At 71.0% G+C, this 57,671-nt stretch carries 50 protein-coding genes (2 of these 50 cut by a window edge); 19 read left to right on the top strand and 31 right to left on the bottom strand.

Features of this window, described 5'->3' with window-relative positions; all coding sequences use genetic code 11:
* On the bottom strand, positions 1-440 hold the 5' end (the start) of the coding sequence (gene manA, locus ABXS86_RS06175) for a mannose-6-phosphate isomerase, class I (protein ID WP_353665952.1). Its footprint begins 721 nt before the window's first position; the window shows 440 of its 1,161 coding nt (coding positions 1-440); it begins with the start codon at positions 438-440; its stop codon lies beyond the left edge, outside the window.
* Between the two features lie 62 nt (positions 441-502).
* On the opposite strand from manA, the gene ABXS86_RS06180 reads away from it, so the two are divergent.
* Genes ABXS86_RS06180 through ABXS86_RS06190 form a run of 3 tightly spaced genes read left to right on the top strand, consistent with a single transcriptional unit; the run spans position 503 to position 4,223 of the window.
* The gene (locus tag ABXS86_RS06180) at positions 503-1,903 is read left to right on the top strand and encodes an O-antigen ligase family protein (RefSeq protein WP_353665953.1); all 1,401 of its coding nucleotides are present in this window, start codon (positions 503-505) and stop codon (positions 1,901-1,903) included.
* Positions 1,900-3,213: an O-antigen ligase family protein gene (locus tag ABXS86_RS06185; RefSeq protein ID WP_353665954.1), complete on the top strand. Its 1,314-nt coding sequence runs from the start codon at positions 1,900-1,902 to the stop codon at positions 3,211-3,213. Before ABXS86_RS06180 ends, ABXS86_RS06185 begins: the two co-directional genes overlap by 4 nt.
* Complete coding sequence (locus tag ABXS86_RS06190) at positions 3,210-4,223, top strand: glycosyltransferase family 2 protein (RefSeq protein WP_353665955.1); 1,014 nt, start codon at positions 3,210-3,212, stop codon at positions 4,221-4,223. Before ABXS86_RS06185 ends, ABXS86_RS06190 begins: the two co-directional genes overlap by 4 nt.
* Here the strand turns inward: ABXS86_RS06190 and ABXS86_RS06195 are convergent.
* From ABXS86_RS06195 to rfbA, 9 genes are all read right to left on the bottom strand, one after another.
* Entirely contained in the window at positions 4,208-4,948 is a 741-nt protein-coding gene (locus ABXS86_RS06195) for an ABC transporter ATP-binding protein (RefSeq protein ID WP_307209710.1), read from the bottom strand. The genes ABXS86_RS06190 and ABXS86_RS06195 overlap by 16 nt on opposite strands.
* Complete coding sequence (locus tag ABXS86_RS06200) at positions 4,948-5,739, bottom strand: ABC transporter permease (protein WP_353665956.1); 792 nt, start codon at positions 5,737-5,739, stop codon at positions 4,948-4,950. The genes ABXS86_RS06195 and ABXS86_RS06200 overlap by 1 nt, the downstream gene beginning before the upstream one ends.
* Positions 5,740-5,765: 26 nt before the next feature.
* Entirely contained in the window at positions 5,766-7,790 is a 2,025-nt protein-coding gene (locus ABXS86_RS06205; protein ID WP_353665957.1) for an acyltransferase family protein, read from the bottom strand.
* Entirely contained in the window at positions 7,787-8,308 is a 522-nt protein-coding gene (locus ABXS86_RS06210; protein WP_353665958.1) for an SGNH/GDSL hydrolase family protein, read from the bottom strand. Before ABXS86_RS06210 ends, ABXS86_RS06205 begins: the two co-directional genes overlap by 4 nt.
* Positions 8,309-8,445: 137 nt before the next feature.
* On the bottom strand, positions 8,446-9,582 hold the full coding sequence (gene glf, locus ABXS86_RS06215; RefSeq protein ID WP_154096032.1) for a UDP-galactopyranose mutase: 1,137 nt from the start codon (positions 9,580-9,582) through the stop codon (positions 8,446-8,448).
* 56 nt (positions 9,583-9,638) lie between these two features.
* Entirely contained in the window at positions 9,639-11,768 is a 2,130-nt protein-coding gene (locus ABXS86_RS06220; RefSeq protein WP_353665959.1) for an acyltransferase family protein, read from the bottom strand.
* Between the two features lies 1 nt (position 11,769).
* Positions 11,770-13,194 (bottom strand): sugar nucleotide-binding protein, encoded by a 1,425-nt coding sequence (locus ABXS86_RS06225; protein ID WP_409988248.1) that lies wholly within the window; start codon positions 13,192-13,194, stop codon positions 11,770-11,772.
* Between the two features lie 2 nt (positions 13,195-13,196).
* Positions 13,197-14,195: a dTDP-glucose 4,6-dehydratase gene (gene rfbB / locus ABXS86_RS06230; protein WP_353665961.1), complete on the bottom strand. Its 999-nt coding sequence runs from the start codon at positions 14,193-14,195 to the stop codon at positions 13,197-13,199.
* Entirely contained in the window at positions 14,195-15,064 is an 870-nt protein-coding gene (gene rfbA, locus ABXS86_RS06235) for a glucose-1-phosphate thymidylyltransferase RfbA (RefSeq protein ID WP_353665962.1), read from the bottom strand. Before rfbA ends, rfbB begins: the two co-directional genes overlap by 1 nt.
* A 131-nt stretch (positions 15,065-15,195) precedes the next feature.
* On the opposite strand from rfbA, the gene ABXS86_RS06240 reads away from it, so the two are divergent.
* Genes ABXS86_RS06240 through ABXS86_RS06255 form a run of 4 tightly spaced genes read left to right on the top strand, consistent with a single transcriptional unit; the run spans position 15,196 to position 20,353 of the window.
* Positions 15,196-17,919: an LGFP repeat-containing protein gene (locus tag ABXS86_RS06240; protein ID WP_353665963.1), complete on the top strand. Its 2,724-nt coding sequence runs from the start codon at positions 15,196-15,198 to the stop codon at positions 17,917-17,919.
* Positions 17,920-17,959: 40 nt separating this feature from the next.
* A complete protein-coding gene (locus tag ABXS86_RS06245) occupies positions 17,960-18,691 on the top strand; it encodes a glycosyltransferase family 2 protein (RefSeq protein WP_307209693.1) in 732 nt (243 codons plus the stop codon).
* Positions 18,688-19,119, top strand: coding sequence for a DUF2304 domain-containing protein (locus tag ABXS86_RS06250; RefSeq protein ID WP_353665964.1), 432 nt, complete (start codon positions 18,688-18,690; stop codon positions 19,117-19,119). The genes ABXS86_RS06245 and ABXS86_RS06250 overlap by 4 nt, the downstream gene beginning before the upstream one ends.
* Positions 19,112-20,353 (top strand): hypothetical protein, encoded by a 1,242-nt coding sequence (locus tag ABXS86_RS06255; protein WP_353665965.1) that lies wholly within the window; start codon positions 19,112-19,114, stop codon positions 20,351-20,353. The genes ABXS86_RS06250 and ABXS86_RS06255 overlap by 8 nt, the downstream gene beginning before the upstream one ends.
* Here ABXS86_RS06255 and ABXS86_RS06260 read toward each other — a convergent pair.
* The 7 genes from ABXS86_RS06260 to ABXS86_RS06290 are packed head-to-tail and all read right to left on the bottom strand — an operon-like array spanning position 20,343 to position 29,193.
* On the bottom strand, positions 20,343-21,443 hold the full coding sequence (locus ABXS86_RS06260; RefSeq protein WP_353665966.1) for a glycosyltransferase family 4 protein: 1,101 nt from the start codon (positions 21,441-21,443) through the stop codon (positions 20,343-20,345). The two genes, ABXS86_RS06255 and ABXS86_RS06260, sit on opposite strands and share 11 nt — an antisense overlap.
* Positions 21,444-21,459: 16 nt before the next feature.
* Complete coding sequence (locus tag ABXS86_RS06265) at positions 21,460-22,560, bottom strand: acyltransferase family protein (protein WP_353665967.1); 1,101 nt, start codon at positions 22,558-22,560, stop codon at positions 21,460-21,462.
* Entirely contained in the window at positions 22,557-23,693 is a 1,137-nt protein-coding gene (locus tag ABXS86_RS06270) for an NAD-dependent epimerase/dehydratase family protein (protein WP_353665968.1), read from the bottom strand. The genes ABXS86_RS06265 and ABXS86_RS06270 overlap by 4 nt, the downstream gene beginning before the upstream one ends.
* Positions 23,694-23,734: 41 nt before the next feature.
* Entirely contained in the window at positions 23,735-24,649 is a 915-nt protein-coding gene (locus ABXS86_RS06275; protein ID WP_353665969.1) for a glycosyltransferase family 2 protein, read from the bottom strand.
* Positions 24,639-26,585 carry a DUF6541 family protein gene (locus ABXS86_RS06280; protein ID WP_353665970.1) on the bottom strand — a complete coding sequence of 649 codons (1,947 nt, stop codon included), beginning with the start codon at positions 26,583-26,585 and terminating at the stop codon, positions 24,639-24,641. Before ABXS86_RS06280 ends, ABXS86_RS06275 begins: the two co-directional genes overlap by 11 nt.
* The gene (locus ABXS86_RS06285) at positions 26,582-27,511 is read right to left on the bottom strand and encodes a glycosyltransferase family 2 protein (RefSeq protein WP_353665971.1); all 930 of its coding nucleotides are present in this window, start codon (positions 27,509-27,511) and stop codon (positions 26,582-26,584) included. Before ABXS86_RS06285 ends, ABXS86_RS06280 begins: the two co-directional genes overlap by 4 nt.
* Positions 27,505-29,193, bottom strand: a complete 1,689-nt coding sequence (locus ABXS86_RS06290; protein WP_251504498.1) for a glycosyltransferase — start codon at positions 29,191-29,193, stop codon at positions 27,505-27,507. The genes ABXS86_RS06285 and ABXS86_RS06290 overlap by 7 nt, the downstream gene beginning before the upstream one ends.
* 161 nt (positions 29,194-29,354) lie before the next feature.
* Here ABXS86_RS06290 and ABXS86_RS06295 point away from each other — a divergent pair, with 161 nt between their 5' ends.
* Together ABXS86_RS06295 and ABXS86_RS06300 are read left to right on the top strand one after the other, a co-directional pair.
* Positions 29,355-30,221, top strand: a complete 867-nt coding sequence (locus tag ABXS86_RS06295) for an ABC transporter permease (RefSeq protein WP_144828917.1) — start codon at positions 29,355-29,357, stop codon at positions 30,219-30,221.
* A gap of 7 nt (positions 30,222-30,228) precedes the next feature.
* Positions 30,229-30,951: an ABC transporter ATP-binding protein gene (locus ABXS86_RS06300; protein WP_353665972.1), complete on the top strand. Its 723-nt coding sequence runs from the start codon at positions 30,229-30,231 to the stop codon at positions 30,949-30,951.
* Positions 30,952-31,031: 80 nt separating this feature from the next.
* Here ABXS86_RS06300 and ABXS86_RS06305 read toward each other — a convergent pair whose 3' ends face one another.
* The 8 genes from ABXS86_RS06305 to ABXS86_RS06340 all read right to left on the bottom strand — a co-directional run bounded on the left by ABXS86_RS06305 (position 31,032) and on the right by ABXS86_RS06340 (position 38,476).
* Positions 31,032-32,135, bottom strand: a complete 1,104-nt coding sequence (locus ABXS86_RS06305; protein ID WP_353665973.1) for a glycosyltransferase — start codon at positions 32,133-32,135, stop codon at positions 31,032-31,034.
* Positions 32,132-33,595 carry an LCP family protein gene (locus tag ABXS86_RS06310; RefSeq protein ID WP_353665974.1) on the bottom strand — a complete coding sequence of 488 codons (1,464 nt, stop codon included), beginning with the start codon at positions 33,593-33,595 and terminating at the stop codon, positions 32,132-32,134. Before ABXS86_RS06310 ends, ABXS86_RS06305 begins: the two co-directional genes overlap by 4 nt.
* On the bottom strand, positions 33,592-34,059 hold the full coding sequence (gene purE, locus ABXS86_RS06315) for a 5-(carboxyamino)imidazole ribonucleotide mutase (protein WP_353666229.1): 468 nt from the start codon (positions 34,057-34,059) through the stop codon (positions 33,592-33,594). Before purE ends, ABXS86_RS06310 begins: the two co-directional genes overlap by 4 nt.
* 94 nt (positions 34,060-34,153) lie before the next feature.
* The gene (locus ABXS86_RS06320; protein WP_353665975.1) at positions 34,154-35,287 is read right to left on the bottom strand and encodes a 5-(carboxyamino)imidazole ribonucleotide synthase; all 1,134 of its coding nucleotides are present in this window, start codon (positions 35,285-35,287) and stop codon (positions 34,154-34,156) included.
* Positions 35,288-35,723: 436 nt separating this feature from the next.
* A complete protein-coding gene (locus ABXS86_RS06325; RefSeq protein ID WP_307209665.1) occupies positions 35,724-36,278 on the bottom strand; it encodes a PH domain-containing protein in 555 nt (184 codons plus the stop codon).
* 50 nt (positions 36,279-36,328) lie between these two features.
* The gene (locus tag ABXS86_RS06330) at positions 36,329-37,096 is read right to left on the bottom strand and encodes a hypothetical protein (RefSeq protein ID WP_307209663.1); all 768 of its coding nucleotides are present in this window, start codon (positions 37,094-37,096) and stop codon (positions 36,329-36,331) included.
* Positions 37,093-37,644, bottom strand: a complete 552-nt coding sequence (locus tag ABXS86_RS06335) for an RNA polymerase sigma factor (protein WP_307209662.1) — start codon at positions 37,642-37,644, stop codon at positions 37,093-37,095. The genes ABXS86_RS06330 and ABXS86_RS06335 overlap by 4 nt, the downstream gene beginning before the upstream one ends.
* A gap of 49 nt (positions 37,645-37,693) precedes the next feature.
* Positions 37,694-38,476, bottom strand: coding sequence for a biotin--[acetyl-CoA-carboxylase] ligase (locus ABXS86_RS06340; RefSeq protein WP_251504511.1), 783 nt, complete (start codon positions 38,474-38,476; stop codon positions 37,694-37,696).
* A gap of 157 nt (positions 38,477-38,633) precedes the next feature.
* On the opposite strand from ABXS86_RS06340, the gene ABXS86_RS06345 reads away from it, so the two are divergent.
* Both ABXS86_RS06345 and ABXS86_RS06350 read left to right on the top strand, forming a co-directional pair.
* Positions 38,634-40,223, top strand: a complete 1,590-nt coding sequence (locus ABXS86_RS06345; protein ID WP_373459128.1) for an acyl-CoA carboxylase subunit beta — start codon at positions 38,634-38,636, stop codon at positions 40,221-40,223.
* Positions 40,220-40,456 (top strand): acyl-CoA carboxylase subunit epsilon, encoded by a 237-nt coding sequence (locus ABXS86_RS06350; protein ID WP_251504516.1) that lies wholly within the window; start codon positions 40,220-40,222, stop codon positions 40,454-40,456. The genes ABXS86_RS06345 and ABXS86_RS06350 overlap by 4 nt, the downstream gene beginning before the upstream one ends.
* A 342-nt stretch (positions 40,457-40,798) precedes the next feature.
* Here the strand turns inward: ABXS86_RS06350 and ABXS86_RS06355 are convergent, their stop codons facing one another.
* The 4 genes from ABXS86_RS06355 to ABXS86_RS06370 are packed head-to-tail and all read right to left on the bottom strand — an operon-like array spanning position 40,799 to position 45,062.
* The gene (locus ABXS86_RS06355) at positions 40,799-41,833 is read right to left on the bottom strand and encodes a hypothetical protein (protein WP_353665976.1); all 1,035 of its coding nucleotides are present in this window, start codon (positions 41,831-41,833) and stop codon (positions 40,799-40,801) included.
* The gene (locus ABXS86_RS06360; RefSeq protein WP_307209654.1) at positions 41,830-43,086 is read right to left on the bottom strand and encodes an ATP-binding protein; all 1,257 of its coding nucleotides are present in this window, start codon (positions 43,084-43,086) and stop codon (positions 41,830-41,832) included. Before ABXS86_RS06360 ends, ABXS86_RS06355 begins: the two co-directional genes overlap by 4 nt.
* Complete coding sequence (locus ABXS86_RS06365) at positions 43,079-43,747, bottom strand: response regulator transcription factor (protein ID WP_144828952.1); 669 nt, start codon at positions 43,745-43,747, stop codon at positions 43,079-43,081. The genes ABXS86_RS06360 and ABXS86_RS06365 overlap by 8 nt, the downstream gene beginning before the upstream one ends.
* A gap of 58 nt (positions 43,748-43,805) precedes the next feature.
* A complete protein-coding gene (locus ABXS86_RS06370; RefSeq protein ID WP_353665977.1) occupies positions 43,806-45,062 on the bottom strand; it encodes a class I SAM-dependent RNA methyltransferase in 1,257 nt (418 codons plus the stop codon).
* A 473-nt stretch (positions 45,063-45,535) separates the two neighbouring features.
* Between ABXS86_RS06370 and ABXS86_RS06375 the strand changes: the two genes are divergently transcribed.
* Both ABXS86_RS06375 and ABXS86_RS06380 read left to right on the top strand, forming a co-directional pair.
* On the top strand, positions 45,536-46,183 hold the full coding sequence (locus ABXS86_RS06375) for a Maf family protein (protein ID WP_353665978.1): 648 nt from the start codon (positions 45,536-45,538) through the stop codon (positions 46,181-46,183).
* 77 nt (positions 46,184-46,260) lie between these two features.
* A complete protein-coding gene (locus ABXS86_RS06380; RefSeq protein WP_353665979.1) occupies positions 46,261-48,027 on the top strand; it encodes a biotin carboxylase N-terminal domain-containing protein in 1,767 nt (588 codons plus the stop codon).
* 207 nt (positions 48,028-48,234) lie between these two features.
* Here ABXS86_RS06380 and ABXS86_RS06385 read toward each other — a convergent pair whose 3' ends face one another.
* Positions 48,235-49,695, bottom strand: coding sequence for an NAD(P)H-quinone dehydrogenase (locus tag ABXS86_RS06385; RefSeq protein WP_353665980.1), 1,461 nt, complete (start codon positions 49,693-49,695; stop codon positions 48,235-48,237).
* A gap of 108 nt (positions 49,696-49,803) precedes the next feature.
* Between ABXS86_RS06385 and ABXS86_RS06390 the strand changes: the two genes are divergently transcribed.
* From ABXS86_RS06390 to ABXS86_RS06400, 3 genes are all read left to right on the top strand, one after another.
* Positions 49,804-50,637 (top strand): purine-nucleoside phosphorylase, encoded by an 834-nt coding sequence (locus ABXS86_RS06390; protein WP_307209644.1) that lies wholly within the window; start codon positions 49,804-49,806, stop codon positions 50,635-50,637.
* A complete protein-coding gene (locus ABXS86_RS06395) occupies positions 50,634-52,358 on the top strand; it encodes a phospho-sugar mutase (RefSeq protein WP_353665981.1) in 1,725 nt (574 codons plus the stop codon). Before ABXS86_RS06390 ends, ABXS86_RS06395 begins: the two co-directional genes overlap by 4 nt.
* Positions 52,359-52,891: 533 nt before the next feature.
* A complete protein-coding gene (locus ABXS86_RS06400; RefSeq protein ID WP_353665982.1) occupies positions 52,892-53,749 on the top strand; it encodes a hypothetical protein in 858 nt (285 codons plus the stop codon).
* 899 nt (positions 53,750-54,648) lie between these two features.
* On the opposite strand, the gene ABXS86_RS06405 is transcribed toward ABXS86_RS06400, so the two are convergent.
* Complete coding sequence (locus ABXS86_RS06405) at positions 54,649-56,535, bottom strand: BglG family transcription antiterminator (protein ID WP_353666230.1); 1,887 nt, start codon at positions 56,533-56,535, stop codon at positions 54,649-54,651.
* A gap of 231 nt (positions 56,536-56,766) precedes the next feature.
* Between ABXS86_RS06405 and ABXS86_RS06410 the strand changes: the two genes are divergently transcribed.
* The 3 genes in view from ABXS86_RS06410 to ptsP are tightly spaced (at most 20 nt apart) and all read left to right on the top strand, a layout consistent with a single transcriptional unit that may run on beyond the window.
* Positions 56,767-57,093, top strand: coding sequence for a PTS sugar transporter subunit IIB (locus ABXS86_RS06410; protein WP_144828975.1), 327 nt, complete (start codon positions 56,767-56,769; stop codon positions 57,091-57,093).
* Between the two features lie 20 nt (positions 57,094-57,113).
* A complete protein-coding gene (locus ABXS86_RS06415) occupies positions 57,114-57,389 on the top strand; it encodes an HPr family phosphocarrier protein (protein ID WP_144828979.1) in 276 nt (91 codons plus the stop codon).
* 15 nt (positions 57,390-57,404) lie between these two features.
* Positions 57,405-57,671, top strand: partial view of a phosphoenolpyruvate--protein phosphotransferase gene (gene ptsP / locus ABXS86_RS06420; RefSeq protein ID WP_353665983.1) — the start only. 1,419 nt of this gene lie beyond the right edge of the window; the window shows 267 of its 1,686 coding nt (coding positions 1-267); it begins with the start codon at positions 57,405-57,407; the stop codon falls past the right edge of the window.

Here is a 57,671-nt window from a genome sequence, read left to right on the forward strand (position 1 = left end):
GCGCGGGTGCGCTCGAGGTCGCGGAGCCCCGCGAGGGCGGTGAACGTCTCGCTCAGGGCGACGATCACCTCGGGCTTGTGGTTGTCGTCCTTGTAGTTGCGCTCGGCGGCGTCGCGCGCGACCCCCGTCTTCTCCTCACGCGCGAAGCCCTCGACCGCCTGCTGCTTCGAGGGGTGCACCTGGATCGACAGCGGCGCTCCGGCCGCGAGCAGTTTGAGCAGGTAGGGCAGCTTCGCCGGGAGCCCGTCGCCGACCGCCGGCAGCCACCGGTCCAGCGTGAGCCCCGACCCGTCGTGCACCTCGGCGGGCGAACCGGGGTGGTCGCCGAACCACACCTCGGCCTCGGGCGCCCCCGACGGCTCGCGGCCCTCGAGGTCGGCGAGCAGCGTCGGGCTCCCCCAGGCGTAGTCGCGGGGCGTGTTCGAGAGGGCGATCAGCACGGCGTCAGCCTAGCGGCCGGGCCCCCTCGTCTCCGGATGCCGACGGGTACCCTGAGATCACCATGGCGATGTACACGAATCACCCGGTGTCGGCGGTGCCGACGGCGCCCCCGCGCGAGACGACGGGGCACCTGCTGCTGCGCGCCTGGTGCGTCTTCGTGCTCGTGCTCGCCCTCGGCGGCGTCGGGCTCGTCAACGCCGTCGGTCCGGTCGTCACCGCGGTGGTGGTCGTGGCCTCGGCCGTCGTCTCGGCCGTCGTCTGGCTCGTGACGCGCCCGCCCTTCGCCGTCCGACGCCTGCCCTGGCTGGCCTTCGGCTACGTCGCGTGGGCGATCGCCTCGCTCGCGTGGAGCGCCTGGCCCGCGGCATCCGCCCTCACGCTCCTCCTGCTGGTCATCACGACGTTCCAGGGACTCTTCGTCGGCGCCATGCTCACGTGGCGCGACGTCGTGCGGGCTGTCGCGTCCGCGGCGAAGTGGATCGTCGGCCTCTCGCTCTTGTTCGAGGTCGCCGTCTCGCTCATCGTGCGCGGCCCGCTCCTGCCCGGGTTCGTGGTGCCCTCCGAGCGCATGGACCCCATCGTCTACTGGTCGCGGGACAACCTCTTCGACGGCGGTCGCATCCAGGGCGTGTTCGGCAATGCGAATCTGCTGGCCGCCGTGATGCTCGTCGCCATCATCGTCTTCGCCGTGCGCATCGCCGCGGGCGCGCCGCGCCGCGCCCTGCTGTGGGTGTGGATCGCGATCGCCGCCTTCCTCTTCGTGCGGGCGGGATCGGCCACCGCCTTCATCGCCGCGGCGTTCGTCGCCCTCGTGCTGGGCACGGTGCAGGTCATGCGCACCGCGCGCCGCCCCGGCGAGCGCACGCGCTGGTACCTGCTGTACGCCGCGGTCGGACTCGGCGGCGGGGCCGTGCTGTGGTTCGGCCGCGACGCCCTCTTCGGCGTGATGGGCCGCGGAGCCGACCTCACCGGCCGCGAGGGCATCTGGGCCGACGTGATCGCCCGCGCCTCGCAGCACCCGTTCATCGGGTGGGGCTTCTCCACTCCCTGGATCGCCACCGAGCCCCTCTTCGACGGATGGATCGTCGACCACGGCCAGACCGTCGTGCAGGCGCACAGCATGTGGCTCGACGTCTTCCTGCAGCTCGGCGGGATCGGCGTCGCCCTGCTCGGCCTCGTGTACCTCGCGTACGTGTGGCGGTCGTGGTTCTTCGCCGTCGACCGCCCGCGCTGGGACCTGCGCGACGACCGCCCGCACTCCCCCCTGACGCTGCTGCCAACCCTGATCGGTGCACTGCTCGTGGTGCAGGGCCTGACCGAGTCGGGCCCGCTGCTGCTGTGGGGCTGGATGTTCGTGGTGCTGTTCGGCGCGAAGATCAAGCAGACCCCGCTGGTCGGGGTGGGACCGAGCGAGCAGAGCATCTCGATCGAGCGCGGCGAGCTGCCGAGACCCGCACCGTGACCGGCGCGCCGGACGCGCGGCGACCGCTTCCTCCGCTGTCGTCGCCCGCGTTCGCCCGCGCCTTCGCGCTCGCGGTGTTCGCCGCCGTCTTCGCCCGCTACGCGATCGTCGCGGTCGCGGGAGAGGTCACCTGGGCCACCATCGTCGCCGGACTGTGCGCGGTGGGGGCGGCCGTGCTGTACGTCCGTCGCGATGAGCTCGAGCTCGTGCGCCTCGCCCCGACGACGCTCGTCCTGCTGGTCGCGTGGGCCGGCGCGAGCGTGTTCTGGAGCCCGAGCGCGACCCACTCCCTCGGCGGCTGGTCGGCCTTCGCGGCGCTCGCGTTCCTCGCGGTCGTCCTCGGCCACGTCCGCGACGCCCTGCAGACCGTGCGGGCTCTCGGCGACGTGCTGCGCTGGCTGCTGGGCGTCTCGCTCGCGCTCGAGGTGCTCAGCGGCATCCTGCTCGATCTGCCCATCCCCTTCCTCGGCATCCAGGGCGCCATCGCCGAGCTGGGTCCGGTGCAGGGGATCTTCGGCACCCGCAACGCGCTGGGCTTCGTGACGGTGATCGCCCTCATCACCTTCCTCGTGGAGTTCCGCACGCAGTCGGTGAGCGTGGCCACGGCGATCGCCTCGGTCGTGCTCGCGGGTGCCCTCGCGGCGCTGAGCGGCTCGCCCACCGTGATCGTCGTCGCCGCCGCGACGGGGGTCGCCGCCCTCGCCCTGTGGACGATGCGTCGCGTGCCCGCCGCCTGGAGGGGACGAGCGCAGGCCGCGCTCGGCTCCGTCGTCGTGGTGGGGATCGCGGGCGCGTGGGCCTTCCGCGCCCCTCTCGTCGACACCCTCGGCGCCGGAGCCGATCTGACGCTGCGCACCGACCTGTGGGCGCGGCTGGTGCACCTGAGCGAGATGCGCCCCGTGCAGGGCTTCGGCTGGTTCGGCGAATGGGTGAACGACGCCGTGCCGTTCGCCCTGGTGCCCCTCGGCCTCGGCGAGACGCACGCCTCCGCACTGAACGCCTACCTCGACGTGCTCCTGCAGCTCGGCGCGGTGGGCCTGCTGCTGTTCGTCGCCCTCGGCGGGCTCGGGCTCGCGCGCGGGTGGCTCGTCGCGAGCGATCGCCGCTCGGTCGTGCACGCGTGGGCGCCGCTGACGCTGGTCGCGCTGTTGACGGTGTCGATGTTCGAGAGCTTCACCCTTACCGGCGCCGGCTGGCTGCTGCTGGCGCTGTGCGCGGTGCGCGCGGGCCAGTCGCGGTCGTGGCGCGAACGCCTCGAACAGCGCATGGCGTCTTCACCGACGGGAGGCTCCGAGGAGGGCCGGTTATGATCGTGCGTGCTATGACCGCGCACGCCGACGCCACCCCGATCCCTGCGGATTCCGCATTCGACCCGTCGTCGGCGACCATCGTCGTCGTCACCTACAACCGCACGCACCTGCTGACCCGCCTGCTCGACAGCATCGAGCGGATGGATCCCTCGCCCGGGCACCTCGTCGTCATCGACAACGCGTCCACCGACGACACCACCGCGGTCGTCGAGTCGTACCGCGATCGCCTCCCCACGACGCTGGTGTATCGCCGCCTCGAGACCAACACGGGCGGTTCGGGCGGTTTCAGCGAGGGCATGCGCGTCGCCTACGAACTCGGTTCCGAGTGGATCTGGCTGATGGACGACGACGTCGAGGTGGTCTCCGACGGCCTCGCGCGCATGGGGCACTGGGCTCCGCGTTTCCGCAGCATCCAGGGCCGCCGCTACGACTACGACGGCAGCGAGTTCTACTGGCAGTACCGCGTGGCCGAGTCGATGGCGATCCCCATCCCCTTCGCGCCGGCCGGCTTCGACTCGTCGGGGTACAAGCCGATGAACTCCGGATGCTTCGAGGGCATGTTCATCCACCGCGACATCGTCGCGCGGATCGGCCTTCCCGACCCCCGCTTCTTCATCTACTGGGACGACCAGCTCTACGGCTGGCTCGCCTCGCGGCAGACGCCGTCGGTCATCGTGAACGAGTTCGTGCTGCGACGCACGCGCGAGATCAAGCAGTGGGACATGGGCATCCGCCACATGAACGCCTCGAGCGACGCGTACCGGTACTACATCATGCGCAACCGCGCGTACCTGCAGAAGTACTACCGCGAGCTCGGTGTGTACCGGCCGCTGCCCTTCGCCGCGGGCACGGCGCTGACCTTCGTCAAGGAGCTCATCCGCCTGGTCGTGGTGGAGCGCAAGGCCAAGGGCACGAGCCACCTGTTCCGCGGACTCCGCGACGGGCGCCGCATCGCGCGCGACGCGTCGTGGAAGCCCATGCCGCCGCTCGCGCCTCAGCCCGTCGCGTAGTCGACGTTGTAGCGCTCGAGCACCTCGGCGATCGGGGCGTCGAGCACGAGGGCGCCCTTGTCGAGGTACAGCCCCCGCGTGCAGAAGCGGCGCAGATCGCGTTCGTTGTGGCTGACGAAGAACAGCGTGCGCCCCGCCGCGAGCAGCTCGTCGATGCGCCGGTAGCATTTCTCGCGGAACGCGCGGTCGCCGACGGCGAGCACCTCGTCGACGAGCAGGATCGGCTCGTCCAACTGCGACACCACCGAGAACGCCAGGCGCACCTTCATGCCGTTCGACAGGTGCTTGTAGGGGGTGTCGACGAAGTCGCCGATCTCGGCGAAGTCGATCATGTCATCGAAGCGGCGCGACACCTCGGCACGCGGCATCCCGTGCAGTCCCGCCGTCAGGCGCACGTTCTCGCGCACCGTGAGGTCGCCGACGAAACCGCCGGTGATCTCGATGAGCGGGGCCACTCCCCCCTCGACCGTCACCTGTCCCTCGTCGGGCAGCAGCACCCCGGCGACGAGCTTCAGCAGCGTCGACTTGCCCTGGCCGTTGCGCCCGACCACGCCGATCGACTCCCCCGGCTCGACGCGGAACGACACGTCGCGCAGGGCCCAGAACTCGTCGGGGCGCGAGCGTCGCTCCGCGCCGCCGAACAGGTCTTTGAACGAGCGGCCCCCGCGGCGGTTGCGCCGGAAGCGCACGCCGAGGCCGTCCACCTCTATCGCGGGACCGGGCATCACAGCTCCTTCAGCACGGGACGCTCGAGCTTGGGAAAGACGAGTACACCGAGACCCAGGATGCCGAGGCTCACGGCCGCGCCCACGACGACGGTCAGAGTGTCCCACTGGTCGGGGAAGAACCCGACGCGGTACAGGGTGAAGATGCCCGACAGCGGGTTGAACGCGGCGATGTCGGCGAAGACCCCCGGCAGGTTGTGCACGCCGTAGATGATCGGCGAGGCGTAGAACAGCGCTCGCAGCACCAGGCGCGTGGTGCGCTCGAGATCGCCGAACATCACGCACAACGGCGCGATGATCAGACCGAGCCCCACCAGCAGCGCGGTCTGCAGCACGACCGCGAGGGGGAAGGCGAGCAGGGCCCACGACACCTGCGCGCCGCCGAACACCGCGAACAGCACGAGCACCGGGAGCGAGAAGAGGAACTCGACGCCCTTACTCACGACGATCCTGTCGACCCAGATCCAGCGTGGGATCGAGGTCGAGCGCACGAGCCGGGCGTCCTTCTTGAACGCCTTCGTGAAGTCGCTCACCGCGGAGTTGAACCACACCCACGGCAGCAGCGCCGTGATGAGGAACACGATGTAGGGCTCCTCGCCGACTGTGCGGTGGAACACCTGGGTGAAGACGAACCAGTAGATCGCGCTCATCACGAGCGGATCGAGCACCGACCAGAGGTACCCCAGCGCGCTGGTGGAGTAGCGCACCCGCAGATCGCGCGCCGACAGCAACCACAGCGAGTGGAGGGAGCGCCGCACGGATCCGGGGGCGCCGACGGCGGCGGGGGTCATCCGCACGATTCTACGCGAGCGCTCCCTCAGCCGATCGGGATGCCCGGGATCTCGGCGAGAGCCGCACGGACGGCGGGGGCGAGACTGCGGGCGTAGGTGCCGGTGAGGTGGTTGTCGTCGAGGTAGACCGCCACGTTGCCGATCGCCGCCCGGCAGCGCCCCTCGGGACAGAGGTACTCGGTGAGATCGAGCAGCGAGACGTGCGGGTCGTCCGCGAGCGCCACCGCGGGATTCGCGGGCGCCTGGACCGTGGCGAGGTCGCGGCCGCACTCGTCGGGGGTCTGCTCCAGACAGGTGAACATGTCTTCGTGGAACCGCGGGTTGTCGCGCATGAGCAGCACCTCGGTGCCCGAGGCGACGACCTCGCCGATCACGCGGTCCAGCCCCGCCGGCACGCGCTCCTGATCCGACTCGGGCACGGCCTTGGTGCCAATGAACATCGCGACGGCCGCGGGAACGGCCACCGTGTACGCCGCGGCCGCGGTGCGCCACTCGCGGCACTCGTCGTCGGCGTCCTCGTCGGGGGCGAGCGAGCACCCGCCCTTGAGCAGGGCGACGACGTTCCAGCCGTCGTCCTGCAGCACCGGCAGAAGGGCGCCCAGCCACTGCTGCGCGTGCGAGTCGCCCACCGCGATGAAGGTCGGCGCCGCCGGGTCGACGACCGTCTGCACGCACGACCCGTCGAGACGATCGTCGTTCGGCGCGAACGCGTCGTCGCACGGGCCGTCGAGGGCGATCCACTCGTCCTCGAGCTGCGTGCCCAGCGGTGCGAGGGGGGCGTCGTCGTCGGCGCGGGCGTCGGTCCAGGGCATCAGCACCTGCGCGCCCGGGTTCGCCTGGGGGCTGACACCGGCGGCCTGCACCGCGGATGCCGCTTGCCACGACGCCAGCGGAAGGGCGACCACGAGCAGCGAGACCACGACGAGCCGCGCGTCGCGAGGCGTGGAGGTGCCGATACCGCGCGCGACCGCGCGGACGCCGCGCGTGAGCAGCCACGCGGCGACGAGCGACAGCGCGATCACGACCAGCCCCTCGACGATCGACACGCGCGTCGAGTCGATGAGCACCATCGTGGCGACGAGGATCGGCCAGTGCACGAGGTAGAGGGCGTAGGCGATGCCGCCCACCGCCGTGACGGGGCGCGAGGCGAGCAGCGCGGACGCCCCGGCCGGACGCGCGGTGCGACCCGCGACGATGAGGGCGACGGCGGCCAGGGTGGGCCACAGCGCCGCCACGCCGGGAAAGCCCGCGCCCACGTCGAGCACGAGCCCGCAGGTGACGAGGGCGACGACGCCGACCCACCCCAGCACCAGGCCAAGCACGCGACCGACGTGAAGTCGCGGCACGATCAGCGCGGCGAGCGAGCCGAGGGCGAACTCCCACAGCCGGGCCCAGGTGTCGAAGTAGGCGGCCTGCTGCGCCACGGTCGTCGCGACGACGGAGTATGTGAACGAGACCGCGAACACGGCGCCGAAGAGGATCGCGAGGACGCGGCGGACGGACCACTGCATCCTGCGGGCGAGCACCGCACCCGCGACCAGCAGCAGGGGCCACAGCACGAAGACCTGACCCTGCACCGACAGCGACCAGAAGTGCTGGAGCATGCTCGGGAAGGTCTCGGTGCGCGCGTAGTAGTCGACGGCCGCCTCGGTGAGCGCCCAGTTCTGCCAGTACGTCAACGACGCCCACGCCTGCTCCCAGACGGCGCGCCATTGCGAGCTGGGCAGGACGAGGGCGGCGAAAGCGAGCACAGCGGCGATCGTCACCGCGGCCGCAGGAAGCAGTTGGGCGAAGCGCCGCGCCCAGAAGGCGGGCAGCGTCGCGAGCGACAGGGTGTCGGCCCGCCGCAGGAACGACCCGGTCAAGAAGTACGCCGACAGCAGCAGGAACACGTCGACCCCGCCCGAGACCCGGCCGAGCCACACGTGGTACACGACCACGAGCAGGATCGCGAAGGCCCTCAGACCGTCGAGGTCGGCGCGCCGACCGCCCGCCGTCGGGCGCGCGCGTTCGGCGCGGCGGGTCGTCGTGTCGGCGGAGGGCGTGGTCACGGGGCACCCAGATGCGCGGCGACGGCGTCGCCCGCCGCGGCGTAGCCCTCACGGGTGGCGTGCACGCCATCGACCGTCGACGCGGGCACCCAGGTGCCCTCGGCCGTGCGCGACCCCGTCCAGGGGTCGAAGAAGTCCCAGCCGCGAGCGGTCGCCTCGGCGCGCAGCTCGGCGTTCAGCGCGGTCGCCTCGGCGGCGAGGGCGTCGAAGGGGGCGATGGCCAGCACCAGCACCTCGGGCGCGTCGACGTGCGCGGCGATGGCCGCGAGGTTCTCGCGCACGATGTCGGTCGCGACCCCGGTGGCGAGGTCGTTGGTGCCCGCCATGACGACGAGCTGGTCGACGTGCGGGTCGAGCGCCTCGACGCCCGCGCGCATCGCGCCCGTGGTCGCCCCGTCGACGGCCCACCCCTCGACCGGGGCGAACGCGCCCGCCGGCAACCGGGAGGCCCAGGCGTCTCCGGACTGCTGCCCGGTGGCGAATGTGCCGCGGAAGCCCGTGGAGTTCGAGTCCCCCACCACGAAGACGCTGCGAGGCGCGGGCGACACCGACGCCCCCGGTTCCACGGTTGCGGATGCGGTCGGACCCGCCGTCGCGGCGCAGCCGGCCGTGGCCGCTGCCATCAGCAGCAGACCGACGGACGCGAGAACCCTCCTCACGCCAGCTGGTTGTTCCACATCGACAGAGCCGAACCGATCGCCATGTGCATGTCGAGGTACTGGTACGTGCCCAGTCGACCGCCGAAGTACACGTCGCTCTCGCCCTTGGCCAGCTCGCGGTAGGCCAGCAGGCCGCTGCGGTCGTCCGCGGTGTTGACCGGGTAGTACGGCTCGTCCTCGCGCGTGGCGAAGCGCGAGTACTCGCGCACCACGACCGTCTTGTCGGTCGGGTACCGGTCGGCGCGCTCGGGGTGGAAGTGCTTGAACTCGTGGATGCGCGTGTAGGGCACATCGGCATCCGCGTAATTCATCACGCTCGTGCCCTGGAAGTCGCCGATGGGCAGCACTTCCTGCTCGAAGTCGAGCGTGCGCCACGACAGCTCGCCCTCGGCGTAGTCGAAGTAGCGGTCGACGGGTCCGGTGTAGACGATCGGCACCTGACCCACGGTCGCCTTCTTGTTCAGCGGCTGCGACTCGTCGAAGTAGTCGGTCGAGAGCTTGACCTCGATGTTGGGGTGGTCGGCCATGCGCTCGATCCACGCGGTGTAGCCGTCGACGGGCAGGCCCTCCCACGTGTCGTTGAAGTAGCGGTTGTCGTACGTGTAGCGCACGGGCAGGCGCGAGATGACCTCGGCGGGCAGATCTTTCGGGTCGGTCTGCCACTGCTTCGCGGTGTAGTCGCGGATGAACGCCTCGTAGAGGGGCCGGCCGATGAGGGCGATGCCCTTCTCCTCGAGGTTCGCGGCGTCCTTCGCGTCGAATTCACCCGCGAGTTCGTGCACGAGGGCGCGCGCCTGGTCGGGCGTGTACGCGGCCTGGAAGAACTGGTTGATCGTGCCGAGGTTGATCGGCAGCGGGAAGACCACGCCCTTGTGCGTCGTGTACACGCGGTGCACGTAGCTGGTGAAGTCGGTGAAGCGGTTGACGTACTCCCACACCGTCGGGTTCGACGTGTGGAACAGGTGGGCGCCGTACTGGTGCACCTCGATGCCCGTCTCGGGCTCGTCCGCCGAGTAGGCGTTGCCGCCGATGTGGTGGCGACGGTCGATGACGGTCACCTTGCGGCCCGCGGCGGCGGCGCGCTCGGCGATGGTCAGGCCGTAGAAGCCGGAGCCGACGATGAGTAGATCCATGAGAAGAATGAGCTCCGAAGACGTGGCGGTGGGGCCGCGGGAGCGGCATGAGGATTCTACCCGGGGGGCGTCGGAGACCCGTCGTCGATCGCCCGGGCGATGTCGGCGGCCAGCAGACGCACGTAGACGAGGTTGAGGTGGTCGGCGTCGTAGTACACCGGCACCCCGCCCACGCTGGCGAGGCACTGGGTGTCGGTGCAGAAGCGGTCGGTGAGGTCGATCAGCCCCACCTGGTCGGCGCCCATCGCGTTCGCCGCGACGACGAGCGGATCAATGGGCTGCGCCTCCGCGCGCGGCACCGCGCAGGCGGCGGGGTCGGATCCGTTGATCGCGAGGCAGTCCGGATCCCGCACGGCCCCGTTCAACGGCGGATCCGCGAGCACCTCGACGTCGGCGCCCGCCGCGCGCCAGGCCGACCAGTCCGCGGTGAGCCCCTCGGTGAACTGCTCCTCGACCGACCGGCCGGACCCGTCGTCGAGCGTGTCGGCGCGAGCGGCCATCGAGGTGAACACGCGCGCCGGGCGCTCCGCGACGATCGCGTCGGACACGCCGCGCGACCAGTCGCGGCAGCGCTGCGCGTCCTGGGGCGCCCAGGGTCCGCGGAAGCCGAGGAAATCGACGTCGGCGACGGGGCATCCGCCGTAGAAGCTGATCGTCACGTCCCAGCCGCGCTCGCGGGCGAGGTCGAAGATCGCCCCCTGCCACTGCTGCGCGTGCGAGTCGCCGACGAGCCACACGTCCTCCGTCGCCTCACCCGACGGGGTGAAGTCGCACTCGCGGGTGGTGAGCAGTCCGTCGTAGCTGAGCTTCGGCAGCAGCTCGCCGCACTCGGCCGGGGTATAGAAGTACTCGTTCGCCGCGGTCATGGTCGTGTCTTCGGGCGCCGCGAACGGATCGCATCCGGCGGTCGCGAGCGCTGCGGGACCGGTGCAGGTTCCGACCTCGATCTCGGCCTCGGGCGAGTCGCGCGCAGCCGAGACGGTGTACCCGACGAGCAGTCCACCCGCCGCCAGCGCGACGACAACGATCCCCGTCACCATGAGCAGCATGCTGCGCCGCACGCTCTGCGCCCAGAAGCGCCACTTCTGCCCCGGGTCCTCGACGAGCACCTTCGTCGCCCAACTCAGCACGAGCGCGACGGCGAGGATCCCCAGGTCGACGATCCACGTGCGCGGCATCGACAGGGCGAACGGGGCGATCACGATGAGCGGCCAGTGCCACAGGTAGAGCGAGTACGAGATCCCGCCGAGCCACTGCACGGGACGCGAGCCCGACACGATCGAGTGCCACGCGCGGTCGCGCCCTCCGGCGGCGATGATGAGCGCGGTGCCCACGACCGGGACGACGGCGGCGATCCCCGGGAAGGGGGTCGTCTCGTTGTAGACGACCGCCGACACGGCCACGGCGATCGCCCCGACCGCCACGATCGCGCCGCGCGTGCGGCGACCGAGCGTCAGGCGGTGGGCGGTGAGGGCCACCACCGCTCCGGCCGCGAACTCCCACGCCCGCGTGAAGGTGACGAAGTACGCCTGACTGGGCATGACCATCGTGAACCAGACGCTCGCGCCGAGCGAGAGGACGCCGACGGCGATCACCGCGACGATCACCGCCGGCCGCAGCGTGGTCGCGGCGAAGCGAGCCGCCAGCGCAGCGGCTCCCAGCAGAACCAGCGGCCAGAGCAGGTAGAACTGCTCCTCGACCGACAGCGACCAGTAGTGCTGCACGGCGCTGGCGGAGTCGTTCAGCGCGGAGTAGTTCACCGAGAAGCCCGCGAGGGCCCAGTTCTCGACGTATCCCGCACTCGCGAGGATCTCGATCGCGTTGCGCTGCCACCGCGGGTACGGCAGGAACACGGCCACGAGCGCGGCGGTGGCGGCGAGCACGAGCAGGGCCGCCGGGAGGAGGCGGCGGATGCGCCGGGCGTAGAACTGCCCCAGAGCGATGCGCCCCGTCTTCGTCAGCTGGTCGACGAGGTGGCTCGTGATGAGGAAGCCGGAGATGACGAAGAAGACGTCGACGCCGACGTATCCCCCGGTCAGCCAGTGCGGCCGCAGGTGATTGACGACGACCAACCCGATCGCGAGCGCGCGCAATGCCTGGATGTCGGGGCGGAACGAGGACCTGCCTCGACTGCGCCGCGTGGGCGTCTGTTGCGGCGTGACCGCGGGGGTCGGACCGCCGCTCATCTCAGGACAACCCGCTGACGTAGGTCTCGAGGGAGGTGTCTGCGGGTGCGGGGGTGTAGCCGGTGTTCTCGAGGGTGGTGGTGTCGAGGGTGCTGTTGCGGGGGCGGGGGGCGATGGGTCCGGTGGTGGTGGCGTAGTAGTCGTCGGTGCTGACGCCGGTGACGCGGGCGGGGTCGTGGCCGGTGAGGGCGAAGACCTGGGCGGCGATTTGTGCCCAGGAGTGGGGTTCGCCGGTTCCGGTGAGGTTGTAGGTGCCGTGGGGGGCGTGGGTGTGCAGGAGGTGGCGGATGCCGCGGGCGAGGTCGTCGGTGAAGGTGAGGCGGCCGATCTGGTCGTCGACGACGCGGGGGTCGATGCCGCGGGCGGCGAGGGAGGCCATGGTGCGCACGAAGTTGTTGCCGTCGCCGATGACCCAGCTGGTGCGGAGGATGTAGTGGCGGGGGACGGTGGCGGCGAGGGCGTCGCCGGCGGCTTTGGTCTGTCCGTAGACGCCGAGGGGGCGTACCGGGTCGGTTTCGGTGTAGGGGCCGGTTTTGCTGCCGTCGTAGACGTAGTCGCTGGAGATGTGGACGAGGGTGAGGCCGTGGGTGGTGGCGATGCGGGCGAGGGCGGCGACGGCGGTGACGTTGGCGGCCCAGGCGTCTTCGCGGCCGTCGGGGGTTTCGGCGGCGTCGACTTTGGTGTGGGCGGCGGCGTTGATGATGGTGTCGTATTCGCGCCAGCGGCGGGCGGTGCCCAGCTCGGGTGAGGTGAGGTCGAGGTCCTCACGGGTGGCGTACTCGATCCAGGGGTGCTCGCCGAATTCCGCCCGCAGGGCCCGGCCCAGCTGGCCGCTGGCGCCGGTGATGAGGGTCTTCTTCGGCGGCATCGGCACCACCTCGCCCAGACGGGGGTGGTTCTTGTCCTTCGCGCTGATCTCGACCTCATCGAGGGGGATGGGCCAGTCGATGGCGGCGGTTTCGTCGGCGAGGTTGAGGAAGGTGTACGTCGCCTCGGGTGACCAGTGGTCGTTGACGAGGTAGGTGTACGCGGTGTCCGGCTCGAGGGTCTGGTAGCTGTTGCCGACGCCGCGGGGGACGAAGATCGCCTTCGAGGCATCGAGTTCGGTGGTGAACACCGCACCGAAGGTGTCGCCTTCGCGCAGGTCGACCCAGGCGCCGAAGATGCGGCCGGTGGCGACGGAGACGTATTTGTCCCAGGGTTCGGCGTGGATGCCGCGGGTGGTGCCGACGGCGTCGTTGAAGGAGATGTTGTTCTGCACCGGAGCGAAATCGGGCAGCCCGATGGTGTCGGCGGTCATCTTCTCGCGTTGCCAGTTCTCTTTGAACCAGCCGCGGGAATCGCCGTGCACCGGCAGATCCAGCACGATCAACCCCGGGATGGGGGTCTGGGTGACGGTGAGGGCCTTACCGAACGCGGTCACCACTGTCACTGTCCCTTGCTGGCGTAGAAGGCTTCGACGCCGTCTTTGGCGGGGGCCCACCAGGCTTCGTTCTCGCGATACCAGTCGATGGTCGCGGCAAGACCCGACGCGAAATCACCGTAGGTGGGGGTCCAGCCGAGTTCGGTGCGGAGTTTGGTGGAGTCGATCGCGTAGCGCAGGTCGTGGCCGGGGCGGTCGGTGACCAGGTCGTACGCGTCGGTCGGGTGTCCGGTGATCTGCAGGATCATCTCCACCACGCTCTTGTTGTCTTTCTCCCCGTCGGCGCCGATGAGGTAGGTCTCACCGATCTGGCCTTTGTCGAGGATGGTGAGCACGGCGGAGGAGTGGTCGTCGGCGTGGATCCAGTCGCGCACGTTCTCACCCTTCCCATACAGCTTGGGGCGGATGCCGCGCAGCACGTTGGTGATCTGGCGGGGGATGAACTTCTCCACGTGCTGGTAGGGGCCGTAGTTGTTGGAGCAGTTGCTGATGGTGGCCTGCACCCCGAAAGAACGCACCCACGCCCGCACCAACAAATCCGACCCCGCCTTGGTGGAGGAGTACGGGGAGGAGGGGTTGTAGGGGGTGTTCTCGGTGAACCGGGCCGGGTCATCGAGCTCGAGGTCGCCGTACACCTCATCGGTGGAGATGTGGTGGAACCGGGTCTCGTGACGGCGCGCGGCCTCCAGCAGGGTGTAGGTGCCGATGATGTTGGTGTCCAGGAACGGACGCGGATCGTGCAGGGAGTTGTCGTTGTGCGACTCGGCGGCGTAATGCACCACCGCATCCGCCTCCGCGACGAGGGGATCCACGACGCCCGGGTCGGCGATGTCGCCCACCACCAGACGCACCCGATCCTCCGGGAGACCGGCGAGGGAGGCCTCGTTACCGGCGTAGGTGAGCTTGTCCAACACCGTCACCGTGTGATCGGTGTGCGCAACGACATGGTGGACGAAGTTGGATCCGATGAACCCGGCGCCGCCGGTGACGAGAAGGTGCGCCATCAGCGGCCTCTTTCCAAAATCTCCAGCAGGTACGACCCGTACCCGGACTTCACCAACTTGTGTGCACGCTCCGCGACCTCGTCATCGGTGAGGAACCCCTGCCGCCACGCGACCTCCTCCGGAACCCCGATCCGCAGCCCCGTGCGTCGCTCCATCGTGCGGACATAATCCGCGGCATCCGTCATCTGATCGAACGTGCCCGTGTCCAGCCACGCCGTCCCCCGCGGGAGGACCTCGACCTGCAGCTTGCCGCGACGCAGGTACTCGGCGTTGATGTCCGTGATCTCGTACTCCCCCCGGGGGGAGGGGGCGAGGTTGCGGGCGATGTCGATCACGTCGTTGTCGTAGAAATACAACCCCGGGACGGCGTAATTCGACTTCGGGACCGCGGGCTTCTCCTCCAAAGAGACCGCCTTGCCGTCATCGTCGAACTCGACCACCCCGTACGCGGACGGCTCCGCCACCCAATACGCGAACACCGCCCCACCGTCGACGTCGGCGTACCGCTTCAGCTGCGTACCCAGGCCAGGACCGTAGAGAAGGTTGTCGCCTAGGACGAGGGCGACCTTGTCGTCACCGATGAAATCGGCACCGATCGTGAACGCCTGCGCCAACCCATCGGGCGAGGGCTGCTGCGCGAACTGCAGATCCACCCCGAACTGCGACCCATCCCCGAGCAACCGCTCGAAGAACGGCGCATCATGCGGGGTCGTGATCACCAGAATGTCGCGGATGCCGGCAAGCATCAACGTCGACAACGGGTAGTAGACCATCGGCTTGTCGTACACCGGGATCAACTGCTTCGACACGCCCAAAGTGATCGGATGCAGACGCGTGCCGGAACCCCCGGCGAGAATGATGCCCTTCACGCGTCAATCGTGCCACAGCGGTCGAAGCCGCCCCGGCACTGGGACGCGCGACGACCCGCCGAGTGCTCATATATCACCAGTCTCTCGTTTCACGGTGGTATTCACCCGTCACGTCCGTCACAATAAGGCGGGTGACCGAACGCATCTCCGGCCTGGCCGCGCGCATCTTCACGGCCTCGCTGGCCACGATCGCGCTCGTGGCGTCTCTCGCCCTCGCCGGCGCGCCCACCTCGGCGTCTGCGGCGAGCGCTGCGGTCGCCGCCCCGCAAGGGGCCGTCTCGGCCATCGACCTGCGCCCCGCCGCCGACATGTCGCTCTTCCGACCGGGCAACATCATCTCGGACGAGGTCTTCTTCGACTCCACGACGATGACCGAGGGACAGATCGACTCCTTCCTCAAGGGCAAGGTGTCGAAGTGCCAGTCGGGCTACACCTGCCTGCGCGACTTCCGGCAGAACACGGCGACCCGCACGGCCGACACCTATTGCGACACCTACACCGGGGCGTCGGCGGAATCCGCCGCGCGGATCCTGTCGAAGGTCGCCACCGCGTGCGGTCTCAACCCCCAGGTGCTCATCGTCATGCTCGAGAAGGAGCAGGGCCTCATCACCCACACGTGGCCGTCCGATTGGCGCTACACGATCGCCATGGGGCAGGGCTGCCCCGACACCGCGGCGTGCGACACGCGCTACTACGGCTTCTTCAACCAGGTCTACGGTGCGGCCCGCCAGCTGAAGATCTACTCGCAGAACAAGTACTTCACCTACTACGCCCCCGGCAAGACGTGGAATATCCGGTACAACCCGAACGCCTCGTGCGGCTCGTCGCCGGTGTACATCCAGAACCAGGCCACGGCGAACCTCTACTACTACACGCCGTACCAGCCCAACGCTGCGGCGCTGCGGGCCGGGGCCGGCGAGGGAGACTCGTGCTCGGCGTACGGCAACCGCAACTTCTTCCGCTTCTTCACCGACTGGTTCGGTAGCACCACCACCCAGCGCGGCGCGGCCATCACCCGCTTCTGGCAGGACTCCGGCGGCGCGAGCGGCTGGATCGGCGGTTCGACCGGCGCGATGACGGAATGGCCCGGTCGCGGGTGGTCGCAGCGCTTCGAGAACGCCGACCTCTACCTGAAGAACGGCACCACCGCCGTGCAGGCGACCGTCGGCGGCACGCGCACCGAATACCGCGCCGTCGGCGAGGCGAACAGCGGCCTGGGTTGGCCCGCGGGCGTGGTCTCGCGCGCCTTCGGCGGCTGGTACCAGGACTTCGACTCGGGTCGCATCTACGTCCGCCCTTCGGACGGGCGCGGGTTCGCCGTGGCGCCCCCGATCAGCGACACGTACGAGAAGGCCGGAAACGTCACCGGCACCCTCGGGTGGCCGTCGACCCGGGCCTACTCCTTCTCGGGAGGCGCGCGGCAGGACTTCGCCGGCGGCAGCATCTTCCAGGGCCCCACCGCCACCACCGCCCTCAGCGCGGCGTGGACGACGGTGTACACCAAGGCGGGTGGAGTCGCGAGCGTGGGCTGGCCCACGGCCGTGGCCAAGGTCGACGCCGGTCAGTACGTGCAGTTCACCGCCGGGCTGATGCTGCGCACCAGCGCGGACGACCGCTTCACGGTCCGCGGCGAGATCTACCGCGGCTACGCGGCGGCCGGCGGCATCTCCGGCGCGCTCGGCGCCCCCATCAACAACGAGAAGGCCACCACGGGCGGCTTCATGCAGCGCTTCGAGGGCGGCTCGGTCTTCGCCACGACCAGCGGCACCTTCGCCGTGACGGCGCTGTCGAAGGCGCTCACGGCCGCCGGGACCAGCTCCACGGTCGGTCCCCCGACCGGTCCGCAGGTCGGCTCGAACGGGTCGTACTCGCAGGACTTCGGCGCGACCACGCTCACCACGTCGAGGAGCGGCAACTACGCCGTGGCCGGGGTCATCGGGCGCCAGTACCGCTCGCTGGGTGCGGCGAACAGCTACCTCGGCGCCGCCGTAGGCCCCGAGAAGAAGGTGGCCGGCGGGGTGATGCAGCAGTTCCAGGGCGGTCGCATCTACTGCGGTACGTCGACGACCGTCGATGTGCCGGCCTCGATCGTGACGCCGCTCGATGCAGCGGGAGGCGTGCAGGGTCGCCTGGGCATGCCGACGGGTGCCTTCCAGACCTCCGAGCGGGGCAAGAGCCAGAGCTTCCAGGGCGGCGAGGTCTGGGTCAACGCGGACCGCTCCGCCTCCGGAGCGGTCGTCGGAGCCATCTTGAACACGGCTCGCGCAGCGGGCGGCTTCGCCGTTCTCGGCGCCCCCACCTCTGCCGAGCGTGAAGAGGCGTCCGGCTGGATCCAGCCGTTCGAGTCGGGCGTCGTCACCGTCGCGCGCACCGGCTTCGCCACGGCCGTCACGGGCGCGGTGTGGAAGAACTACCGCGACAACGGCAAGGTCGACGCCTACGGCTTCGCGACGGGTCCGCTCGCCACCGTCGCGACGGGGTGGAAGGCGCAGCCGTTCGAGAAGGTCACGGTCTACGTCGGATCCTCCGCCACGTACGTCACCCGCGGCTACATCCGCACGGTGCACCTTCAGCAGGGCGGTGCGGGCGGCGTCCTGGGCATTCCGGTCAAGAACGAGTACGCGACGGCCGGCGGCTTCCGCCAGGACTTCACGGGCGGCAGCATCCTCGTGTCCGCCAAGGGCGGCTTCGTCACCCGCGGGGCGATCCGGGCGGAATGGCTGCGCCGCGGGGGTGAGAAGGGCTCGCTCGGATGGCCGATCGAGAACGAACGATCGGGTGACGGTCAGTGGTCGCAGCGGTTCGAGAAGGGCACGCTCGTGCTCAGCGCCGACGGTTCGTTCCGCGTGCAGTGACGCGGGCGCGCACAGGCCCGGTTGATAGGCTTCAGGCACCATGACCCGTCCCGCTTCCTCCGTGCTCGTCATCGTTCCCGCATGGAATGAGGAGCAGAACGTCGGCACGACCGTGCGCGAGATCCTCGCCACGGGTCGCGGCTACGACGTGGCCGTCGTCGACGATGGATCGATGGATGCCACGGCCGCCGTCGCCCGCGAGGCCGGCGCGATCGTGCTGTCGCTCCCGTTCAACCTCGGCGTCGGTGGCGCGATGCGCACCGGCTTCACCTATGCCAAGCGCATGGGCTACGAGCGTGCGATCCAGGTGGATGCCGACGGGCAGCACAACCCGGCCGACATCGACCGCGTGCTGGCGGGTCTCGAGACCGCCGACATCTCCATCGGCGCGCGCTTCAGCGATGTCGGCGACTACCAGGTGCGCGGACCACGCAAGTGGGCGATGAAGCTGCTCGCGGCCATCGTGTCGCGCGTCGCCAAGACGCGCCTGACCGACGTCACGAGCGGTTTCCGCGCCGCCGGCCCGCGCGCGATCGAGCAGTACGTGCGGTACTACCCCGCCGAGTACCTGGGCGACACGCTCGACTCGCTCGTCGCCGCCTGCCACTCCGGCCTCACCGTCACCCAGGTCGCGGTCGCGATGCGCCCGCGGGCCTTCGGACGCCCCAGCCAGGGCGCCTGGGGATCCACGGTCTACCTGCTGCGTTCCGCGTTCGCGCTGAGCCTGGCCATCATGCGACGACCCACCGGTCGGGAACGGGGGCCGGTGTGATCGTGTTCTTCGGCATCGTGCTGGCACTCGTCCTCATCGTCGTGGTGCTGGCCCTCCTGCTCACGCGCCGCCTGCGCGAGAAGTACGCGGCGCTGTGGCTGGTCATCGGCCTCGGCGTGCTGGTGCTGGGCATCTTCCCGCAGCTGCTGCAGGGACTTACCCGCGTGCTCGGCGTGGAGCTGCCCGCCAACCTCCTCTTCGCGATCGCGATCGTGCTGCTCCTCGCCGTCGCCCTGCACCTGTCGTGGGAGCTCTCCCAGGCCGAGGACGAGATCCGGCGCACCGCCGAAGAGGTGACCATCCTGCGCACGCAGCTCGAGCACCTCACCGCGCGCGTCGACGCGCTCGACACCTCGTCGGCGCCGCGCGCACCCGAGCCGACGACGCCGGAGCGTCCGACGCCGGGTATCGAGCAGACGGGTGTCTGACTCCCCCTCGCAGGCTCCCGCGAACGGCGGCGGACTCACCTGGATCCTCGGTGCGACGGTGGTCGCCGGCGGCCTCGGCTACCTGATCCAGGCCGCGGTCCCGGCGTTCCTCACGGGTGAGCAGTACGTCGTCTTCAGCGTCTTCTGGTCGGTCGTGTACCTGGTCGTCTCGGGTCTGGCCGGCGTGCAGCAGGAGACCACGCGCGCGTCGCGCTCGAGCGACACGGGTCGGGGCTGGCCGATCCTCCGGCGCTTCGCCTCGATCTACGCGGTCGGGGCGGCGCTGGTCATCGCCGCGTCCGCGTTCTTCTGGGCGCCCCGCGTGTTTGGCGACCACACCGTCGCCCTCGTCGCCGCGCTCGCGGCCGCCGCCGTCGGCTACACCTTCGTCGCCGTGATCAGCGGGGCGCTGTACGGCGTGCGCGATTGGCGCGGCGTGGCCGGCATGACGGTGACGGATGCCGTGCTCCGCGCGATCACTGTCGGTGTCGCCGTCCTGCTGGGCCTCGGCGTCGCCGTGACGGGATGGGCCGTCGCCCTGCCCTTCGCCGCCGCGGCCGCGATCCTGTGGATCGTCACGGGGCGCGGCATCCGGAACCGCGTCGAGGTCGACGCGACGCTTCGCGTGCTGCTGCGCCAGAGCCTGCAGACGGTGGGGGCCTCGATCGCCACGGGTGTGATGATCTCGGGACTGCCGTTCCTGCTCGGTATCGCTCCGCTGGGCGTCGACGCCGCTCTGCTGGCCTCGCTGATCCTCGTCATCACGCTGACGCGCGCACCGTTGGTCATCCCCCTGCTCGCGCTGCAGAGCTATCTCGTCGTGACCCTCCGCGACCACCCCGCGCAGGCGCGTCGACGCGTGCTCACGTGGGGAGCGGGCCTGCTCGCCCTGACCGCGGTGCTCGCCGGGCTCGCGGTGTTCGTGGGTCCGTGGGTCGTCGGGCTGCTGTACGGCGACCGGTACGAGCTCCCCTCCGGCGCGTACGCCGCGATCGTCGGCAGCGCGGGCCTGACGGGTCTGCTCTGCATCACCGGACCCGCGGTGCTCTCGGCGCAGCGGCACACCGCCTACCTGGCGGGCTGGGCGACGGCATCCGTTGTCACCGTGGCGATGCTGTTCGTGCCGATCGACGGTCTGACCCGCGTTCTCGTCGCTCTCGTGGCGGGACCGATCGTCGGCGTCGTCGTGCACGCCGTCACCATTGCCCGCCGGCGCCCGGCTGCTACCGCGTGAGGCCGAGCGCGGCGTCGAAGCTCGCCCGGGTCTCGCGCGCCGTGCGCTCCCACGTGAACTCCGCCGCGCGCGCGAGCCCGTCGACACTGAGTCGCTGACGCAGGTCGGCGTCCGAGCAGACCTCGTCGATGGCGGCGGCGACGGAGCGGTCATCGCGGGCATCGAAGTAGCGCGCGGCGGACCCTCCGACGAAGCGGTGCACGTCGATGTCGCTGAGCAGCACTGGCACGCCCGCGCCCATCGCCTCGAGCGTCGGCAGCGAGAACCCCTCGGCGAGCGACGGGATGGCCAGGGCGGTCGCGGTCGAGTAGAGCTCCACCACCTCGGCGTCGTCGACCCATCCGCGCAGCTGCACCCAGTCGTGCATGCCGGTCGCGTCGACCTCCGCCGTCAGCGGGTCGTCACCGCGCCCTCCGGTGATGATCACGCGGGGCCGGCGCTCAGCAGGGATCAGCGCGATGGCACGGATCAGCGCGCCCCAGTTCTTGTGGGGGCGACGATTGCCCATGGCCAGGATGAACGGCCCCGCCTCGCCCGCGCGCGATCGATCGACGCCGGTCGGTGAGCTCCCCGCGAGCGGCACCACGTCGAGGGTGTCGCGGGGCACACCGAGGAAGCGCACGATCTCACCGGCCGAGGTCGGGCTGATGGTGACGATGCGCGCCGCGTTGCGGGCGGCGACCTTCTCCATCCACTTCACCGGTGCGGTGTACAGCGGGGTCGACATGTACTCGGGGTGCGACCAGTAGAGCATGTCGTGCATCGTCACGACGGTCGGCATCGCGGTGCGACGCGGGCCGAGCGTCGCGGGGGCGTGCACGAGATCGACGCCCTCGGCGCGGGCGGCGCGGGCCACCTGGGTCAGCTCGCCCCACGCCCACTGGAATCGGTTCTCTCCGCTGATGCCCGATTCGATGATGCGACCGGGGAACCACGAGCGGTCCAGCGTCGCCCCCTCGCGGCTCAGATAGCCGATGTACTCGTAGTCGTCGTCGAGTTCACCGAGGGCGCGGTACAGGTCGCGGGTGTAGGTCTCCATCCCGCCCTTGGTACCGGAGTAGGACAGCAGGTCGACGAGCACACGGGGCACGATCAGCCAGCCTACGTCAGGAGCGCTGCGCGTCGCGGGCGGCCCCCGCGACGGACCCCGGCACGGCGGAGGGGCGCACCCACCGCATCGCCCGGCGCTCGACCAGGATCCAGCTCAGGTAGGCCAGCGCGAAGGTGAGCACGACGGTGATCAGGATGTAGAGCGGGAAGAACATCGACGCCCCCGCCACCAGGACGACGAGCTGCTGCACGGGCCACGCGTAGATGTAGAAGCCGTACGACACGTCGTTGCGCGCGATCCACCGCGGTTGCGGGATGACCGACGACAGCCAGAGCAGCCCGTAGGCGAGGAAGGGCGCCGCCGCCTGTCCGCCCCAGCGCGGCACGAGGAAGATCAGGGCCAGCGCGACGGCCAGGGCCCCGATCGCAACCCAGGCGTTGATGCCGGCGCGCTCGACGATGAAGAAGACGAACGCCCCGCCGAGGAAGAACGGCGCGAGCTTGGCGAGGAGGAAGAAGCTCTCGTCGAGCCCCCACCGCTGCGCGAGCTCCACACCGATCCAGACCAGCAGGCTCAACACGAACGCGACGCCCGCGAGCCACGGCGACCGGCGGAACACGGCGAGACCGCCCAGCAGCCAGACGAGCACGTAGCAGCAGAACTCGTAGAACAGCGTCCACAGCGACCCGTTCCACGCTCCCGGATAGGGCACCGACTGCAGCGTCGTGCCGATCGAGTAGTGGTCGATGTAGAGCGTGATGTTGCCCCAGATGTACTGCAGCGGCGTGAGGGGCGTGCTGAGCAACCCGGCCAGGGTGCCGTGCTCGATGAGGGCGGCGACGGGCGCGAAGACGAACGCGGTGACGACCAGGCACACCACGAAACCCGGGAAGATGCGGGCGATGCGGTGCAGGAGGTACTCCCCCGGCGGCGTGCGCAGACGGCTGCGCGTGATCAGGAAGCCCGAGAGCACGAAGAAGCCCGCGACCGCCCATCCGCCCAGGTTCTCGCCGTGCAGGTGCGGACCCTCGCCGCGCCCCGCGATGTAGAACGCGTGGGCGACGAGCACGAGCGCGGCCAGGATCAGCCGGAACAGGTTGAGGCTGTTCGCGCGATAGGGGTACGGCGTCCCGCGCAGGGCGGTGGCGACGCTCACTTCAGGAGGTTTCGCGAGGCCATCTCGTCGAGCGAACGCTGGTAGCTGTCACCCTCGACCGGCTGGGTGAGGACCCACTGCACGAACTGCTCGACGCCGTCGCGGAACGACACCGACGGCGTGAAGCCGAGGTGCTGCTGCAGGGCGGTGGTGTCGGCGAAGTTGTGACGGATGTCGCCGAGGCGGTAGTTGCCCGAGACGCGCGTGGGCACCTCGGTGCCGAACGCCGCGAACAACGCCGAGACCACGTCGTGGACGGTGGTGGCCACACCCGAGCCCACGTTGAGCACGTGCCCGCCGGCCGCGTCGTGGGTCGCGGCGAGGAAGGTGGCCTCGACGACGTCGTCGATGTAGACGAAGTCGCGGCTCTCGAGGCCGTCTTCGAAGATGTTGATCTCTTTGCCCTGGCGGATGAGGGTCGAGAAGATCGAGAGGATGCCCGTATACGGGTTCTTCAGCGACTGGCCGGGGCCGTACACGTTCTGGTAGCGCAGGGCGACCGGCTGGATGCCGATCGTGGGCGCGACCGTCATGATCAGCGACTCCTGCATCTGCTTCGTGATGCCGTAGACCGACGAGGGGTGCAGGCGGGCGTCCTCCCCCGTGGGGATGAGCTCGAGGGCGTCCTCGCCCTCGACGTGCACCTCGAAGTCGCCGGCGGCCATGTCGGCGTCGGCCCGGTGCGACGGGTAGACGGTGCGGCCGTCGGCGGTGCGGTACGCGCCCTCGCCGTAGATCGACCGCGACGAGGCGATGACGAGGCGGTGGACGTCGTTCTCCTCGTTCGTCAACAGGTCGAGCAGCTTGGCGGTGCCGCCTACGTTGGTCTCGACGTAGCGGTCGATCTCGTACATCGACTGGCCGGTGCCGGTCTCGGCGGCCAGGTGCACCACGACGGTGGCGCGCACCAACGAGCGACGCAGGTCGTCGGTCGAGGTCACGGTGCCCTGGATGACCTCGACGTCGTCGGCGATCGAGCGGAGCATCGGCGATGTGGTCGCGGGGTCGTCGCCGTGCACCTGCGGGATGAGCGCGTCGAGGACGGTCACGGTGTGCCCCGCGTCGACGAAGCGCCGCGCGAGTCGTGAGCCAATGAACCCGGCGCCGCCGGTGATGAGCACGTGATCGGGCAAGAGTTCTCCTGGAGGTCGGTGCGACGGGAGGCCGACGCCGCTCAGAGCGCGAAGATGTGCGCGACGGTCGATTGTATCCCGGCACTCGTTCCGTGCCGGATGACGCCGGGCAGCTCGGCGAGGCCGTGCAGGCGCGACATCACGCGCACGCGCGCCGTGTTCGCCGTGCGCGACCAGCCCTTCGCGGCGGCGAGCTGGCGGGCGGTGCGGTAGTACGCGCGCTCGTCTCGGAAGCGTCGGCCGTCGAGCAGAGTCTTCTGCGATGCACTGGCGCCGTGACGCCGGTACGAGAACACCAGCTTCGGGTTGTAGGCGAGCACTCCCCCGTCGAACGCGATGTCCATGAGCAGAGCGAGGTCCTGGATGATCGGCAGCCCCTCGCGGAAGTCGATGCGTCGCAGGGTCTCGGTGCGGAACGCGAGCGAGGGCCAGTACAGCCAGTCCCCGCGGATGAGGCTCGTCGCCATCGCCTCACCGCGCAGCACCGCGATCGCTCCGTCGCCTCGTCGGCGCGGCGCGAGCAGCCCCGTCTTGACGCGATCGACCAGCGGACGCACGACCGTGCCGTGCTCGTCGATCACCTGCGCGCCGGGCTGGATGACATCGGCATCCGGAACCGCCCGCACGGTCGAGCGGATCACCTCGAGGTAGGTCGGGTGCAGAAGGTCGTCGCAACCGAGGATCACGAGGTGCTCGGACTCGGCCCGACGGATCGCCTCGCGGTAGTTCTCGGTGATGCCGAGGTTGTGCTCGTTGCGCACATAGGTGACGCGGGGATCGTCGATCGCAGCGAAGTGCGCGGGCACCGACTCATCGGGATAGCAGTCGTCGATGACGGTCAGCCGCCACGACGGGTCCGTCTGCGCGAAGACGGACTCCACCGTGTCGAACAGCAGCTGCGGGCCGCCCCAGAAGGGCACGATGATGTCGATCGGCTCGACGGCGTCAGCGGCCACAGGCGGTCACCTCGTAGAGACGGGCGGTGCCGACGGAGTCGACCAACCGCAGGGACGGCGATTTCGCGGCGCCCGCGAAGCCGGGGAACGAATGGGTCGCACCGTGCACCTCGTGCGTACCGAAATCGAGCAGATAGTCGACGTCGGTGGCCTCCACCGCCGGGCACACGCTCGGGTCGTCGTCGGCGTCGACCAGGTCGTCGTTGACGACCTGCATGTCGGGCGAGACGTCCATGAGCAGGTGGGGCATGAGCACGCGCCGGTCGGCGAGGGCGTAGGCCAGCCCCGTTCCCGTCCACGGGTTGCCCGCGATCACGGCGTCTTCGGGCACGAGCTCGGGAAGCTTGTCGATGAGCGCGAGCTCGTCCGTCGACACCAGGGCCGAGTCGGGGGTGACGCGGTAGCCTCCCGACGCGCCCACGACCGCGTCGCGCACGGCCACGAGCTGGCTGGCACCGACCACGACCACCGCGACGGCGACCAGGGCGGCGACGGCGGCGCGCGGAGTCATCGAGGTGCGCTGCACCAGACGCGCCAGCACGGCGGCGACGACGGCGACGCCGTAGGCCGCGAGCGGGATCGCGATGAGCGGGATCAACGCGGCCAGACGCGGGGCGTTGTTGTACCAGGCCGCCGTCAGCAGATCGCGGAAGTTCCCCCAGGGGAACGCGGATGCCGCGATGTACAGCACCGCGAACACCACCAGCGTCACCAGGGCGTACACCTCGATCAGCCGGCGCGAGCGGACCGCGGCGATGACGCCGATCCACATCAGCACGGCGAGCACGATGGGCACGGCTCCGCCCGACAGGCCGAGCGTGGCGACCTCGCCCACGGCCTGACCGAGCGTCTCGGTGATGGGCCACCCGCGCGCCTCGAGCGGCGGGCGCAGGATGCGCCAGGCGACGAACGCGACGACGAGCCAGACCGCCGAGCCCGACAGCACGAGGATCGCGTCGCGTCGCGCGGGCCGGGTGCGCAGGTAGGCGAAGACGGCGAAGAGCAGCGCGAGCGTGCCCGCGAACAGCCAGCCCACGAAGGCACCGGGGTGGAACAGCGCCAGGCCCGGCAGCGAGCCGACGAGGAAGAGAACGACGACACCGCGCGACGCGCCGTTCTCGGGCGCGCGCAGGCCGAGTGCCGACAAGGTCACGGCGAGAACCGCGGGCAGGGCGCACACCGCGAGGAAGAACGGGTACAGCACGCCGTAGTCGATCATCAGCAGCGGGAAGGCCGGAACCCCGGCCGCCAGCACGCCCGCGGCCGCCAGCACGACGGGGCGACGACCGAAGACGGTGGCCGAGAGCAGCACCACGCCGGCGGGCCAGACGAGGGCGGCGCCGGCGATCATCACCGCGTTGGAGGCGACGGGGATCGAGCAGCCGACGAGCTGTACGACGAGAGCGACGCTCGCGTGCCACCCGGCCGGGTAGAACGGTACGCCACCCGAGGGGCTCGTCATCTGGCCCACGTGCAGCGGCGAGGCGTTCTGGGTGTCGAGGATGAAGCGCGTCGCGTTGAGGTGGAAGACGTTGTCGAAGCTTTGCGAGAAGTCGCTCGGGGCGCCCACGACGTACACGAGCTGCGCGGTGAGCAGCACCGCGCCCACGACAAGTCCGCCGATGGTCGCGACCGACGCCCACGGGACGGAGACGGCGGATGCCGAGCGCCCGGCGCGGAAGAAGAAGCCCACCACGGCTGCGATCGCGATCACCACGACCGCCAGGACCAGCACGGGCACGATCGACCACGGCATGCCGATGAGCGGTGCCACCAGGGAGGCCAGGCCGATGACGGTCAGCGACGCCGGGGCAGCGACCGCCCACGCGAGCAGGCCGCCCAGACGCGCGGCGCGCGCGGCGGCGTAGCCCGGCACGATCAAGAGGGCGGCCGCCACCAGCAGGGCGGGGACGGCCGCGAACCACTCCCCGATCACGCGGCCGCTTCCTCCGCGAGCTCGCGCTGCGGGCGACGCTCGGGGTACTCGATCTTCGGGTTGAACCCGATGCCCGCGAACAGGCGGGCGAGGAGCTTGGCCCGCAGGGGCAGCGACACGCGTCCGCGGTGCAGGCTGACGAACAGGCGCGCACCGAACTCGAGGAAGTACAGCAGGCCGCGGTGGTGCAGCTGGTACGACGCCTCGTTGCGCACGCCGTACGCGAACTTCCACACGCTCTTGGCATCCACCATGCTGAAGTTCACACCGCGGTTCTCACCCATGTCGTGCACGACGACGCTGTCCATCACCTGCACGCCCGGGCACCGCCGCGTGAGGCGCAGGGTGTACTCGCGGTCGTCGAACCAGATGAAGTAGTCGCGGTACGGCAGGCCGTACTCGGCGATCGCCCAGCGCGGGATCAGCACGCTGACGAACGAGCAGGCCGTGACCATGACGTTGGACTGCCCCTTGACGAGCAGACGCGCCCAGTCCCACGTGGGGACGGGGTTGTTCATCTCGCAGATGTTGCCGTCGATGTACTCGACGACCGAGCACGCGAACGGAACGTCGCCGCCGAGCTCCGCCACCGACTGCTCGAAGCCGCGCACGAGCGCCTCCAGCGCCTCCGGGCGGGGGTAGCAGTCGTCGTCCATGATCCACACGTGGTCGGCGCCCGAGGCGTACCCGTGCACCATGCCCTCGGCGAAGCCACCGGCTCCGCCGGAGTTCGTCGACATCGTCACGACCTCGTAGGGCAGCGTCCACTCGCGCTCGAGCAGGTACGCCGCGGTGCCGTCGGTCGAAGCGTTGTCGATGACGAACACCTTCGCGGGTGCGTGCGTCTGCGCCTCGAGCGAGGCGAGCACCGTCTTCAGCTTCTCGAGTCGGTTGAACGTGACCACGACTGCGGCGACCGTCACCATGAGCCCACCTCCTGTGCGAACCAGCTGCTCGCCGTCTGGGCGGCCAGGAGCCGCTTCTCTGCTTCTCGTTCGTCTGTCCACAGCTGGCGGCGCGCGTCTTCGTCGGCGGCGAGCCATCGCACCTTGTCGGCGAGACCCGCCACGGCGCGGTGGACGTTGCGCGGCACGAGGGCGCGCGCGGGGACCAGGTCGGACTGCGCACCCACGTCGGTGGACACCACCGGCACGCCGTGCGAGATCGCCTCGAGCGTGGTGAGGGTCAGCCCCTCGTTGTGGGAGGTGACCACGAGCAGGTCGCTCTCGGCGAGGGTGTCGTCGACGGGCACGCGGGAGGAGCGCCGCTCGATGCGGTCGACCAGGCCCTCGTTGCGGATGATGTCGTCGATCCAGGCCGACATGTCGCCGTCTCCGTGCAGGATGAAGCGCATCTGCGCGGCGGCGTCGCCGAGGCGGTTGACCATCTCGACGAAGACCTCGGGGGCCTTCTGCCGCGCCGTGCGTCCCACGAAGGCCACGGTGAAGGGGGTGCCGTCGCGGCGCGGGCGGAACTGCGCGTCGCCGGGGGCGACGGTGAGGCCGCCGAGGGGCGCCATGACCACCTTCGAGGCGGGCACGCCCTGCACCTGCGTCATCCACCGCTTCAGCGACGGGGAGATGACGTGGTGCGCGGTGATCACGCCGTCGACCATCACGCTCGAGACGGGGAAGCCGCCACCGCGGTACTCGATCACGTGCGTCGAGTCGATGATGGGGATGTCGGGGCGCGAGCGCCGGATCCAGTGCAGGCGGTCGTACAGCCACTGGTTGTGGTGCACCACGACGCCGCGGATGTCGAACGAGCGCAGCAGACCGCGCAGCAGCTGCTCGACGCCGGGCGTCTGCGAGCGCGCGATGTGCTCCGAGAAGGGGATGATGACGGCGCCGTCGAGCTCGGCGCGCGTGATCCACGGCTGGTGGGAGTCGCGGCCGCTGATCACGATGGGGAGGAAGCCCGCTTCGCGCACCAGTCGGATGGTCTCGAACGCCCAGCGCTCGGCGCCGCCGAGTTCGAACCAGTGGATGCCGATCAGGACGGCGGGAATGGCCCCCTCTTCGGCGGGCCCGACCGGCACGATCTCGCTCGTGGCGTGATGGCCCTTGCCGGTGAACTCCTTGTCGTACTGACGACGGGCGGCCGGCTTGGCGTAGCTGCGGCGGTGGCGCAGCAGCTCGAGGTCGCGCGCCTCGTCGTAGAGCAGAGGGGTGCGGGCGCGCACCGCGCGCAGCACGCGACGCAGCGGATCGCGCGCGAGGTGGCGGGGCGGGTCGAAGTCGAGGGCGGCGTCGCTCGAGACGTAGAGGTGGCGCTGCGGCAGATCGATCATCGCGTCGGCGACGGCCTCGGCGCGGATGTGGCGGCGGTCTTCGGGCTCGACGGTGCTGCGGAAGCGCAGGCTGTAGAGGCGCTTGCGGAAGATGCGCGACAGACCGTCGAAGGTGGCGTCGTCGGTCGTGCGCGGCTCGAGCTCCCACGTGCCGTCGTAGACGTGCGCGTCGATCTCGCGACCCGGGGCGGTGAGAGCGTGGAAGTTCAGCGCTCCGACCAGCAGTCGACGCTCTCGCTCCGACAGCTCGGTGGGGACGTCCGCCTCCGCCGTCAGCTGGAAGAGAGCCGGTTGGCCCAGGACGCTTTCGAGTTTCACAGCGAGGAGAGTTCCTTCTTCGTCGGGCGGGGGGCGACCCGGTGATCCTAGCAACCCGCATGGGGGGCTCCCTGTGGGCGACCGGTTAGGATCGAGGGCGGCCCGTTCCGCGCCGGGGCTTCCCGCCGCCCCTCCCCCCATCCACTGCCTCAAGGAGGGCAATGTCCCGCAGATCGCCCGAGCCCTCCGTGCTCACGCAACCGGGCGGAAGCGTCGGACTCCTCGACGTCTTCCGACGGCGGTACCTCCTGTCGCTGATCGTCCGCAAAGAGATCCAGATCCGCTACCGCGGGTCGGTCCTGGGCTGGCTGTGGTCGTACGTCAAGCCGCTCGTGCAGTTCGTCGTGTTCTTCCTGGCCATCGGCGTCTTCCTCGGCATGAACGGCCGGGTCGAGTTCTTCCCGATCTACCTGCTCGCCGGCAACACGATCATCACCTTCTTCAACGAGGCGTTCTCGAACGGCACCCGCTCGCTCATCGACAACGCCGCCCTGATCAAGAAGATCTATCTGCCGCGAGAGATGTTCCCGGTGTCGAGCATGCTCATCGCCGCGGTCAACACCCTGCCGCAGATCGTCGTGGTGCTCATCATCGCGATGATCTTCGGCTGGGCGCCCACTCTGCTGCACATCGGGGCCCTGCTGCTCGCCCTCGTGATCATCGCGCTGCTGGCGACCGGTCTGGGGCTGCTCTTCGGAGCCATCAACGTCACCTTCCGCGACGCGCAGAGCTTCGTCGAGATCATCGTCATGTGCGCCGTGTGGGCCTCGCCCGTGATGTACCAGTGGGAGATGGTCGCCAACCAGGTTCCGCACTGGTTGTTCGTGCTCTACCGACTGAACCCGCTCACCGTCGCCGTCGAGCTGTTCCATTACGGCGTCTGGTACCCCCTCGACCCGCAGGGCGGACAGGTCCTCCCCGGCCTGCTCGCGTACTCGGGCGTCGCCGTCGTGGTCTCGCTGACCTTCCTCCTCGTGGGCCAGCTCGTCTTCCGCCGTCTGGAGGGTCGCTTTGCCCAGGACCTCTGATCACACCATGACCGAGCCGAGCGTCGTGGTCGACGAGGTGCACAAGGACTTCAAGCTGCGCCACACGCACAGCATCAAAGAGACCTTCCTCGCGGCCGTGCGCCGAAAGCCCCTCACCACCGACTTCCACGCGCTCGACGGCGTCTCGTTCTCGATCTCGCAGGGCGAGGCGGTGGCGCTGCTGGGCTTCAACGGCTCGGGCAAGTCGACCATGCTCAAGCTCATCTCGGGCGTGCTCAGCCCCGACAGCGGTGCGGTGCGCACCCGCGGGCGGGTCGCGGGTCTCATCGAGGTCGGCGCCGGCTTCCATCCCGACCTGTCGGGTCGCGAGAACATCTTCCTCAACGCCGCGATCCTCGGCATGACCAAGCGCGAGACCGAGGAGCGCTTCGACGACATCGTCGCGTTCAGCGAGATCGAGAAGTTCATCGACACCGAGGTCAAGCACTACTCCTCGGGCATGTTCCTGCGCCTGGCGTTCTCGGTGGCGATCCACACCGAGGTCGACGTGCTGCTGATCGACGAGATCCTGTCGGTCGGTGACGAGCCGTTCCAGCAGAAGTGCCTGGCCCGGATCCGTCAGCTGCACGACGCGGGCAAGACGCTCGTGGTGGTCAGCCACGACCTCGACATGGTGTCGAACCTGTGCGGTCGCGGCATCCTGCTGCGCGAGGGGAACGTGGCCTTCGACGGCGACAGCAAGCGCGCCGTCGAGCTCATGCGCCAGTAACCTCACCCGATCGCGCGGCGAGGCCACGCGGAGACGGCACGTGTTTCACCCCCGGTGGGGGCTGATCCGGATGCCGTGACTCAGAGCTCGGCGTGCAGGGCCCACACGCGCTCGGCCAACGCCGGCCAGGCGAAGCCCTTCGCGCGGTCGCCCGCGAGCACGCGCAACCGGTCGGCGTCGTCGCCCAGGGCGCGCGCGAGGGCGGGGCCGAGTTCGTCGGAGGTGGCGAAGGCCGCGGCATCCGCCAGCACTTCCCGATGCACGGGGGTGTCGAGCGCGACGATGGGCACGCCCAGCGCGAGGGCGTCGACGGCCCGCCACGGCCAGTCGGTGCGGGAACTTGCGGCCACGAAGGCGCGGGCGTGCGAGAGCACCGCAGCGCGATCGAGGCCGTCGAGCGAGCCCCGCGCGTGCACGCGCCCGGCCGTGAGGCCGGCGGCGACGGCGAGGTCGCTCACCGCGGCCTCCTCGCCCTCGGGCACGTCGAGGACCACGACGTCGAGGTCGGCGCCCGCCTCGGCGATCGCGGCGAAGACGGAGGAGAGATCGTCGGATGCCGCGGCGGTCCCGGCCGCGGCGATGAACGACGACGGCAGATCGAGGTGGCGCAGGCGTCCCACGGCGTCGGTCGGTACGCGCAGGCCCGCGGCGGGGGCTCCCCCCAGCACGCGCACCTTCTTCGCGAGCTTCGGCTTGGCCATCTCGGTGAGACGCTCGGCCATCGCGTGCGTCGGGACGATCACGGCGTCGGCGTGCTTGCCGATCCGCGAGAGCAGGGCGCGCGCGGCGAGGACCTCGGACTTCGGCAGCTCATCGGGCGTCTCCCACGCACGCAGCTCCCAGAGGGTCACGACGATCTGGTGCGTCTCGTTGACGCGATCGTGGCGCACGAGCGGGGCGAGGGCCGTGGGCGAGTGGATGAGTCCCTTGCCGATCCCCGGCGCCACCCCGAGCTGCCACGACGCCGCGAGCTCGCGTCGACGCACGGCCAGGCGGGTCTCGGAGCTGAGGCCGGCGATCGACTGGCCGTCGCCGAGGCCGGGGGCGGGCACGATCGCGGCGACGTCGCAGCCGCGCGGGGCGGTGGCGACGAGCGCCTCGGTCAGCGACGCGGACGCCTCGGCGAGATCACGCGAGGTCGGGGCGACGAGTTGATCGAGGACGACGCGGAGGGTGACGGTCACGGCGCGGGGCTCTCCGTTTCGGTCGGCGGATGCAGCTTGTCGTGCACCATCTGCTGCACCTGGGCGTAGTCGGGGTCGAACTCGTCGACACCGCCCGCCGGGGTGAGCTCGAGCGTGCCGACCGGCTGGTCCTTCGCCTTGAGCGCGAGGTTGACGAGCGTGGGGGCGATGAGGCCCTGCGGCAGGTCGGTCTCGACGAGGCTGGTGGTGCTGTTCGCGACCTCTTGGAAGTGCGTCAGCACGTTCTGCGGGGTGAACTGCGAGAGGACCGCCTCCTGCAGCTCGCGCTGACGGCGCATGCGGTCGAAGTCGCTCGTGGTGTAGCGCGAACGGGCGTACCACTGGGCCGTGTCGCCGTCCATGTGCTGCTGGCCGGGCTCGATCCAGCCGAACGCCCAGTCGTCCACGGGCTGGCCGTCGTAGGCGGGCCCGCCCTTGGGCAGGCGCTCCTGCACGTTGATGTCGACTCCGCCGAGCGCGTCGATGACGTCGGCGAAGCTCTTCATGTCGATCAGGACGTAGTAGGGGATCTGGATGCCGAGGATCCCCTCGGCCCCATCCTTCGTCGCCTCGATGCCCGGCTCGCTGCCGCGCTCCTTCGTGCCGGGGTACAGCTTGTTGCCGTCCTGGCAGATCTCGACCTCGGTGCGCAGCTGATTGATGCCGCTGCCCCAGCCGCACGTCGCGTTCGCGTGGCCGGTGTGGCCGTTCGGGTATTCGTCCTGCATGGGTCCCGGCGCGAAGGGGAAGTGCGGCATGTCGCGCGGGATGCCGGTGATCGTCGTCGCCCCGGTGTCGGCGTTGATGGAGACGACCGAGATGCTGTCGAAGCGCATGGAGTCGCGGCCCTCGCCCGAGTCCGCGCCGAGCAGCAGGATGTTGTAGTACCCGTCGGAGGGCGGGACCACCGCCGCAGACTGGGCGAAGAGCTGGGAGAACGCGTCTCTCGTGGTGCCGGCCGCCTGCGCGGCCCAGGCGGCGCCCGAGCCCGACAGCACGAGCAGACCGACCGAGACGATCGTCATGCCGATGCGCGCGATCGGCCCGACCCGCACGAGTCGTACGAGCCGCAGGGTGTCGATGGTGAGCACGACCCACAGGGCCGCGTACGCGAGGAGCACGATCTGCACGATCGTCAGCGGGAGCGGACGGAACCACGACAGGAAATCGGGGATGAACGACCCGGTCGCGAGGGCGAACAGCACGCTCGGCGACAGCAGCGCGAACAGGCCGGTCAGCACGAGCACGGTCCACATCAGCAGCGTGGCGCCGAGCCCGAACCGGCCGAGTCGGCGATTGCCGGCCACCACCTGCGCCGACCCGGGGAGAACGAAGTTCAGCACGACGAGCCACCACCCGCGGCGCGTCATCACCTCGGTCGAGGTGGCGTCGGGGTGTCGCAGAGGCTGTGCGTCGAACAGTCGCTCCTGCGCGCGCGGGCGCGGAGCCGCGAGGGTCACAGGGAGTCCTTCAGGCGGCGGTTCTTCTCCTCCACCTGCTGTTCGAGGTCGCGGGCGTAGGCCTCGACGCGGTCCGCGATGTCGGCGTCGGCGCTGCCGAGGATCCGCGCGGCCAGAAGACCGCCGTTCTTCGCGCCGTTGATCGAGACGGTGGCCACCGGGATCCCCGCGGGCATCTGCACGATGCTCAGCAGCGAGTCGAGCCCGTCGAGGGTGGCCAGCTGCACGGGCACGCCGATCACGGGCACCGAGGTGACCGAGGCCAACATACCGGGCAGGTGCGCCGCTCCCCCGGCCCCGGCGATGATCGCGCGTAGTCCGCGGCCCCGGGCCACGCGGCCGTAGCGCACGAGTTTGTCGGGGGTGCGGTGGGCCGAGACGACCTCGACCTCGTGGGGGATGCCGAACTCGGTCAGCACCTGACTGGCGGCGTCCATGACGCGCCAATCGGAGTCGGAGCCCATGACGACGCCGACCACGGGCGTCTCGGAGGAATGCAGCGGCCGGGTCACCGGTCCAGGCTAGGCGCGCCCGCTGAAAGATCGCGGAGCGGCGCGCTTACTCGAAGAACGCGGCCGCCGCTCGTCCTTCGTATACGACGTCGTCGAGGTCGTCGCCGACGACGTTGACGTGGCCGACCTTGCGGCCCGGGCGCGGATCCTTGCCGTAGGTGTGGATCTTGGCCGAGGGGTGCGCGGCCATGGCACCGGCGAATTGCTCGTCGAGGGCGCCCTCGGCCGGGCCGCCCAGCACGTTGATCATGACGGTCCACGGGGACACGGCATCCGTCGCCCCCAGGGGAAGGTCGAGCACCGCACGCAGGTGCTGCTCGAACTGGCTGGTGACGGCGCCGTCCTGGGTCCAGTGACCGCTGTTGTGCGGCCGCATGGCCAGTTCGTTGATGAGGATGCGCTCGTCGGTGGTCTCGAAGAGCTCGACGGCGAGCATGCCCGTCACCCCGAGTCCCTCGGCCACCGCGACGCCGATCTCGGCCGCCACACGCTGCACGCGGGCGTCCGCACGGGGCGCCGGGGCGACGACCTCGGCGCACACTCCCCCGCGCTGCACGGTCTCGACCACGGGGTACGCGCGCACCTCGCCGGACGGGCGACGCGCGACCTGCTGTGCCAGCTCGCGCGTGAAGTCGACCAGTTCTTCGACCAGGAGCGAGCCGCCGCCTGCGTCTTCGGCGAGAGCTGCGAACCAGTCATCGGCCTCGGTCGCGGCCGAGACGACGCGCACGCCCTTGCCGTCGTACCCGCCACGCGGGGTCTTCACAACGGCACGACCGCCGTGGGCGTCGAGGAAGTCCTGCAGATCGGATGCCGAGGACACGGCGGCCCAATCGGGTTGGGGCAGGCCGAGCTCGGCCATCTTGGCGCGCATGACGAGCTTGTCCTGCGCGACGCCGAGGGGTGCCGGCCCGGGGTGCACGGCGACACCGGCGGCGACGAGGGCGGCGAGCACGTCCTGCGGCACGTGCTCGTGGTCGAAGGTGATGACGTCGACCTCACGGGCGAAGGCGAGCACCGTCTCGGCGTCGCGGTAGTCGCCGACGGCCGTCGCGGCCAGCGCCGCCGACATGCCCTCGGTCTCCGCGAGAACGCGGATCTCGACACCCAGCTCGACGGCGGGCGCGATCATCATCCGCGCCAGCTGTCCGCCACCGACCACTCCGACTCGCAGCGCCATGCCGCTCCTTCCGTCGGTTCCCATTCTGACGGGCCGCGCGCGGCGATGCGAGCCGGCCGCGGCGCTGCCAAGGTCCCTGAGCCTGTCGAAGGGACCGCAACCCGCCGACCGCGTCGCCTCGGCGCCACCGAGGTCCCTGAGCCTGTCGAAGGGACCGCAACCCGCCGCACTCCCGCGTCGCCCCGGCGCCACCGAGGTCCCTGAGCCTGTCGAAGGGACCGCAACCCGCCGACCGCGTCGCCTCGGCGCCACCGAGGTCCCTGAGCCTGTCGAAGGGACCGCGACCCGCCGCACTCCCGCGTCGCCCCGGCGCTACCGAGGTCCCTGAGCCTGTCAAAGGGACCGCAACCCGCCGACCGCGTCGCCTCGGCGCCACCGAGGTCCCTGAGCCTGTCGAAGGGACCGCCACCCGCAGACCGCGACGCCCCGGCGCGCCTCAGGTGTCGATCGAACCCGAACCGAAGGTCTGCGAGTCGCGGTGCGCGAGGATCTGGTTGACCTCGACCTGGTCGACGAGCGTCTCGTGCACGAGCACGGCGTTCGGCACGTTCTTCAGCCGGAGCGGCGGTTCGACGCCATTCGACAGGCTGAGGGTGCCGGCTCCCCACAGGCGCTGGAGGATCCCGCGCCGCATCTGGATCGCGTAGCCGCGCACGTGCGAGATCTCGCGCTGGCTCGTCCCGAACAGCCCCGAGCGCTCGATCACCCGCCGCGTGGTGATGGTCCACGTGTGCGAGAGCCAGACGAGGTAGGGCACCACCACGAGCATCAGCACGAGAGCACCCGCCGCGGTCAGCAGCATCCAGTTCTCGTAGGGTTCGGGCAGGTTGTCGTAGAAGTAGGCGGTGGCCCCCGCGACGCCGATCAGCACGAGGGCCGAGAGCGACAGGCGCCGCGCGTGGGAGCGCAGGCGCGCGATGCGCAGTTCAGGCGCGGCGGCCCCCGGCGCCGGCGTACGCGGGCGTCCGATCGAGCTCGACGGCTGGGTCACGCTCTCATTGTGCGTGGTGGAGCCTGTGCGATCCCGATGCCACGCGGACCTCACCCGCAGTACTCACCCGGCAGCGTTCGCGAGACCGCCAGCTGCACCACCACACCGTCGCGGGTGCGCATCGTCACCAGACCGTCGCGGGCGATGAGCCGGCCCTCGTCGATGACGGTGTACTGCGCGTCGGGGTAGGCCGCCCGCACCTCGGCTTCGGTCGCCCCGATGCCGATGCCGCGGTCGGTGCGCGGCCCCACCGTGAAGTCGGGGGCGTCGTTGTCGTAGCGGTCCCACGAGACGACGCCGACGGTGTCGGGATCGCCTTCGTAGTCGCGCACGAGCCACAGCGAGCCGTTCTCGGCGATCCACGCGGGGTCGCCATCGGGTCGACACGTCGCGGCGTCGGGGAATGCCGCCACCGCGTCGAGGATGCCCTCGCCCAGCATCACCGGTCCGATGCCCTCGTCGGTCACCCGCCACTGGGCGGGATCGCCGGGGTCGGCGGTCGCGGTCGGCGGGACCGTGGGGGCCGGCGGCGTGGTGGCCGGCGGCGTTGACGTCTGAGTCGTCGGCGCGGGCGTCGGGGTCGGAGTCGGAGTCAGGGTGGCGATGACGGTGGGCGTCGCCGCCACCGTGCCCCCGGAGAGCGCTCCGCTCGCGAAGACCGACGTGCCCACGACGGCCGCGACCAGCACGGCCGCCGCGCCGCCCGTCAGGGCGAGGGTGCGGCGACGCCGGCGGTGCTCGAGGCTGTCGATGCCGGCGTCGATGGCGTCCGAGAGCGACGTGCGCTCGCGAGGGGTGAGGTGGTCGTCGTTCGTCATCGCACTGCTCCTTCGGCGGAGAGGGGGTGGAGGCCGTCCGCGGCGATGCGCAGGCGCGCCTTCGCCCGCGAGAGGCGGGATTTGACGGTGCCCGGCGCGACGCCGAGCGCCGCGGCGATCTCGGCCTCGGTGTAGCCCTGCATCACCGAGAGCACGAGCACCTGCTGATCGCGCACCGGCATGGTCGCCAGCACGCCGAGGATGCCCGACTCGTCGCGCGCGGCGATCTCCGCGTGACGCGGATCGTGATCGATCCGGCTGAGCGCGAGGCGGTGGCGGCGACCCGACCGCTCGAGGTTGCGCACCGTGTTCGTCACGGTGTTCAACAGCCAGGGCAGGGGCGAGCCGTCGACGAGCCGCACGGTGCGCCGCTTGCGCCACAGCTCGAGGAACGCGATCGCCACGGCGTCCTTCGCGTCCTCGCGCACGCTCAGCAGGCGCACCGCATGGCGGAACAGGCGTTGCTCGTGCCGGTCGAACAGCGCCCGGAAGGCGGCGCGATCGCCGTCCCGCGCACGCGGCCACAGCAGGAGGTCGGGATCGTTCATACCCGGGGATGTCCGCAGGGGCGCGGATGGTTCCCGATCGGTCGCGGGGTCAGCGCACGTGCACGACGTCGCCGGCCGAGACGATGGTCTCGATCGTTCCGGATGCCACGACCAGGCGTCCGTCGGGATCGATGCGCACCGCGGTGCCGGCCAGGGTCGTCCCGTCGGGCATCGCCACCGCGACCTCGCGCCCCACCGTGACGCACAGCTTCTCGATCTCGCGGTTGACGCGGTCGATGTCGTCGTGGGTCAGGCGGGCGAGCGTCTTCGACAGGTCGTCGAGGTAGTCGGCGAGGAGCTGGTCGTCGTCGCACTCGGCACCGATCGCGGCGAACGAGGTCGCCGTGGTCACGGGCAGATCGGCGCGGGTCATGCGCGTGTTCACTCCCGCGCCCACCACGACCGTGTCGGGGTCGCCGGGCACGACCTCGGCGAGGATGCCGCAGATCTTGCCCCCGTCCACGAGCACGTCGTTCGGCCACTTCAGCTCGGCGGTGCCGCCGTGGCCGGTCAGCTGGTGACCGATCGCGCGCGTCATCGCGGCGCCGGCCGCCAGGGGGATCCAGCCCCGCAGCGCGGGCGGGACCATCGTCGCGTCGACGACCACCGACACGGCGAGCGCCGTTCCGGCGGGGGCCGTCCACGACCGGTCGAGGCGGCCGCGGCCGGCGCGCTGGTCGTCGGTGACGAGCAGCGACAGGTGCGGCCACCCGTCGGGGTCGGCGGCGACGGCGGCGACGACGTCGGCGTTCGTGGAGTCGGTGGTCTCGACGACCTGGAGGCGAGGGCTGTGGGCGGCGGCGAGCGGGTATCCGGCTGCGGGGATCGGCATGAGCACACCCTAGGCAACCGGCCCGGTGCGCGGCATCCGGTTGCGCCGACGGCATCGCCCCCTTCGTGCCGCGATGGCCGGATGCCACAGCGCCTCGCCGGTTCGCTTGTGCGCACCCTCCAACGTGCGCGCCGACGCTGTCGCTAGGGTGGAAAGCGTGACCGACCAGCCCGATCTCTTCACCACCGCCGGCAAGATCGCCGACCTGCGCAGCAGGTTCCAGGAGGCGGTCGTCGATGCCGAAGCCGCCGCCCGCGACAAGCAGCACGCGAAGGGCAAGCTCACCGCCCGCGAGCGGCTCGAGATGCTGGTCGATCCCGGCTCCTTCGTCGAGCTCGACGAGTACGTGCGCCACCGCACCACCGCGTTCGGCATGGACAAGTCGCGCCCCTACGGCGACTCGGTCGTCACCGGCACCGGCACGATCCACGGCCGCACCGTCGCGGTGTACGCGCAGGACTTCTCGACCTTCGGCGGCTCGCTCGGCGAGGTCGCCGGCGACAAAATCATCAAGGTCATGGAGCTGGCGCTGCGCAGCGGCATCCCGATCATCGGCATCCTCGACTCCGGCGGAGCCCGCATCCAGGAGGGCGTCGTCGCCCTCGGCAAGTACGGCGAGATCTTCCGCCTGAACACCGCGGCATCCGGAGTCATCCCCCAGATCTCGATCATCATGGGACCCGCCGCCGGTGGAGCGGTGTACTCCCCCGCCCTCACCGACTTCGTCATCATGGTCGACAAGACCAGCCAGATGTTCGTCACCGGCCCCGACGTCATCAAGACCGTCACCGGCGAAGACGTCGGCATGGAGGAGCTCGGCGGAGCCCACACCCACAACACCCGCTCGGGCGTCGCGCACTATCTCGCCGACGACGAGGACGACGCGATCGACTACGCGCGCGGCCTCATCGGCTACCTGCCCGACAACAACCTCGCCGAGATCCCGGTGTACGAGACGCCGTTCGAGTTCGAGACGACGGATGCCGATCGCTCGCTGAACACCGTCATCCCCGACTCCCCGAACCAGCCGTACGACATCCACACCGTGATCGACGGCATCGTGGATGCGGCGGAGTTCCTCGAGGTGCAGCCGCTGTTCGCGCCCAACATCGTGATCGGTTTCGGCCGCATCGAGGGCCGCACGGTCGGCATCATCGCCAACCAGCCCTCGCAGATGGCCGGAACCCTCAACATCGACGCGGGCGAGAAGGCCAGCCGCTTCGTGCGCTTCTGCGACGCGTTCTCGGTGCCGATCGTCACCCTCGTCGACGTGCCCGGCTACCTCCCCGGCACCGACCAGGAGTGGACCGGCGTCATCCGCCGCGGCGCGAAGCTGCTGTACGCGTACGCCGAGGCCACCGTGCCGCTGGTGACGGTGATCCTGCGCAAGGCCTACGGCGGTGCCTACATCGTCATGGGCTCGAAGCAGCTGGGCGCCGACATCAATCTCGCGTGGCCCACCGCCGAGATCGCCGTCATGGGCGGTCAGGGCGCGGTCAACATCCTCTACCGCGGCGAGATCAAGCGCGCCGAAGAGGCCGGCGAAGACGTCGCGGCCGTGCGCACGCGCCTGGCCAACGAGTACACCTACAACGTGGCGTCGCCGTTCCTGGCGGCCGAGCGCGGCGAGCTCGACGGCATCATCGAGCCGGCGCAGACGCGCGTCTCGATCGCCAAGGCCCTGCGGGCGCTGCGCAACAAGCGCGCGAGCCTGCCCGCCAAGAAGCACGGGAACATCCCGCTGTGACCGACGCCGCATCCGCCGCCGACCTGCCGCCCGCTGTGGCGGAGGTCGTGCGCGGAACCCCGACCGAAGAGGAGCTGGCCGCGGCGATCGTCGTGGTCAGCGAGGCGTACCTGCGCGAGGTGGCGGATGCCACGGCGCCCGACGACGCGCCCCGCTCGCGGTGGGAGCTCTCGGCCCGAGGTCTGCGTGCGCCGCTGAACCGCTCCGCGGGGTGGCACGGCTTCACGGGCTGACCGCTCGGACGGGAAGTGTCCCCCGAAATACCTACAGACGCCGCGTTGACCGTCGCGAATACTGGAGGAGCTGGAACGCATCACGCGTTCGGTCGGACCGCTCCTTCGAGCCGGATTCGGCCGCGCGGACGGTTTTCGGGTAACCGTTCGCCCGGGTGAGGGGTCGGCGTATCGCCGCCCCTCACCCCATCCTCTTCCCCGCTGCGTCGACGGCCTCCCCCCGGGTCTGCCCCGTGGGTCGGGCGCGCAGCCGGAGGCCCCGGTCCCGCGGGCGCGGGCGCGCCGGCATCCGGAAACGTCCACCGCCGGAGTCGGCGCTCGGACCTCGCCGTCGGTGCGAGGTCAGCGCGGGCGGCGGATCTCGTGCCAGAGGTCGACGTGGTCGTCATCGCCGCCGGCCTGGTCGGCGTTCGAGCGTCCGACCACCGTGACGGCGATCTCGTGGTGCGGCGAGGTGCGGATGATCACGCGGTCGGACACCGCCTCGCGCAGCACCCCGGCCAACTCGGCACGGATCGCATCGAGGTCGACCGAGGGGATCCCTTCGAGCCCGCCCTCGTCGAAGAGGTTGACGATCGCTCCGCGGCGCCGCGCGGCGTCGATCTCCGAGCGGACGACGTCGTCGAGGAGGCGATTGCCGCGCAGCTCGTCGCGCAGGCTCGCCTCGGCGCGACGCGCGGCCTCCTTGTCGGCGGAACGGAGGTTGCCGCCGTTCTCGATCGTGCGCGCGAGGATCGGCCCCGCCGCCTGCAGAGCCCGCTGCACGTGGATGCGGCGCTCGCGCTGGCGGCCGCTCTGCGAGGCCTGCCACGCGGATGCCGCCTGCTGCAGCTCGGCAAGATGCTCGGCGTCGCGCGCCGCCCGGTCGAGGGCGATCATGACCAGCTGCGCGGCCGACACCCAGACGATCGACCCCACGAGCCCGAGGCTCAGGGCCTCGAGAGGGCCGAGCCACAGCGAGGTCGACACCGCGAGGATCGCCATGCCCGTCCACGCGACCACGGGGCGGCGGCGCACCATGACGATGGTCATGAGCGCGCCGATCCCGCCGATCACCCAGGTGACGAAGGGCTGGGCGCGTCCCTCGGCCGTGACGGCGAGGAACGGCGCGTTCGACACGAGGACGGCCACGACGAGGGCGAGGGCGACGCCCCACCCGGGGAGCCGCGCCGGAGCGTTCGACGAGACCTCGGCGCGCCGGTCGCGCGCACCGATCGCGAAGATCCACAGCCAGGTCACCGGCAGGTAGAGGAACAGGGCGCCCACCAGCAGCCATCCGCGCACCACGGTGTCGGGCGAGGTCCAGATGAGGCCGCGGGCGGCGAGATAGGCCGTGAAGGCGAGCCCGATGACGGAGAGGATGGAGCGGACGGTCACCAGCGGTCACCGCTCTCCCACTCGAGGGTGACGGTGGTGCCCCCGGCGTGGGAGTCGATCTCGCTGCGCCCACCGACCGCGGCGAGGCGGGCGTCGATCGAGCCGCGGATGCCGAGACGATCGGCCGGGATCGCCGCGACATCGAATCCGGGTCCGGTGTCGCGAACGCGCACCGCCACTCCGCCCGGGGTCGTGGAGCCGGTCAACAGCACGGTGAGCCCCTGCGCGTCGGCGTGCTGCACGGCGTTCGCGACGGCCTGCAGCGCGGCCAGCACCAGAGCGCGGGCGACGCGGCCGGGCACGCGCGGGGTGCCTTCCTCGACGGCACGGGCGACGGTCAGCTCGACGCCCAGCTCGCGGGCGGCCGCCTCGAGGTCGTCGGCCAACCGCAGCGCGGCGACGGGCTCGTCGCTGCCCTCGAGGGGATCCTTCTCGGCGTTGGCGAGACGGGTCAGCGCCTCACGGGCCATGCTCACCGCGAGCGTGCGTTCGCGGGGGGTCGCGGCGCGCTCCGCGGCCAGCAGCGCGCCGAGCACGCTGTCGTGCATGAGGGCGGCCACCGCCACGCGCTCGTGCTCGGTGGCCGCCGTGGCCGCCGCCGACGCGTAGCTCGACACTGCGGAGGCGCGCGCCTGATCCACGTTGGCGGCGATCGAGCGGTACATCCAGCCCAGCGTCAGCAGCACGCTGCCGAGGATGAGGGCGAAGGTCACATCGAGCGCGATCGGCAGGATGAACTCGCTGCGCCCGCCCGCCTGCACGAGACGCACCACGCCGAACAGCAGAGGGGCCGCCACCGTCCAGGTGATCTGCAGCGAGATCGGGAAGGCCACCACCGTGGCCACGGTGGCGACATTGATGAGGTAGAAGATCCAGGGATTCTCGGTGGGTGCGGGCGGGGGCCCACCCGCCGTCGCGATCGGCCACAGGGCAAGGGCGAGCACGAAGACCACGGCGAAGATGCCCGAGAACACGCGCGCGAAGCGCCCGATCGTGCACGCGACGATCATCGCGAGCAGCGGCAGGAACACGGCCAGCACCAGGGGCACGTGCCACCCCTCGGCCTCGTCTCCGGGGCCGAAGGCCGCGGCGAAGGCCTGGGCGCCGAGCACGAGCGAACCCGGGCCGACGATGAGGGTGATGACGCGTTCGATGCGCGTCTGCGTGAACGATCCCTGCTCCGCCTGCCCCTCTCGGGTGTGGGGGATGCGCCCCCACGCGTCGTCGAGCACGGACCGATCGGTTTCAGCCATGGGTGGGAGCGTCATCGGGCGCGTCATGCAGGATGCCGTCTTCCATGGCCCGACGCAGGAGGTCGACCTTGGTGGGGGCCGGGCGCCCCACCTCGACGTATTTCACACGGACGCGGGTGATGTTCTCTTTGGCCGTCGAGTAGGCCACGCCCAGCCGGTCGGCGACCGCCTTGAGCGGCAGGCCCGCGGCGTACAGCCGCAGCACCTCGCGCTCGCGCGTCGACAGTTGCGCATCGGCGAAGGCGCGGTCGCCCTCGACGGCGCTGGCCCACTCGACGTTGTCGAGCAGTTCGCCGCGGGCGACGGTGCGGATGGCGCCGAGCACCTCGTGGGTGGGAGAGGACTTGCTGACGATGCCGGCGGCGCCGGCGGCGAGCGCTTCGCGCACCGCGGCGGCGCGGTCGGCGACGCTGTGGATGATGACGCTCGAGCCGTCGCGCACGACGCGGTCGACGTTCTCCGACACCGTGGTGCCGTCGCCGAGCGTGAGATCGAGCACCACGACGTCGGCCGGAGTGGTGACGGTGGCGCGGCGCCAGTCGAGGTACGCGGCGACGTTGGCACCCGAGAAGACCACCTCGGTCGCTTCGGTGCGCGCGAGGGCGGCCTCCAGCCCGAGCCGGACCGACTCGTGGTCATCGATGAGGGCGACGCGCGTCATCCCCACATCGTATCGGCGCGGACCCCCGCGGCGCAGGAGCGCTCCCTCGGCGGGCGCGTCAGCGGCGCAGCACCGTCACGGCCTCGACGTGGTGCGAGTTCGGGAACAGGTCGACGCCCTGGATGCCGTCGGTCCGGTACCCGTGCTCGCCGAAGATCGCGAGGTCGCGGGCCAGGGCCACCGGATCGCAGGCGACGTAGACGACGGCGGCCGGCGACAGGGCCACGATCCCCTCGACGGCGGGGCGTCCGGCCCCGGCACGCGGGGGGTCGAGCAGCACCACCCCGCGCGACAGGCGCTCGCGCTCGCGTGCGGAGGCGTCGGCGGCGAGCGCGGTGACGAAGCGGTCGACCCGCGCGGTCTCGGCGCGGGCGCCGATCCACTCCGCGAGGTTCTCGCCGGCGTGCTCGGTGGCCCGGGCGTCCGACTCGACGCTGATCACGCGGGTGGCGGAGCCGCCCGCCTCGGCCAGGGTCGCCGCGAACAGGCCCACGCCGCCGTAGAGGTCGAGGTGGGTGGCATCCGGATCGAGATCGCCGACCTGTGCGGTCAGCTCCGCCGCGACGAGGGAGGTGAGGGTGTGCGCCGCGAGACGGTGCACCTGCCAGAAGCCGCCCGCGTCGACGCGGAAGACCCGGTCGCCCACGCGCTCCTCGACGACCTCCGGTGCCGGGTGCGCCCGCGTGCCCTCGGGACGCGGCAGGACCCGCACGCGACCGTCGGACGGCTGGACGAGGTCGATACGCCCCGGAGCCGCCGCGTGCCGGGCTTCGGCGGCCGCGCGGGCCACGGCATCCGTCGCCAAGGGGAGGTCGGGGGTCTCGACCACGTGGTGCGACCGGGCGGCGTAGGCGCCGACGCGGCCCGCCTCGTCGACGTGCAGGCTCACGCGCGTGCGCCAGCCCGTGCCGTCGGCCGACTCCGGGTGCTCGGCGTCTCCCGCGGCGCGGACGTCGACCGGCAGCTCGAGCTTGCCGACGCGCTCGACGGCCTCGCGGATGACGCGCTGCTTGAGGGCCCGCTGGTGGGCGAGCTCGATGTGGCCGAACTCCGCACCGCCCACGCGGTCGGACGGATCGACGTCGATACCCGCGGCGCCCCACACGTGCGGCCGGCGCTCGAGAGCGGCGTCGAGCACCTCCACGGCGTCGGCGCGCCAGAACGACTTCTTGCGCGTGTCGGTGAGGCGGGCGCGGATGCGCTCGCCCGGCAGCGTGTCCGCCACGAAGACGACGCGCCCCTCGTGCCGTCCGACGAAGACACCGCCGTGGGCGATGCCGGTGATGTCGAGTTCGATGAGGTCGCCGTCATGCATCCTCCGAGCCTGTCACATGCGGCCGGGAGAGCGCCGGGCCGGGGTCCCTGAGCCTGCTGAAGGGAGGTCCCTGAGCCTGTCGAAGGGAGGTCCCTGAGCCCGTCGAAGGGAGGTCCCTGAGCCTGTCGAAGGGAGGTCCCTGAGCCTGTCGAAGGGAGGTCCCTGAGCCTGTCGAAGGGAGGTCCCTGAGCCTGTCGAAGGGTCCCGGACCCACGCGCGGCCCGGTGACTTCGACAAGCTCAGCCACCTCGCGATCGAAGGCCCCTGAGCCTGCCGAAGGGTCCGGGACCCACGCGCGGCCCGGTGACTTCGACAAGCTCAGCCACCTCGCGATCGAAGGTCCCTGAGCCTGTCGAAGGGTCCGGGACCCTTGCGCTGCCGGCGGCTTCGACAAGCTCAGCCACCTCGGGGTCGAAGGTTCCTGAGCCTGTCGAGGGGTCCGGACGCCCCCAGAGCGTGGGTAGCGTTGGCGCATGCGCGTGTGCTTGGCATCCACTTCCCCCGCTCGTCTCATGCTGCTGCGCCAGGCGGGCATCGAGCCCGAGGCGCGGTCGCCCCGGGTCGACGAGGAGGCGGTCATCGCGGAGGTCGAGGCGGCCGAGGCGCGGCGCCTGCCCGCCCCCGAGCACGTGCTGCTCCTCGCGCGCCGCAAGGCCGCCGACGTCGCGCACCGCCTGCGCGCAGAGGAGCCCGACTTCGACGGTTTCGTCATCGGGGGAGATTCGATGTTCGCCCTGGGCGACGAGATCCTCGGAAAGCCGTACACCCCGGATGCCGCGACCGCCCGCTGGCGCGGGATGCGGGGCCGCACCGGAGTGCTGCACTCCGGACACAGCGTCTTCCGCATCTCCCCCGGTGCGGAGCCGCAGGAGGCCCACGCCGTCGCCGAGGCCTCGGTGACCTTCGCCGCCGACGTCGACGACGACGAGATCGCCGCCTACGTCGCCACCGGCGAGCCGCTGCTGGTGGCGGGGGCCTTCACCGTCGACAGCCTCGGCGGGGCGTTCATCGAGCGCGTCGACGGAGACCCGTCGACGGTGGTGGGCATGTCGCTCTCGACGGTCCGACGTCTGGTGCGCGAACTGGGCGGCTCGTGGACCGACCTGTGGAACCGTTCGTAGACTCCCTCACACGTTTTTCGGCGTTTCTTATCGAGGAGGGTCAAAAGGCCGGGGTGCCCCCTCGCTAGGCTGGGAGGATGCCGAAGATCGCCAAGGTCCTTGTCGCCAACCGCGGCGAGATCGCCGTCCGAGTCATCCGCGCCGCCCGTGATTCGGGGAAGGCCTCCGTCGCGGTCTACGCCGATCAGGACCGCGACGCCCTGCACACCCGCCTCGCCGACGAGGCCTACGCCCTCGACGGTGCGACCAGCGCCGACACCTACCTCTCGATCGAGAAGATCCTCTCGGTCGCCCGCCGCTCCGGCGCCGACGCCGTGCACCCCGGCTACGGCTTCCTCGCCGAGAACGCCGACTTCGCCCGCGCCGTCATCGGTGCCGGCCTCATCTGGATCGGTCCGTCGCCCGACGCCATCGAGGCGCTCGGCGACAAGGTCACCGCGCGCCACGTCGCCGAGAAGGTCGGCGCACCGCTGGCCCCCGGAACCCCCGGCCCCGTCTCGGGCGCCGACGAGGTCATCGCCTTCGCGAACGAGGTCGGCCTGCCGATCGCCATCAAGGCCGCGTACGGCGGCGGCGGACGCGGGCTCAAGGTCGCACGTGAGCTCGACGAGGTCGCCGAGATGTTCGAGTCGGCCACGCGCGAGGCCGTCGCCGCGTTCGGTCGCGGCGAGTGCTTCGTCGAGAAGTACCTCGACAAGCCGCGCCACGTCGAGACGCAGTGCCTCGCCGACTCCGCCGGCAACGTCGTGGTCGTCTCCACGCGCGACTGCTCGCTGCAGCGCCGCCACCAGAAGCTCGTCGAAGAGGCCCCCGCGCCGTTCCTGACCGACGAGCAGAACGCCATCCTGTACTCGGCGTCGAAGGCCATCCTCAAGGAGGTCGGCTACGTCGGTGCCGGAACCTGCGAGTTCCTCATCGGCGCCGACGGCACGATCTCGTTCCTCGAGGTCAACACCCGCCTCCAGGTCGAGCACCCGGTCTCCGAAGAGGTCACCGGCATCGACCTGGTGCGCGAGCAGTTCCGCGTCGCCGAGGGCGAGGAGCTCGGCTACGACGACCCCACGCCCACCGGCCACTCGATCGAGTTCCGCATCAACGGAGAAGACCCCGGTCGCGGGTTCCTCCCCCAGCCCGGCCCGATCCACGTCTTCAAGACGTTCGGCGGCCCCGGCATCCGCCTCGACTCCGGCGTGACCGCGGGCGACAGCGTCTCGGGCGCCTTCGACTCGCTGCTCGCGAAGATCATCGTGACCGGCCGCGACCGCGCCGAGGCGCTCGAGCGTTCGCGCCGCGCCCTCGACGAGTTCGAGGTCGCCGGCATGCCGACCGTCATCCCCTTCCACCGCAAGGTCGTGCGCGACCCCGCCTTCACCGCCGAGAACGGCGAGTTCGGCGTCTTCACGCGCTGGATCGAGACGGAGTTCGTCAACGACATCCCCGCGTGGGACGGCGAGCTCGAAGCCCCCGCCGCGGCCCCCGGCCGCCACACGGTGGTCGTCGAGGTCGGCGGCAAGCGCCTCGAGGTGAGCCTGCCCGACCGCATCACCGCGGCCGCACCGCAGGTCGGTCGACCCGCGGTAGCTCCCCCGTCCCGCCGCGCGCACGCCGCCTCGCCCACGGCCGGCGCCACCGGAGACGCAGTCAAGTCGCCGATGCAGGCCACCGTCGTCAAGGTCGCCGTCGAAGAGGGCCAGCAGGTCGTCAAGGGCGACCTGGTCGTCGTGCTCGAGGCGATGAAGATGGAGCAGCCCATCCAGGCCCACAAGGACGGCACCGTCGCCGGCATCGATGCCTCGGCCGGCACCACGGTCGCCGCGGGGCACCAGCTGCTGCTGATCAGCTGACGGGCCCTTTCGTTCGCACGGCGCCGCGCTCCTTCGGGGGCACGGCGCCGTCGTTCGTGCGCGGCTCTTTTCAGGCATAAACGCCATCCGCCCACATAAACGCGAGCACAGCGCGTTTATGCGCGCGAGAAGCGTTTATGCGTCGACCGACACCCCGCGGGGCGCCGAAGGGCGACGGATGCCGCGAGGCAGCGGCATCCGGAGCAATCAGTCCTCGCCCGGGTTGTCGCGGTCGACGATGTGCATGGCGCGCGCGGCGTCGGTGATGCTCGAGGTCAGCGAGGGGTACACCGCGAACACGCGGGCGACCTGGTCGACGGTGAGGCGGCGCTCGACGGCGATCGCGATCGGGTAGATGAGCTCCGACGCCTTGGGGCCGACGATCACGCCGCCCATCACCGTGCCGCTGCCCTCGCGGGCGATGAGCTTGACGAAGCCGTCGGTGATGCCCTGCATCTTCGCGCGGGGGTTGGCCGAGAGCGGGAGCTTGCGCACCTTGCCGGCGATCCGCCCCTCGATGACGTCCTGCTCGCTGAAACCGACGGTGGCGATCTCGGGCGCGGTGAAGATGTTGGCCGTGATTCGACGCGTCTCGAGCGGGATCACGACGTCGCCGAGGGCGTGGAAGATCGCCTGGCGCCCCTGCATCGAGGCGACGGATGCCAGGGGGTAGAAGTTGGTGCAGTCCCCGGCCGCGTAGATGTTGGGCACCGAGGTGCGCGCCACGCGGTTGACGCGGATGTGACCGGATGCCGTCATCTGCACCCCCGCCTGCTCGAGTCCGATGCCGGCGGTGTTGGGGATCGACCCGACCGCCATCAGGCAGTGGCTGCCCTCGATGGTGCGGCCGTCCGACAGGGTGACGGTGACGCCCTCGCCGGTGTTCACGACCGAGTCGGCACGCGCCTTCGCCAGCAGCGTCATGCCGCCGCGCTGGAACACGCGCTCGAGCACGGCCGCGGCATCCTGATCCTCACCCGGGAGCACCTGGTCGCGGCTCGAGACGAGCGTGACCTTCGCGCCGAGGTTCATGTACGCCGAGGCGAACTCGGCGCCGGTCACACCGGAGCCCACCACGATGAGGTGCGAGGGCACCGACTTCATGTTGTACAGCTGCGTCCACGTGAGGATGCGCTCGCCGTCGGGCTGCGCCGAGGGGAGTTCGCGGGGCGAGGCGCCGACCGAGACGACGAGGGTCTCGGCCTCGATGCGGTCGAAGTCGGTTCCGCCGGCCTCGGTCGAGACGACCACGGCGCCGTTGCCGTCGAGGCGTCCGTGACCCGAGATGATGCGGACGCCCGCCTCGAGGAGCGACGAACGCATGTCGTCGGACTGCTGACGAGCCAGGGAGAGCAGGCGCTGGTTGACGGCGGCGAGGTTGATCGCCACCTCGGGGGTCAGCGGCTTGCCACGGTCGTCTTTGGCGAACAGCTGTACGCCGAGGCTGCTGGCGTTGCGGATCGCGACGGCCGCGTCGGCGGTGGCGATGAGGGTCTTCGAGGGGACGACGTCGGTGATGACGGCCGAGCCGCCGACTCCCGCGCGCTCGACGAGGGTGACGTCGGCGCCGAGCTGTGCGGCGGAGAGGGCCGCCTCGTACCCGCCGGGGCCGCCGCCGACGATCGCGACGGACTGCTTGCGCTCGAAGCTCTGCACCATGGCATCCATTCTGTCAGCGCTGGGCGGATGCCGATGCGCCACTCAGCTGCGCCCGACACGATGATCCGAGGTGTGTGCCGTCTGGCCCGCGGGCCCCGCCTTTTCTAGAGTGGGGGGATGTCCAACAGCACAGCCCACCCGCTCGACGACCCCGCGGTCGACCCGTTCGAGATCGCCGCCGCCGCGGCCGCCGACATCGCCCGCCTCTCGGGTGTCGAGCACCACGACATCGCCGTGACCCTCGGGTCCGGCTGGGGACGCGCCGCCGAGCTCATCGGCGAGGAGACGGCGTCGTTCCCCGCGACCGAGGTCGTCGGTTTCTCCAAGCCCGCCCTCGAGGGGCACGTCGGCACGCTCCGCAGCGTCCGCACCCCCGGCGGCAAGAACGTGCTCGTCATCGGCGCGCGCACGCATTACTACGAGAACCACGGCGTGCGCCGGGTCGTGCACAGCGTGCGCACCGCGGCCGCGACGGGCGCCACGACGATGATCCTCACCAACGGCGCCGGCGGTATCCGCGAGACGTGGAAGCCCGGCCAGCCCGTGCTCATCAGCGACCACATCAACCTCACGGCCGATTCGCCCCTCGAGGGCGCGACCTTCATCGACCTCACCGACCTGTACTCGAAGCGCCTGCGCGACGTCGCCCGGTCGATCGACCCCACGCTCGACGAGGGCGTGTACACGCAGTTCCGCGGGCCGCACTACGAGACGCCCGCCGAGGTGCAGATGGCCAAGACCATCGGCGGCCACATCGTCGGCATGTCCACCGCCCTCGAGGCGATCGCGGCGCGCCAGGCCGGCATGGAGATCCTGGGCTTCTCGCTCATCACGAACCTGGCCGCCGGCATCCAGAAGACGCCCCTCAGCCACCAAGAGGTGCTCGAGGCCGGCCGCGAGGCCGAGCCGGTGATCTCGGCGCTGCTCGCCCGCGTGATCGGCGCGTTGTGAGCGGGTACGTCGACGCGGCCCGCGCCTGGTTGGCGCAGGACCCGGATGCCGTGACCCGCGACGAGCTCACCTCACTGCTCGCGCGCGTCGAGGACGGCGATGCGGAGGCTGCGGCCGACCTCGAGGATCGCTTCTCGACGCGGCTGGCCTTCGGCACCGCGGGCCTGCGCGGAACCCTCGGCGCGGGCTCCAACCGCATGAACCGCGTGCTCGTCTCCCAGGCGGCGGCGGGTTTCGCGGCGTACCTGCTCGAGCGCTCGTCCGGCTCCGCTCCGACCGTCGTCGTCGGGTACGACGGGCGCCGCAACTCGGACGTGTTCGCGCGCGACTCGGTCGAGATCTTCGCCGGCGCGGGCCTGAACGCGATCCTGCTCCCCCGCCTGCTGCCGACGCCCGTGCTCGCCTTCGCCGTGCGCCACCTGGGCGCCGACGCCGGCGTCATGGTCACCGCGAGCCACAACCCGCCCGACGACAACGGCTACAAGGTCTACCTGGGCGGCGACGACCAGGGCGCGCAGATCGTCTCGCCCGCCGACGCCGAGATCGCGGCGCACATCCAGCGGATCGCCGACGAGGGCAACATCACGACGCTCCCCCGCTCGGTCGGCTACGCCAACGCCCCCGAGTCGGTCGTCGAGGCGTACGTCTCCGCGACCGCGGCGGTGGCCCCCGCACCCACCGGCGCCGAGGGCCTGAACTGGGTGTACACCGCGATGCACGGCGTCGGGTGGGAGACCGTCTCGCGCGTGCTCACCGAGGCCGGCTACCCCCAGCCCACCGTCGTCGAGGCGCAGATCCTCCCCGACGGGCGCTTCCCGACCGTCGCGTTCCCCAACCCCGAAGAGCCCGGGGCGATGGACCTGTCGTTCGAGACCGCGCGCTCCGTCGACGCCGAGCTCGTCATCGCCAACGATCCGGATGCCGACCGCCTGGCCGTCGCCATCCCCGACGCCGACGCCGAGGGCGGGTGGCGCCGGTTGACCGGCAACGAGATCGGCCTGCTGCTGGGGTGGCGCGCGGCGCGGCGCGCGGCCGCGGGTGCCTCCCCTGCGGGCGACGCCTCCCACGGCCTCGCCGCGTCGGACGGAGACGCCGGGGCGCCGGCATCCCTCGCCTGTTCGCTCGTGTCGTCGCCCGGACTCCAGGCCGTCGCCGAGCACTACGGTCTCGAGTTCCACTCAACCCTCACGGGGTTCAAGTGGATCTCCCGCGCGCCCGGCATCGTATTCGGCTTCGAGGAGGCCCTCGGCTACCTCGTCAACCCGACGACCGTGCGCGACAAGGACGGGATCTCGGCCGCCGTGGCCCTTCTGGGCATGGCATCCGAGGCCCGTGCCCAGGGGCGCACCGTGGCCGACCTGCTGCAGGAGTTCCGCGACACGTTCGGCGCATTCGCGAGCGACCAGATCTCGGTGCGCGTGAGCGACGTCGGCGAGATCGCCGGGATCATGGCCGCCCTCCGCGCCCAGCCCCCTGCCGCGGTGGGCGAGATCGCCGTGTCGCGCATCGACGACCTGCTGCTCGGCGTCGACGGACTGCCCCCGGGCGACGTGCTGCGCCTCTGGCTCGACGACGGCTCGCGCCTCATCGTGCGCCCCAGCGGCACCGAGCCCAAGCTCAAGCTGTATCTCGACGTGCGCGGCTCGTCGGCGAAGAAGGCGCGCCGCCGCCTCGACGCCCTGCGCGCCGGGGCCGAGGAGTTGCTGGTGTCGGTGCGCTGACGGGTCTGGCGCGGCGGACGACGACCGCCCGCCCGCCCGGTTCGGGTCGCGAACCGTGGGCCCGGGGTGCGATTCATGGCCCCGGGGCCACGAATGAGCAGGTCACCGCGCCTGCGGGGGCGTGGCCGCGAGCCTCATGAGCATGCGGGGCCGCGGAATCGCTGGTGCTGCTGCGCGGTGAAGCGCGCCGGGGCGACCTCCCGGCTGGCCCCGGTTCGGGGCACCGATCATGGCCCCGGGGCGTGCCCCGTGGCCCCGGGGCCACGAATGAGCAGGGTCAGCGCGCTCCGGCCGCGTGGCCGCAGCGTGTTGGGGAAGACCCGCCGCGGGGGACCCTTCCTCCCCATCGACGGGTTTGCGCCCTCTGTCCGCAGTCGGGGCATTCCGGCCTGCGAGGGAGCGCCCGTGACCGCAACGATCAGGTCATGTCGAACGGATTCGTCGTTCCTCTCCGTCGTCGTCGCGACCTGGAGGATCTGGGATGGGACTCTCGCCAGATCGCCCGCGCTCTGAAGGCGGGCCACCTCATCGCCGTGCGGCGCGGTGTGTTCGCGCGCGCTTCCGAACTGCAGGATCTGAAGATCGAGGAGCAGGTGGTCCTTCGGGCACGCTCCTACGGTGCTGTTGCGACCTCTCGCCCGATTTTCGCAGGTCGCACCGCTGCGGCCCTTCATCGACTGCCGCTGGTCGTAGATGATGGGCGACTCCACGTCTGCTCTTCCGAGAATCGACCGGGCTCTGCTTCTGACGTCGTCCGCCACCGCGGAGACCTCGGCGCCGACGACATCACCGAGATCGACGGGATCGCGTGCACGTCACTCGTGCGGACCGTCGCTGATGTGGCGAGATGGGAATCGCGCGAGTCGGCCGTCTCCGTCGCCGACGCCGGTCTGCGCGCCATGGCATGGACACCGCCCGGCACGTACGACCTGGTCAAGGCTGAGATGTTTCGCGAGTCCGCAATCGACGCCCTCGACGTCTCTCCGCGCGGGCGCAGCCGTGGGCGCCGCGTTCTCGAGTTCGCAGACGGACGAGCACAGCGCCCGGGAGAGAGCATCAGCCGCATCCGCCTCGATGAGCTGGGCTTCGCCTCCCCGTCACTGCAGGTTGCCGTCGACGGGCCGCGCGGCAAGACCTACTGGCTCGACTTCGGGCTCGACCAAGCGAATGCATGGGGAGAGTTCGACGGCAAGGTGAAGTACCGGGAGCTCGCCGACGCTTCCGAACGCTCGTCTCGCGAAATCGTCGAAGCCGAGAAGCGGCGCGAGGACTGGATTCGAGGTACCACCGGGCGCACCGTGGTGCGCTGGGGGTGGGAGCACATCGGCGACGCCGCCGCTCTGGGCCGCCGCCTGGCAGCCTTCGGGGTGCGCCCCGGTCCGCGTTCGTGAACCGCTTCGGGTGACAGGCGCGCCCCGATCTGCGGGTCGTACGTCCACCTCGAGGCCGGCCGTGCCCTCGGAAGCGCAGCCGCCTCAGCGCACGACTCGACGGAGACGTTGCGAAGCTGCGTGCAGCGATGTGACATCACGCCGTCGTCCCACGGAACCAGGGCGCGCGTTCAGGGCGACCAATCTGGCCCCGGGGCCACGAAGCACACCCCGGGGCCACGAACGGCGCCCCAGAACGGCGCCCGGGCGGGCCGCACCGGGCGAGACCCCGCGCCAACTCGCCAGACCCCGCGGAGCCGGGGCGGGCGTTCGGGGCGACAAATCCGGCCCCGGGGCCACGACGCATGCCCCGGGACCACGAAGCACGCTCCGGAACCGCCGAGAGAGGCGCCCGCCACGCCCCGGGGCCACGAACCACGCCCCAGAACGGCCGAGACACGCCACCGCCACGCCCCGGGGCCACGAACCACGCCCCAGAACGGCCGAGACATGCCACCGCCACGCCCCGGGGCCACCAGCCACGCCCCAGAACGGCCGAGACATGCCACCGCCACGCCCCGGGGCCACCAGCCACGCCCCAGAACGGCCGAGACACGCGCCCGCCACGCCCCGGGGCCACGAGCCACGCCCCAGAACGGCCGAGACATGCCACCGCCACGCCCCGGGGCCACGAGCCACGCCCCACAACGGCCGAGACACGCGCCCGCCATGCCCCGGGGCCACGAACGACGCCCCACAACGGCCGAGACATGCCACCGCCACGCCCCGGGGCCACGAACGACGCCCCAGAACGGCCGAGAAAGGCGCCACGGCAGGCCGCGCCGGGCAAGACCCGCGTCAGCTCGGCGAGACCCCGCGTCAGCTCGGCGAAGCCCGCGTCAGCCTGATGAGGCCCCGCGTCAGCCGTCGATCACCGCGACCAGCTCATCGAGGAACGCGGGAAAGCTCGTCGCGCGGCGCACGATGCGCTGCACGCTGTCGCGCTCGCTGAACACCTCGACGAACTGCTCGAACACCGTCTGGAAGGCCTCGCGGTCGGTTTCGCTGAAGGCCACGAGCGCGACCACCTGCACGCGCCCCTCGCCCCATTCGATCGAGGGGTCGGCGATGCCGATCGCGATGCGAGTCTGCGTCGCGGTCATCCCCATCGCGTGCGGCACGGCGAGCGCGTCGGTGAAGGCCGTCGACGAGATCGACTCGCGCTCGACGGCGCGGTCCACGTACGCGTCATCGATGACGCCCTGTTCGACGAGCATCCCGCCGAGGCGCTGGATCACGCCGGCCTCGCCGTTCGCGGCATCCAGCCCCCGCACGAAGGCGCCCGGCGCGAAGTACCGTTCGAGCTCGGCCCGCAGGCGCGCGAGGCGACGACCGCGGCGGATGCGACCGGCGGCGGCCTGCACGCGCTCGACATCGGCATCGGTGAGGAACGGCTGGATCCGCACGAACCGGTCGCCCGGCCGCGGCGGGTCGATGGTCGTGAGCACGAGGTCGGTGTCGATGGAGTCCCACGCGGGGTCGATGCGCGTCTCGACGCCGACGACCTCGATCGCCTGGCCCAGCGAGCGGTCGATGCTCGAGCGCAGCAGTTCGTGCAGCTCGTAGTAGCCGGGGCACACGATCGTCGCGGTCAGCAGCTGATCGGCGCGACGGCTGCGCTCGAGGCGGCCTCCGACGTGCATGGCGATGTAGGCGATCTCGTCGTCGAGGATCGGGATGCCGAGGCCGTCCTGCAGCCCCTTGGCGATGTAGACCGCGACCTCGAAGATCATCGGGTACGTCGACTTCAGCGACCGCGTGAGCGGATTGCGCGACCACGCCTGCTCCTTCGCGCGGTGCAGCAGGTTCTGCACGTGCAGCGCGAGGCGCAGGATGAAGTCGTCGTGGGCGATGTCGACGAGGAACTCGGATGCCGCGTTCTCGACGACCCGCCGCACGGCCACCTCGACGGCCGAGTCGAGGCGGGAGCGCACGTCGTCGCCGGCCGGCGATCCGGGCGCGACGATACGGGTCAGCACGAGGGTCGCGAGGTGGCGCAGGTCGCCCGAGCCGAGCTGCACGCCGATGTGCTTGACCGTCAGCCGGTCGAGCAGCGCGACGACGGCGTCCGCGGCATCCGACGAATCCCCGCCCGGAGAGCCGAGGGCCCGATCGCGCGTAGTGCGGTCGGCGGCGATCGCGATGTGCATGACCACGTCGCCGATGCCGATCTCGTTGACGTAGTAGCCGAGGGCGCCGAGTTCCGCGACGAGTTCGGCCTTGAACGGCCCGAACGCCCGGGCACCGACCGACTGTTCGCCGAGCGTGCGCCGCAGGGCGTCGAGGTCGAAGAGTCCGGCGTCCATCTCGTCGTGCGCGAGCTTGGAGAGCAGTCGACGTTGGGCGACCTCCGTGCCGCGAAGACGGGCGGTGGATGCCGAGCGCTCGAGGGTCAGCTCGGTGCCGCCGAGCAGTCCCCGCACGCGCGCGAGGTCGGCCTCGAGCGTCGCGGTGCTCACGTGCAGGGCATCGGCGGTCTCGAACACGTCGATGCCGTCGGCGGAGTCGAGCAACCGGCGCACGAGCGTGTGCAGGCGGTCGCGCGGGGTGCCGGCATCCGCCCCCGTCAACGCCCGGAGGGCCGCGGCGGCGTCGGATCCGGCGCGGTAGCCGAGAGGCCCCGACTCGATCGCGGCTCCGCCCGGGACGCGGGCGTTGATCGCCGTGACGTACGAGCGGATGCTGCGCGGGGTCACGCCCAGCGCGTCGGCGAGCGACGCCGCGGTCGACCACTCCGCGTCCCGCATGAGCAGGGCCAGCAGGCGGTCTTGGCGAGCCTTGGTCGTCACGATCCGTCCTCCGCACCGCCCCGGTTGGCAGCGTTCCGACCATCCTTTCACGCCCTCCCGCCCCCGGCGCGGGGCCAGACGGCGCGCGCAGCGCCCGGCCGCGGCATCCGTGTTCCGGGGGGTGGGAAACGAACCTGGTTGTCTGCTGTGAGACGGGTGCGGACAATCGAGAGGAAGAAAGGCCGGTCGATGAGGATCCTCGTGGTGTGTGGAGCGGGTGCGTCGAGCACGTTCGTCGCGCAACGCGTTCGTCGTGCTGCGCACGAGAAGGGCCTGGACTACTCCGCGTCGGCGGGAACGTCACGGTCGCTCCCGATCGACCTCGACGCGGCCGATCTCGTGCTGGTGGGCCCGCACCTCGCGCCCGAACTCGAGCGCATCCGCCTCGAGGCCGCCCCGCGCGGCGTGACCGTCGTGCTGCTGCCCGACGACGTCTTCGCCGACCAGAGCGGCATCCGAACCCTCGCCCTGGTCGAGGACGCCCTGCGTTCCGCCCAGCCCGCGGACACGATCTGAACTCGACGGAGAGGACACTCATGCCCCACCTGACACGCACCGTCCGCATCGGCTCGTCGCACGGTTTGCACGCCCGCCCCGCGAAGCTCTTCGCGCAGGCCGCGAAAGACTCCGGCATCCCCGTGACCCTCGCAAAGGACGCCGGAAAGCCGGTCAACGCCGCGAGCATCCTGGGGATCATCGCCCTGGGGCTCGAGCAGGGCGACTACGTGACCCTCGTCGCCGACGGCGACAACGCCGAGGCGACGCTGGAGCGCCTCGCCGAACTCCTGACCACCGACCACGACGCCGAGTAAAGGAAACACAGCACCATGACGGAACTCCGTGGAGTCGGAATCGGACTGGGCGTCGCCCAGGGACCCATCGCACGCATGGCCGAGCCCCTGCCCGCCCCGAAGGACGCCAAGAGCGAGCTCTCGGTCGACGACGAGACCACCCGCGTGCGCGAGGCCATCGGCGCCGTCGCCCGCGAGCTGGAGGCCCGCGGCGCCGAGGCCGGTGGCGCCGCCCGCGACGTGCTCGAAGCGCAGGCGATGATCGCCGAAGACCCCACTCTCGAAGCCGAGGTCGACGCGCGC

The organism is Microbacterium sp. che218, from assembly GCF_040436305.1.
In the GTDB taxonomy this organism is placed as follows: Bacteria; Actinomycetota; Actinomycetes; order Actinomycetales; family Microbacteriaceae; genus Microbacterium; species Microbacterium algihabitans.

What these genes read in the sequence shown, in the direction of transcription:
- ABXS86_RS06360 (WP_307209654.1), bottom strand. Translation starts at nt 43,086, where the DNA reads ATGGCTGAAACCGATCGGTCCGTGCTCGACGACGCGTGGGGGCGCATC.
- ABXS86_RS06200 (WP_353665956.1), bottom strand. Translation starts at nt 5,739, where the DNA reads ATGACCCCCGCCGCCGTCGGCGCCCCCGGATCCGTGCGGCGCTCCCTC.
- ABXS86_RS06300 (WP_353665972.1), top strand. Translation starts at nt 30,229, where the DNA reads ATGACCGAGCCGAGCGTCGTGGTCGACGAGGTGCACAAGGACTTCAAG.
- ABXS86_RS06335 (WP_307209662.1), bottom strand. Translation starts at nt 37,644, where the DNA reads ATGAACGATCCCGACCTCCTGCTGTGGCCGCGTGCGCGGGACGGCGAT.
- ABXS86_RS06385 (WP_353665980.1), bottom strand. Translation starts at nt 49,695, where the DNA reads ATGGATGCCATGGTGCAGAGCTTCGAGCGCAAGCAGTCCGTCGCGATC.
- ABXS86_RS06410 (WP_144828975.1), top strand. Translation starts at nt 56,767, where the DNA reads ATGAGGATCCTCGTGGTGTGTGGAGCGGGTGCGTCGAGCACGTTCGTC.
- ABXS86_RS06285 (WP_353665971.1), bottom strand. Translation starts at nt 27,511, where the DNA reads ATGGTGACGGTCGCCGCAGTCGTGGTCACGTTCAACCGACTCGAGAAG.
- ABXS86_RS06405 (WP_353666230.1), bottom strand. Translation starts at nt 56,535, where the DNA reads ATGCGGGACGCGGAGTGGTCGACCGCGGCGTCGCTCGCCGACGCGCTG.
- rfbB (WP_353665961.1), bottom strand. Translation starts at nt 14,195, where the DNA reads ATGGCGCACCTTCTCGTCACCGGCGGCGCCGGGTTCATCGGATCCAAC.
- ABXS86_RS06365 (WP_144828952.1), bottom strand. Translation starts at nt 43,747, where the DNA reads ATGACGCGCGTCGCCCTCATCGATGACCACGAGTCGGTCCGGCTCGGG.
- glf (WP_154096032.1), bottom strand. Translation starts at nt 9,582, where the DNA reads ATGGATCTACTCATCGTCGGCTCCGGCTTCTACGGCCTGACCATCGCC.
- ABXS86_RS06220 (WP_353665959.1), bottom strand. Translation starts at nt 11,768, where the DNA reads ATGAGCGGCGGTCCGACCCCCGCGGTCACGCCGCAACAGACGCCCACG.
- ABXS86_RS06340 (WP_251504511.1), bottom strand. Translation starts at nt 38,476, where the DNA reads ATGCCGATCCCCGCAGCCGGATACCCGCTCGCCGCCGCCCACAGCCCT.
- ABXS86_RS06415 (WP_144828979.1), top strand. Translation starts at nt 57,114, where the DNA reads ATGCCCCACCTGACACGCACCGTCCGCATCGGCTCGTCGCACGGTTTG.
- ABXS86_RS06190 (WP_353665955.1), top strand. Translation starts at nt 3,210, where the DNA reads ATGATCGTGCGTGCTATGACCGCGCACGCCGACGCCACCCCGATCCCT.
- ABXS86_RS06380 (WP_353665979.1), top strand. Translation starts at nt 46,261, where the DNA reads ATGCCGAAGATCGCCAAGGTCCTTGTCGCCAACCGCGGCGAGATCGCC.
- ABXS86_RS06180 (WP_353665953.1), top strand. Translation starts at nt 503, where the DNA reads ATGGCGATGTACACGAATCACCCGGTGTCGGCGGTGCCGACGGCGCCC.
- purE (WP_353666229.1), bottom strand. Translation starts at nt 34,059, where the DNA reads ATGGGCTCCGACTCCGATTGGCGCGTCATGGACGCCGCCAGTCAGGTG.
- ABXS86_RS06370 (WP_353665977.1), bottom strand. Translation starts at nt 45,062, where the DNA reads ATGCATGACGGCGACCTCATCGAACTCGACATCACCGGCATCGCCCAC.
- ABXS86_RS06295 (WP_144828917.1), top strand. Translation starts at nt 29,355, where the DNA reads ATGTCCCGCAGATCGCCCGAGCCCTCCGTGCTCACGCAACCGGGCGGA.
- ABXS86_RS06330 (WP_307209663.1), bottom strand. Translation starts at nt 37,096, where the DNA reads ATGACGAACGACGACCACCTCACCCCTCGCGAGCGCACGTCGCTCTCG.
- ABXS86_RS06390 (WP_307209644.1), top strand. Translation starts at nt 49,804, where the DNA reads ATGTCCAACAGCACAGCCCACCCGCTCGACGACCCCGCGGTCGACCCG.
- ABXS86_RS06320 (WP_353665975.1), bottom strand. Translation starts at nt 35,287, where the DNA reads ATGGCGCTGCGAGTCGGAGTGGTCGGTGGCGGACAGCTGGCGCGGATG.
- ABXS86_RS06375 (WP_353665978.1), top strand. Translation starts at nt 45,536, where the DNA reads ATGCGCGTGTGCTTGGCATCCACTTCCCCCGCTCGTCTCATGCTGCTG.
- ABXS86_RS06195 (WP_307209710.1), bottom strand. Translation starts at nt 4,948, where the DNA reads ATGCCCGGTCCCGCGATAGAGGTGGACGGCCTCGGCGTGCGCTTCCGG.
- ABXS86_RS06245 (WP_307209693.1), top strand. Translation starts at nt 17,960, where the DNA reads ATGACCCGTCCCGCTTCCTCCGTGCTCGTCATCGTTCCCGCATGGAAT.